We start from the raw sequence: 55392 nt of genomic DNA, 5'->3' as shown, positions 1-55392 counted from the left end.
GCGGTCAGGTGATGTTCTGACGCCATCGACGCCCCCTTCGGCGGAAGGGGGCCTAAGGAGAACCCCATGACTCAAGCTCTGATCGCCTTCGCGCTGCTGGCCTGGCTGCTGCAAATCGCCTTCGGCTGGTGGCAACTGCAGCGCTTCAACCGTGCCTTCGATGGCCTGTGCCGGCTGGGCGCCGTCGGCGTCGGCCGTTCCGGCGGCCGTTTCCGCCCGCGAGTGGTGCTGGCGCTGGCCTTCGACGCCGATCGGCGGGTGTGCGGCAGCCTGTTGCTGCGCGGCCTGACCGTCTTCGCTCGGCCCCGCCCACTGCCTCGATTGCACGGTTTGCATCAGCGGGATTTGCGCCCGGATGTGATCTTCCCCGAGGATCGCGCATGCCAGTCTGCACTATCGTTAGCGATTGAACCCAAATCGTGATATTTTCACATTAAAAGACATTACCTTTCATAGTGAATTATTCAGCGAGGGGAAATGCCCAACTCTTGTGAACGGGAATCGCGATGAAACCAAAGCAGCGGCAGGCCGCTATCCTTGAATATCTGCAGCGGCATGGCAAAACGGCAGTGGACGCCCTGGCCGAGCATTTCTCCACCACCGGCACCACCATCCGCAAGGATCTCACCCTGCTGGAAGAAGAAGGCGAGGTGATCCGTACCTACGGCGGCGTGGTGCTCAGCCGCGACGACGGCGATCAGCCGATCGACCGCAAAACCCATATCAATACCGAGAAAAAGCGCCACATTGCCAGCGCCGCCGTGGCACTGATCGCCGACGGCGACTCGCTGATCTTCGATGCCGGCAGCACGGTGCTGCAGATGGTGCCGCACCTGGCGCAGTTCAATAACATCACGGTGATGACCAACAGCCTGACCATCGTCAACGCGCTGGTGGAGCTGGACAACGATCAGACCATCCTGATGCCCGGCGGCACCTACCGCAAAAAATCGGCCTCGTTCCACGGCAGCCTGGCCGAATCGGCGTTTCAGCAGTTCAGCTTCGACAAGCTGTTTATCGGCGCGGACGGCGTCGATCTCAACGCCGGCGTCACCACCTTCAACGAAGTGCACAACGTCAGCAAAGCGATGTGCGAAGCCGCCGGCCGCATTATTCTGTTGGTAGACTCCTCGAAATTCGGCCGCAAGAGCCCGAACGTGGTGTGCGAACTCAGCGCCGTCGACACGCTGATCACCGACCGAGACATCAACCCCGATTACCTCGCCGCCCTGCAGGCGAAAGGCATCAATATCCTTCTGGTAGGAGACCCCGATGAGTAACGCCAACGCCCTGCTCGCCTTCGCCCGCGAAACGCTGGAGATCGAGCTGACCGAAGCGCAACGCCTGCTGGCGCGCCTGGACGACAACTTCGTCTGCGCCTGCGAACTGCTGCTGAACTGCCGTGGCAAAGCGGTGATTTCCGGCATCGGCAAATCCGGTCATATCGGCAAGAAAATCGCCGCATCGCTGGCCAGCACCGGCACGCCGTCGTTCTTCGTGCACCCGGCGGAAGCGCTGCACGGCGATCTCGGCATGATCGGCGCCGACGACGTGGTGGTGTTCATCTCCTACTCCGGCCGCGCCAAAGAGCTGGATCTGATCCTGCCGCTGCTGGCGGAGAACGGCATTCCGGTGATCGCCATCACCGGCGGCAAGGAGTCACCGCTGGCGCTGGCCGCGGCCTGCATGTTGGATATCGGCGTCGAGCGCGAAGCCTGCCCGATGGGGCTGGCGCCGACCTCCAGCGCGGTCAACACCCTGATGATGGGCGATGCCCTGGCGATGGCGCTGATGCGCCAGCGCGGTTTCAACGCGGAAGATTTCGCCCGCTCGCACCCGGGCGGCAGCCTGGGGGCGCGCCTGCTGAACCGCGTGCATCACCTGATGCGCACCGGCGATCGCCTGCCGCGCGTGAGCGAAAGCGCCAACGTGATGGAGGCGATGCTGGAGCTGAGCCGCACCGGGCTCGGGTTAGTGGCGGTCTGCGATGCGCAGCAGCGGGTGGTGGGCGTATTTACCGACGGCGACCTGCGCCGCTGGCTGGTGAAGGGCAACAGCCTGCAGGATCCGCTCAGCCCGGCGATCACCCGCCCCGGCTATCGGCTGCCGGAGCAGTGGCGCGCCGGCGAGGCGCTGGAAGCGCTGCACGAACAGCACATCAGCGCGGCCCCGGTGGTCGATATGGACGGCGTGCTGGTGGGGGCGCTCAACCTGCACGATCTGCATCAGGCCGGCATCGGCTGATCAACGCCGGGGGCGCCATCATTGGCGCCCCCGGTCAGATCATTTCCAGTCGGGATTGTTCTCGAACTGCTGCTTCAGCAGCGCTTTCATGTCGTCATTCGGCTTGCCGAGCCACTGGTACTTGGCATACTTCTTCGGATGATCGACGGCCTCCGGCCGATCTTCCACTGCCACCCGCACGCCCCAGGCCTGGGATTTGTCCGCGCTGAACGCCACGATCAAAAAGTTGTTGCCGCAGTCGTGCGGTTTGCACAGGTTGCCGACCAGATACGCTTTGCCCTTCCAGTTCAGATTCTGCGCCGGCGTTGAGGTGCCGACGCCCTTGCGCGCCCAACCCGGCATCCGCGCCTGGCCTTTCACCATGTTTTGCCAGCTGGCCTGATACCCCGGCTGCTGAATCAAATCCGACGTGGTGACGATCTGCTGGGCAAAGCTGCCCGCGCTGAAGCTGAGCAGTGCGCCGAAGAGGGCGCAACGCAGCGCCTGGTGTCCCGTCATAGTCCTTCTCCCTAGGTTAAATCAGGTTTCGCCCATAAAACCGGGCCTGAACTAGTCAGACCACGGTTGCGACAAAAAGTTGACTCACCACCAGGCATGGAAATGATGCACCGGCCCGATGCCGTGCCCCACCTCCAGCGTGTCCGCCTGTTGCAACGCTTGTTGCAGGTAGTCCTTGGCGGCGGCCACCGTAGCCGCCCAGTCGGCATGGCGCGGGCGCAGCGCCGCCAGCGCGGCCGAGAGCGTGCAACCGGTGCCGTGGGTGTGGCGGGTGGCGACGCGCGGCGCGGTAAAGCGCTGCTCGCCTTCGGCGGTAAACAGCCAGTCCGGGCTCTCGCTTTCGCTCAGGTGGCCGCCCTTCATCAGCACCGCCCGGCAGCCCATCGCCAGCAGCGCCCGCCCCTGCTCGCGCATCTGCGCTTCATCTTCTGCCGGCGCGCACGCCAGCAGCGCCGCTGCTTCCGGCAGGTTCGGCGTAATGATCGACACCCGCGGCAACAGCTCGCGCCGAATAGACGCCACCGCCTCCGGCGCCAGCAACGGATCGCCGCTTTTCGCCAGCATCACGGTGTCCAGCACCACGAACTCCGGCCGGTAATGGTGCAGCCGTTCGGCCACCGCCTGCACGATGTCGGCGTTGGCCAGCATGCCGATCTTGACGCTGTCGATGCGCACGTCGCTGAACACCGAGTCCAGCTGCGCGGCGACGAACGCCGGATCGATGTAATACACCGACTGCACGCCACGGGTATTCTGCGCCACCAGCGCGGTGATCACCGAGGTGCCGTAGGCGCCAAGCGCCGAGAAAGCCTTCAGATCGGCCTGAATGCCGGCCCCGCCGCTGGGATCGGTGCCGGCGATGGTCAGGGCGTTAATGCGTTTCATCACAGATCCTCCCCGCGCAGCTGATACAGGGCATCGAGGAACGCCGGCGTAAAGCTGCCCGGCCCGCCGGCCTGTCTGGCCGCGAGACCGCCGCAGTGGGACATCACCCGGCAGGCAGTCGCCACGTTGTCCAGGCGATCGCCCGGCAGGGCGCAAAACGCCGCCACAACCGCCGACAGCGCGCAGCCGGTGCCCACCACCCGCGTCATCAGCGGGGAACCGCCTTCGATCGCCCAGTCACGTTGGCCGTCGGTGACGTAATCCACCGCGCCGGTGACCGCCACCACCGCGCCGCTGCGCTGCGCCAGCTCACGCGCGGCGGGCAATGCCGCCAGCGAATCGTCGCCGCTGTCCACGCCGCGGCCGCTGGCCAGCAACCCGCTGAGCGCCATGATTTCCGAGGCGTTGCCGCGTATCGCCGCCGGTTTCTCGTCCAGCAGCTGTTTGGCGAAGGCGGTGCGGTAGGAGAGCGCGCCGACCGCCACCGGATCCAGCGTCCAGGGCTTGCCGGCCTGATTGGCGGCGGCCACCGCCGCCCGCATCGATTCGGCGCGCAGCGCATTGAGGGTGCCGACGTTGATCAGCAGGCCGTCGGCCAGCGCGCTGAACTGCGCCGCCTCTTGCGGCTCCACCACCATCGCCGGGGAGGCGCCGAGCGCCAGCAGCACGTTGGCGGTCAGCGATTGCACCACTTCGTTGGTCAGGCAGTGGATCAGCGGAGGCCGCTGTTGGAATTGGGTCAGACAGGCCGCGGCGCGCGCGCCGGGTAGTGCATCAGGTCGAGCGATCATATTCCTCCCAACCGGCGTTCAAGAAGGCGGCGCCGGCTGGGCGGCCGTGACTTCCCTACGCTGGCATTATCCAGATCAGGTAATACGGGTATTTCTCAGCCTTCACGTAGAAGGGCACCCCGAGTCATGAAAATCAATAGGTTGTGATCAACGTTGCGTTAATCCCTGCAGGGGATCATGCCAGCGGCGGCGTGGACAAACAAGCGAATAAATTGGCCCGGCAAGCATACGCCGCGCAATGCGCTATAGTGAGCACAAACCACCGGGAGATGCCATGCAGATAAGACCCTACCAAGAGACCGATCGCCCTTTCCTGCGCACGCTGTACCTGGCGTCGCGCAAGGCGGCGTTCGGCTGGCGCGATACCTCAAACTATCAGTTGGAAGATTTCGACGGCGCGACGCTGGGCGAAGCGATTTGGGTGGCGGAAGACGGCGGCGTGCTGCTGGGATTCGTCTCCGTCTACCGCGAAGACAACTTCATTCATAACCTGTATGTCGATCCCCATCAGCCGCCGCGCGGCGTCGGCAGTGCGCTGCTGCAGGCAGCGGAAGCTACCTTCACCGCCACCGGCTCGCTGAAATGCCTGGTGAAGAATGAAAAGGCGCTGGCGTTCTACCGCAAACACGGCTGGCGCATCATCTCTACCGGCAACGACGGCGAAGAAGATTATTACCTGATGCATTCGCCGGCCCGCTAACGCCGCCTTTCCCGTCACAGAACTCATTAATGATAATGGATTTCATTATCAGTTAAGCATACCCTTCCTTGTCTCTCTCAATGAACTTTGCAAGGAAGGTTATGCAACACCAAACGGATACTCGCTTCCCCGATGCCGCGGCGGCGGACTACGATCGCCGTATTCTGACCCTGGTGCCCGGCTATCAGTTTGCTCAGGCGCTGCTGACGGCGACGCTCGCGCAGACGCTGCCGAATGACGCCACGCTGTTGCTGGCCGGTTGCGGCACCGGCAGCGAACTGTCGGCGCTGGCCGCCGCCAACGCCAGCTGGCGTTTCAGCGCCGTGGAACCCTCCGCCGGCATGCTGGCGGCCGCGTGCGCCAAGGCTGAAGCCGCGGATTACGCACAACGGGTGAGCTTCCAGCCCACCTTGCTACAACAAGCGCCGCAAACCCGCCACGACGCGGCGGTGTGCTCATTGGTGCTGCATTTTATCGCCGACGATGGCGCCAAACTGGAATTCCTGCAGCAGCTGGCGCAGCGCCTCTCCCCCGCCGCACCGCTGCTGCTGTTCGACTATCAACCGGATGGCCTGCCCGCCAGCCATTACCAACATTGGCTGCAAAGCGCCGGGCACTCGGCGGCGCAGGCGCAGGAGGTGATCGAACGCACACGCCGCAACTGGCACCCGATGGCGGCGGCGCGCAGCCGTCTCCTCCTGGCGGAAAGCGGCTTCACCGCGCCTCAGCAGTTGTGCGGTGCGCTGGGCTTCCAGCTTTCACTGCTCCACCGCCGTCGATGAGCCCGGCATGCCGCGCAGCGTCAGCCGCCAAAACAGCAGCGCGCTCAGGCTGACGCCTGCCCCCAGCCAGCAGACGCCGCTCCAGCCCGCCCAGGCGTACATATGGGTGCCGGCAAAGGCACCCAGCCCGCTGCCGACGGCGTAAAACAGCATGTAGCAGCCCACCAGCCGGCTGTGCGACTGCGGGTGCGCGCTGAAGATCATGCTCTGGTTCAGCACGTGGATCGCCTGGCCCGCCAGATCCAGCAGCACGATGCCCGCCACCAGCCAAACCAGGCCGCTGCCGAGCAAACCGAGTGGCAGCCAGGCCAGCGTCAACAGCAGCAGACACACGCCGCTGGCCGCCTGCCCCAGCCCGCGATCCGCCAGATGCCCGGCGCGCACCGCCGCCAGTGCGCCCACCGCGCCGACCAGGCCGAACGCCCCCACCGCGGCATGGCTGAAGTTGAACGGTGCCTGGCTCAGCGGCAACACCAGCGAACTCCAAAAGAGGCTGAAAGCGCCGAACATCAGCAACGCCAGCATGCCGCGAATTTGCAGCGTGCGGTCATGCAACAACAGGCTCAACATCGAACGCAGCAGCGCGGGATAACTCAGCGCGCTGGGAGCGGTACGCGGCGCAGGCAGCAGGCGCGACAAGATCGGCAGCAATACCAGCGTCACTCCGGCAGAGAAGAAGTACACCGTGCGCCAGCCGCCAACGTCAGCCAGCGTGCCGGACAGGGTGCGCGCCAGCAGCAGCCCCAACACCACTCCGCCCTGCGCCGCGCCGACCACCCGCCCGCGCTCCTGCGGCGCCGCCAGGGCGGCGGCGAAAGCGATCAGCCCCTGCGTCATGGCGGTGCCCAATAAGCCTACCAGCAACATCCCCGCCAGCAGCCAGGGCGCGCTGTGCGCCCAGCCCACCAGCAGCAACGCGCCGATCAGCCCCAGCTGTTGCCCCGCCAGCAACCAATGCCGGTTCAGCCGATCCCCCAACGGCACCACCAACAGCAGCGCCAGCGCGCAGCCCAGTTGGGTCACGGTGATTACCATGCCGACCGCCGCCAGGCTGATGGAAAAATCATGGGCGATGGCGTCCAGCAGCGGCTGCGCATAGTAAACGTTGGCCACGCTAAAGGCGCTAGCGGCGGCCAACAGCAGCACCAGGGGGGCCGGCAGGCGCTCCAGCACCGCACAGGGGGGATCCAGCAGTTTGTCGCTCATTGCACACCTCAATCTGGTTTCATTATTAAACTCAATGAACTTTAGGTGTAGAGGTTTTATAATGCAACCAGAATATGCAACTGGAGATAACCGTCGTGAAACGTAAAAGCCTGGAAGACGCGCCGTGCCCGGTGGCGCGCACGCTGGATGTGATTGGCGACTGGTGGTCGCTGCTGATCGTGCGCGACGCCTTCGACGGCGTCACCCGCTTCAGCGAATTTCAAAAAGGGCTGGGGATGGCGAAGAACATCCTTGCTACCCGCCTGCGCGCGCTGGTGACGCACGGCGTGCTGGAAATCGTGCCCGCCGCAGACGGCAGCGCCTATCAGGAATATGTGCTGACCGAGAAAGGCCGCGCGCTGTTTCCGGTGATCGTCGGCCTGCGCCAGTGGGGGGAAGATCATCTGTTCGCCGAGGGAGAGGCGCACTCAACGCTGGTGGAAAGCGACAGCGGCCGCCCCGTCCCGCGCCTGACGCCGATCGGCAGCGCCGGGCAGACGCTCACCCCGCTGAATACCCGGGTGGTGAAGGTGGAGGAACGGTGATGAGAGTTAGTGGCGGTACCCGCAGCTCACCCGCTGAAAAACCTGGCGGATAAAGAGCCATTCCAGACACCCGGCCAGCAGATAAACCGCGCCAAAAACGAGCGCACCAAACCATTCCGTATCGTTAAAATGGAAAAACCCACTGGCGTCAATCAGCCAAGCGGTTTGGTTCTGGTTTAGCCTGGGTACAGGAAAAAACTTTATTGTCAGCACAGCCAGCCCAACAACAGCCAATGCGTTAGCGAGCAACAGGGCAAATTTTTTCATAACCTTTCATTCTACAACCTAACGCAGTCCAACAAACTGAACCTAAGAACATGCGTTAATGGTTAACCCTCAGGTTGCCCCGTTCGTCGGAGACAACCATAAATACGGCGGTAATCAAATGCGAACCTTCGGGTGTCTGTATATCGTAGGCGACGGAATAGCGCTTCCCTGGCCGAAAAGCATAGTCGAATACCGGCAGACAGCCCCCCTGTTCAACGTAGAAAACGTCATTATCAATAGCTTTAATGAGCTTATCGCCTGATTCGCTATAAATCTGAACGAAGCGGATATTATCCCCCGCCTTCATAGAAGAAAGAATGCAGACATGGTTATCTTTGGCAGTGACGACGGCGGGGAAGCGCGGAATCAGCTTATCGCCAGGCCCCGGACAGCCGACCAGGAAGCAGGCCGTGAATAGAACCACATATTTTTTCATGCTACCCATTCCTTATACGCGGCTCTGTATACCGCAGAGGCTCCCTATCGACTAATGCTCACTCATCGCTGTCTGAATTGTTTTATTATCCTAACCCGCTTAAAAAAAGAATCTATACCTTAACGTCTAACGTGAATCACGGCCGGAAGCCTTAACGATTCGCTTCGCAGCGTCATCCGGGTAATGTATAGTCCGCGTTTTACGGAGATCCCATGCTGACTAACTCATCCATTCGTCTGAACAAATACATTAGCGAGAGCGGTATCTGCTCACGCCGCGACGCCGATCGATACATCGAACAGGGCAACGTTTTCATCAACGGTAAACGCGCCACCGTTGGCGCTCAGGTATTTGCCGGGGATGTGGTGAAGGTTAACGGTCAGTTGATCGAACCGCGCAATGAAGAAGATCTGGTGCTGATCGCGCTGAACAAGCCGGTCGGCATCGTCACCACCACCGAAGACGGCGAGCGCGACAACATCGCTGACTTCGTCAACCACAGCAAACGCATCTTCCCGATCGGCCGTTTGGACAAGGATTCACAGGGGCTGATCTTTCTGACCAACCACGGTGACCTGGTCAACAAGATCCTGCGCGCCGGCAACAATCACGAGAAAGAGTATCTGGTGACGGTCAACAAGCCGGTGACCGACGAGTTTATTCGCGGCATGGGCGCCGGCGTGCCGATGCTGGGCACCGTGACCAAAAAGTGCAAGGTGAAGAAAGAGGCGCCTTTCGTGTTCCGCATCACGCTGGTGCAGGGGCTGAACCGCCAGATCCGCCGCATGTGCGAACACTTCGGCTACGAGGTCACCAAGCTGGAACGCACGCGCATCATGAACGTCAGCCTGAAAGGTTTGCCGCTGGGCGAATGGCGCGATCTGACCGATGACGAGCTGATTGAACTGTTCAAACTGATTGAAGGCTCCTCGTCCGAGGCCAAGCCGGCGAAGAAGGCCCCAGCCAAACCTGCCGCGGCGAAAAAGCCGAGTGCCGGCGGCCCGAAAGGCGCCGACAAAGCCGCTGCGCCGGCCGGCCGCAAGCGCTTTACCCAGCCAGGGCGCAAGAAAAAAGGGCGTTAACCCCCGCTCGTTCTTCTCGCCAAGCCCGCCATTGCGCGCAATGCTGATCAGTTAGCGTTTTTCTGCAGGCGTTCGTGACATTTTCGGTCGATAAAAGTGAGATGCCCCATGTGGCTCACGCACCTCGACCGAGCCAGGGGCCGAAGGCGCGCCCCCTGGCAACCCGCGCCTTTGCCCTGTCAGACGGTTGGCTTTGCCAACGTTACTCAGCCCATCCCTGGGCCGAGTAATTTCCGCGTAGCGGACAGATGGTGTTAAGCGAAGGCGCGGGTGGAGGGGCCGCGCCATCGGCCCCTCCAATTGCCGTTCATATTGGCCGCAGAGAAATGCGGGACATTTACGGCAATTCCCCTGCACAGAACGCCCAAAGGCTGGATAAAAAAATGCCACTCAGGCTTAAGTGAGCGGCATTGCGCGGGCTTTTTCATCATAAAAGTCAGCCACAGGCCGCCACTGAGCCCTCACCATAAAAAAGGCCCGCATCAAGCGGGCCTGCAAGTACCAGAGAAGTCTAGAGGAAAAATCAGAACGACCAGCGCAGGTTGGCGTTGACCGAATTAACGCGGGTATCGGCGCCGAATTGCCCCTGATAGCCAACATCCAGCGTCGCGGCGCGCGACAGTTTCACGCTCACGCCGATATCGCCCACCATCACGTTGTCATCCACAGCCTGGCCCTGAGTGACGAACGCGTCACTGCCGGCAAACGCCATGCGCGATGAGGTGTTCTTATCGCCGTAGGCATGCTGCCAACCGAGCGAGCCATAGAGGCTGACGTTCTTCGGCAGCTCGGTCACGCCGCGCACCCCGAGCGTGGAGTAGAAGGTGTTCATCGTTTCATTGCGCACGCTCAGCGCCGCCGCGCCACCCGACTCCTGGAAGCTGTCGGTATGCAGGCGGATATAGCTCAGGTTAATGAACGGTTCGACGTTCATCTCCGGCTGGCCGAAACGGTAACCCGCTTCGGTGAACGCCAGCAATGAGTTGGCATCGTAGTCCGACTTCAGCCGATCCGAGAAGCCGCTGAAATCGACGTTGCGCTTGCCTTCGATCTTGTGCCAGGTGTAACCCAGCGCGCCGCGCAGCGAGAACGCATCCTGCTGCCCCGCCGCATACAGGCCGAGGTGGTAGTTGTCGGTATCAGCCTTGGAACGGCGGCTGTCGACGTCGTAGTCGCCGCGGCTGTAACCGAAGTAGCCGCCGATGCGCACGTTATGGTCCGCCAGCTTGCGATCCGCCCCCAACAGGAAGCCGGTGGTGTTGCCATCCAGCTTGCCCACGTTGCCGTTGCCGCTGTTTTTGCCCCAGGAACTGAAGGTCTGCCCCCAGACGCCGCTGTTTTGCGCCTGCGCCGGTTGCACCAGTGACATCGCCAACGGCGGTATCGGCAGGCTGTCGTTGTCGAACAGGCGCAGCATGCGCTGGTTCAGCACGTTGAACAGCTGGGTGCTGCCGGCGATCAGGTTAGACTGCATCGACGGATAGACTTCGCCGGACAGCTGATTGAACGCCTCGCGCGCTTCCGGCGCGCTCAGCAGCAGCAGCGAGTTGTACAGCGCCAGCGAAGGGCCGCTCTGCACCAACGTCGAGAGCGCACCGGCGGTATTCCACTGGTTGCCGCTCTCGGCCACCGTTTGGAAAATGCCCGGCTTGCCGCTGCCTGGATTCTCGCCCCCCGGATTTTCACCGCCTGGGTTTTCCCCGCCCGGATTCTCGCCCCCCGGATTTTCACCACCTGGGTTTTCACCGCCCGGATTCTCGCCCCCTGGATTCTCACCGCCTGGGTTTTCTCCACCCGGATTCTCGCCGCCTGGGTTTTCACCGCCCGTGTCTTTCTGCGCGATGGTCAGATCCACGGCGTTGGCGCTGTGGTTCAACGCCACATCGAGGAAGGCAGACTTGGAGACCGCCGCCGCGAATTGGCCGTCAATGCCGCCGTCCGAGGTCAGAATGCGGTAGCTTTGGCCGGTTTTATAGCTGGTTTGCGGATCCAGCGCCGTGACCTGCACCTTGGCCCGATCGCTAATGGTGGTTTTGCCCGCCACCAGCAACTGGTCGCTGCGGCCGTCACCGGCGATATCGACGTCATAGAAGGATTCGCCGATAAAATTCAGGTAGCGTTTCAGCGTCAGCGTGCCGATATTACCGTCGCCGGGCGAGATATGGCCGCCGGACTGGATCTCGGTCTGGCCCAGCGTGCCGTTGCCGCCCAATGTGCCACCGGCCTTGATCGACGCGGCGCTGCTGTAGCCCTGCCCGTTATTGACGTCGGAACCCGCCGTCGCGTTGAGGATCAGCGTGCCGCCGTTTTCGGCGCTGAGGGTTTGGATCTCGAAGATATCGTCTTCTTTCTGGGTATTGATATCGCTGGCGATGATGAGCTTACCGCCGCGCGCGGTGACGTTGGCCTGCAGCCCAGTGAGATCGCCGTTCAGCGTCGTCTGCCCGGCGGTGTTGATCACCTCACCTTCGCCGCTCATCTTGTTGCTGAAGACGTAATTGCCGTCGGTATGGTTAAAGTACACATAGCTGCCGAACAGCCCGCCCCGCAGGGCGATCGCCGTCTGGGCATCGATAGTGCCTGCGGCACCCGCCGCGCCGAGCGTCGGCTCGGTCAACCCGGTGCCGGTGTCCATGTTGCCGCGGCTGCCAATAATCAGCGCGCCGCGGTTCGAGCCGGAGCCGGTCTCACCCAGCACCACTTCGTTGCCGCCGGCGGAGAATGTCCCGCCGTCCATGACCGCCAACACGCCATTGCCGTAATCGCCGACGTTGACGCTGCTGCCGCTGGTCACGCGTGAACCGTTACCGGCGATCGTCAACTCGGCAGTTTTACGCGCGCCGGAGACGCCCGCCACCTGAATGCCGCCGACGTTGACCGCCCCGCCGTTCAGCACGTCCAGATCGCCATAAAGCGTGAGCGCGCGGCTGACGTTCCACTGGGAATTGGCCCCCGTGACCGTGGCTTTCGGGCTCAGCGTATCGGTCTCGCCCGGCCCGCTGCCATTGCCGATGCGTGCGTCAAAGGCGGTGTTCAGCACCGCGCCGTCTTCAATCGCCAGCGTGGATCGCGCCCCTAAGTCGGTGCCGACGCTGAGAAAATTGCTGGTGACGCGAGAACCGGCGCCGGTGGCGATAAGGTGGCTGTCGTAGCCGCGGGTCGTGCCGACCACGATCTCTTTCGCGCTGGCCAACGCACCGTCTTCAACGCGCAAGGTGCCCCGCCCCAGATTCAGGCCGCCGCGCAGCACGAACTGATCGTTCACCGCATTCAGCTCGGCATTCGGCCCGCGGACCGTGACTACGCTCTCATGAATTTGGCCGTTGAACATCCGGCCGATATTGATGTTATAGGCGCTGATCTTGCCATTCTCGATCAGCAGGTTGCCGCTTTGATTACGGCCGACGTAAACGTCCCCGGTGTAGGCCAATGATTCGGTAATTTTTGAGTCGCCATCAAAAATGGCATCGTCTGCGCGAGCGATATCGGCGGGCGCCAGCATCAGCAGCGGCGCAGAAAATAGAGCGAGGTAAAGTTTGGAAAGCGGTGTTTTAACCGCTAAAGGGTGCGATGTCTTGTCATTCACGGGCTATCTCCGTACTCGTTAGCGTGATGGCGCGAAATTTATTGTTATAGGAAAACTCAATACACTAGAGGAGGTGTGAGGCGTTATTTCGCGCACGCCGGTTTAGTGATCGTCGAAGCAAAAGCTTATTGCCCCCCGGCGCTGACGCTCCGACGATGGAAAACCAGGAAGCGGCAATGCCGCCCCCCAAAGCGAATTATTTGTGCGTGACCACCGGCGTACAGGTCGGCGCGCTCAGCGACGGCGACGAACCTAAAATTCCCGGCATCATCAGCGACGAACAATCGAAAATACGGCCTTTTTCCGTGGTGGCGCGATAAGAAAGTTTTTGGCCGCCCAGCGCATCTGGCTGTGCGCCATTGACATTGGTCACGGTAATTTCGTCCGATGAGCCCAGGCCCAGCATTTTGGCGGTTTCCGCCTGCAGTAATGGAATGGCCTGATCGGTTTTCAGGGTGGAACAACCGGCTATCATCATCGTAACGGTTAAAGCGATAAGTGGTTTCTTCATAAATTATCCTTTATAACCAATCAGTTAAAATTATCGATTGGCTTTATGTTTTCTCTTATCCAAATCCTCGAATAATATATTTCCCTTTCCTAAACGAAAAAACCCTCCTAAAGTAGGGAGGGTTGATAATAATTCATCAGACCTATCTGAACTGTGAAAGCGAAAGGAGAATCCTTTGGGGCAGGATTATGCGTTGGTCGTTGATGACCATCCATTGGTAGCAAGCGGCATCGCCAATTTTCTCAGCACGCATTGCCGATTCAAACAGGCGCATGTGGTGACCAATGAAGAGAATTGCTACCGCCATATTAGGGAAAATGGCCCGCCGCGTTTACTGGTGATCGATTTTTGGCTCTCTTCCGGTACGGCGTTGAAATTACTCAAAGAAGTAAAACAACGTTATCCGCAGGTACGGATTTTAGTAGTCAGCGGCGACGAGAATAACGATATCTGGCAGAAAGTGCACAATGCCGGCGGGCACGGTTTCGTATTAAAAAACGAGCCACCTGAATTATTCGCCAGGGCGGTTTTTGCGCTAAATAATAATCAGGAGTGGTTCCCGGAAGGAAATGAATCCGCCATTAAAAACAACCATGACCATTTAAATAAGTTCAATTTAACGCCAAGGCAAATCGACGTATTAACTATGATGTTGCGCGGTCTGCCAAATAAAAGAATCGCAACGCAACTGTCTATTTCCGAGCCGACCGTGAAAGAGCATATCAGCAATATCTTGAAAAAGATCGGCGTCAACAGCCGGGTGGAAGCCATCACGCTGCTGCACGGCAAACGGGATCCGTCGCCATGAGGTTTTTCCAGAATTTACAAAATGATGGCATCTCCCCACGCGCACAGATCCGCCTGCTGGACAACACCTTCATGCGGTTGGTGTTCAGTTTCACCGCCGTGCCTTTCGTCGGCATCCCGTTCGCCATCTGGATTTATTTGCTGGGCGACAAACTCGGCCCAACAATTACCTGGATCATCGTTTACCTGCTATGTGCCGTGGCGATCCGAATAGGACATCGTCGCTACCTGCGTGAGGCCAAGGAAAATGATGAAGACACCGTGCTGCGCCGCTGGCTGCCGCGCATTAATAAGGTGGCTTTTATTCACGGGCTGGGGATCTCATCACTCTATTTAATTACCCCGCAGACCCATAACTTTGACTTTTTTCTGCTGCTCAATATCAGCATCGCCGCGATCGTTGCTGCCAACGCAACGCATCTGACGCCGGTTATCAGCACCTTTACCCGCTTTTTCTTCGCCTCCTGGGGGCTGCTGAACCTCGGCATCATCTGGCGGCTGGAAGACGTGATGTTCATCGTGCTGATGCTGAACTTGCTGTACGGCTTCGCCATTTACCGCCACGCGTTAACCTCGCATGCGTTCTTTATCCAGCAGGCGTTGCTCGAAGAACAAAGCTCGCGCTTGGCGGAGCAGTTCCGCCAGGCTAAAGAGGAGGCGGAACAGGCGCTGCTGGACAAGAACCAGTTCCTGACCACCGCCAGCCACGATCTGCGCCAACCGGTGCACGCCATGGGCTTTCTGATCGAAGCCATCATCCACAAAAACCGCGACGACAGCCTGACGCCGCAGCTGCTGGATCTGCAGCAGAGCGTGCGTTCGGTGCATTTGATGTTCAATTCATTGCTCGATCTCAGCAAGATCGAATCCGGCAACGTGCGCACCGCCGCCACCCATGTGGATATCGGCGCCCTGCTCGACTCGGTGATCACCCTGTTCCGCGAAGAGGCCAACAGCCGTGCCCTGGCGCTGCGCACCTGGCGGCCTAAACGGCGCATCAGCGTGATGGGCGATCCGCTGCTGGTGCGGCAATCGTTGATCAACCTGATCCAAAACGCCTTGCGCTACACGCAACGGGGCGGCGTGCTGATCGCCATCCGCCCGCGCGGCGCCGAGTGCCTGGTGGAAGTGTGGGACACCGGCGTGGGCATCGCCGACGAAGAGAAAAGCAAAATCTTCTCCCCTTACTACCGCCCCGAGCTGGCATGGAAAATCGACAGCGCCGGCCACGGGCTGGGGCTGGCGGTGGTGGCGCGCTGCGCCAAGCTGATGAAGGTGAAGTACGGCATGCACTCCGTCGAAGGCAAAGGCTCGCGCTTCTGGATGCGCTTCACGCAATACGTCGGCGAAGACAAAGCGCCGGAAACCGCGGCCGCCTACGACAACACCGCCACGCCTACCCGCTATGCACCGCTGCGCGGCGCCTGCCTGGTGGTGGACGACGATCCTTTGGTGACCTCTGCCTGGGAGAGCCTGATGAGCACCTGGGGCATCACCGTGCGCTGCGCGGCCTCCGCCGAGGAAGCCTTCGCCATCGTCGACGACGGTTTTACGCCGTTCGCCGTGCTGTGCGACCAGCGCCTGCGTTCCGGCGAGAGCGGTTTCGACATCCTGAAAGCGCTGTTCGAACGCCTGCCGGACGTGAGCGGCGCCATGGTCAGCGGCGAGTTCAACTCGCAGATATTGCAAGAGGCCGAGCAGGAAGGCTATCTGGTGCTGCGCAAACCGCTGGAGCCGGCCAGGCTGCATGCGCTGCTGACGCAGTGGGGGGCCGGCTAGCGCGCGGCGGCGCCTTAGCGGGCAAGATGCCGCAGCAGGCCTTCAAGGTTGCGCTCCCCCTCCGGGGTTTGCGCACCGGCCTTCAGCCCGCCGCGGATCAACCGCTCCGCGGCCGGGCGTGCGAACAATCCCGCCCAGGCGTCGTGCTCGCGATAAAAACCGGCCTGCAGATCCGGTACAGGCATCGCCTGCTTGGCCGCCGCAATCACGCCCTCTGGCAATGCCGCGATATTGCGCGCTAACCGCTCGACGAAATCATCGAGCTCGGCGGCAGGCAAGGCACGGTTAATCCAGCCATAACGCTCTGCGGTAGCGGCATCGATGAGATCGGCGCCCAAGATCACTTCCAGAGCGCGGCCGCGCGTCATTCGACTCGTCAGATACTGCGTCGCACCGCCGCCGGGCGTAATGCCCATCAAGGCCTCGCACTGGGCCAGCCCCGCCGCTTCCCGTGCCGCGAAAGCCATATCGGCCGCCGCCACAAACTCGGCGCCGCCGCCGCGCGCCAGCCCAGCCAGCTTAACGAGAGTGACCTGCGGCTGGCTGCGCAGCAGTTCGCCAAACGCCTGGAACGGATTAAGCCCCTCCGGCGCGTTGCTCGCCAGTTCGTCGAAAGCGTGCGGCTCATCGATCAAGGTCATGTCGACGTGAGCAATAAAGAACGCTGGGTTCGCGCTCTGGAATACCAACACCCGCGTATCCGGATCGTCACGCACCGCGAGCAATAAACGGCTGATTTCCGACATCAGCGCCACATCGAGTACGTTTACCGGTGGGTTATCGATAGCGATCGTCATCACGCCGTGCGCATGAGACAGCCTGAGTTTGCTGAAATCTGTATCTGTCATCTCAATGTCCTTTTACCTGGGGTACAAGTGCGGGTTATTCGCGCCGTGTTTCGAATGGTATACTTTGCATACCTGGCGTCAATTACGCACCTGAAGCATCCCAGGGATGCAGGAAGATACCGATGGATAAGACCGATGTTGTTTACCGCGCCGACTGCCCGAGCCGCATCGTGCTCGATCAGATTGCCGATAAATGGTCCATGATGGTGCTGGAAGTGCTGCGCGAGCCGCAGCGTTTCAACGCCATCAAGCGCCGTCTGGATGGCGTCACGCAACGCGTGCTGACCCAGACCCTACGCAAATTGGAACGCAACGGCATGGTGCATCGCAAAGTGTTGGATGGGCGGGTGCTTGGCGTCGAGTATTCGCTGACGCCGCTCGGCAAATCCCTGCAGGGGCCGTTCTCGATACTGTTCGACTGGACGTTAGGGAATATTGAGGCGATTCAGGAGTGCCAACGTAAGTATGATGAGCAGGACGAGTGATGCGATCCCCCATAGATAGGTTCAGAGAGATCGAGCATGGCCCGTTCTTTTTAACGTAACCGATGGTCTCTACTTTCTTCATGCCCCCTGGCGCTATCAAATCATACCAAGGTCTGAACATAGGCCATATTTAGACCACAAACAATGTTCGGCTTTACCCATAACTTACCTCATGGCTGACAACAGGCAGAAAAGATATGGCCATACAAAGAAAAACCCTCTGTAAAAACAGAGGGTTTTAGTCACTAAGACCTAGTTACGAACAGGCTGCGGGAAGTGTCAAATCACTCCCACTCAATCGTCGCCGGCGGCTTGCCGCTGATGTCGTACACCACGCGGGAGATGCCGTCCACTTCGTTGATGATGCGGTTGGAGACGCGGCCGAGGAAGTCATACGGCAGGTGCGCCCAGTGCGCGGTCATGAAGTCGATGGTTTCTACCGCACGCAGGGAGACCACCCAGTCGTATTTGCGGCCGTCGCCCATCACGCCGACCGAACGCACCGGCAGGAACACGGTGAACGCCTGGCTGACTTTGTTGTACAGGTCGGCTTTGTGCAGCTCTTCGATGAAGATGGCGTCGGCGCGGCGCAGCAGATCGCAGTACTCTTTCTTCACTTCGCCCAGCACGCGCACGCCCAGACCCGGGCCCGGGAACGGGTGACGGAATAGCATGTCGTACGGCAGGCCCAGCTCCAGGCCGATCTTGCGCACTTCGTCTTTGAACAGCTCTTTCAGCGGCTCGACCAGGCCCAGCTTCATCTCTTTCGGCAGGCCGCCCACGTTGTGGTGCGACTTGATCACGTGCGCTTTGCCGGTGGCGGAAGCGGCGGATTCGATCACGTCCGGGTAGATGGTGCCCTGCGCCAGCCATTTCACCTGCTCTTGCTTGCAGGCTTCTTCGTCGAACACTTCAACGAACACGCGGCCGATGATCTTGCGCTTGGCTTCCGGCTCGTCCACGCCCGCCAGTGCGGTCAGGAAGCGGTTTTCCGCCTCGACGTGCACGATGTTCAGGCCGAAGTGGTCGCCGAACATTTCCATCACCTGGTTGGCTTCGTTCAGGCGCAGCAGGCCGTTGTCGACGAACACGCAGGTCAGGCGTTTGCCGATGGCGCGGTGCAGCAGCATCGCGGTCACGGAGGAGTCTACGCCGCCGGACAGGCCGAGGATCACGTGGTCTTCACCCACCTGCTCGCGGATGCGCTCGACCGCATCTTCGATGATGGTGGCCGGGGTCCACAGGGCTTCACACTGGCAGATGTCCAGCACGAAGCGCTCCAGCATGCGCTGGCCCTGGCGGGTGTGGGTCACTTCCGGGTGGAACTGCACGCCGTAGAAGCGTTTTTCTTCGTTGGCCATAATGGCGAACGGGCAGGTGTCGGTGCTGGCGACGGTCACGAAGTCGGACGGGATCGCGGTCACTTTGTCGCCGTGGCTCATCCACACGTCCAGCAGCGGTTTGCCGGCCGGGCTGATGGCGTCTTCGATATCACGCAGCAGCGCGCTCTCTTTGACGATTTCCACCTGCGCGTAGCCGAACTCGCGTTCGTTGGAGCCCTGCACATGGCCACCCAGCTGCATCGCCATGGTCTGCATGCCGTAGCACACGCCCAGCACCGGCACGCCGGCGTTGAACACGTAGTCAGGGGCGCGCGGGCTACCGGCTTCGGTGGTGCTTTCCGGGCCGCCGGAGAGGATGATGCCGCTTGGGTTGAATTCGCGGATCTGCTCTTCGCTAACGTCCCAGGCCCACAGTTCGCAGTAAACGCCGATTTCGCGCACGCGGCGGGCGACCAGTTGGGTGTATTGCGAACCGAAGTCCAGTATCAGGATGCGATGCTTATGGATATTTTGTGTCATGTGAGGCGAATTCCAGCAACAAGAGAAAAAGAGCGAAAATGTGTGTTTCGGGATGGGGCTTGGCGCCCCACCCCGGCCTCTCACTCAGGAGAGGTTAAGGCATTAGCCCATGCGGTAGTTCGGCGACTCTTTGGTGATGGTCACGTCGTGCACGTGGCTTTCCTGAATGCCGGCGCCGCTGATGCGCACGAACTCCGCCTTGGTGCGCAGATCGTCGATGGTGGCGCAGCCGGTCAGGCCCATGCAGGAGCGCAGGCCGCCCATCTGCTGGTGGACGATGGCTTTCAGCATGCCTTTATAGGCGACGCGGCCTTCGATACCTTCCGGCACCAGTTTGTCGGCGGCGTTATCGGTCTGGAAGTAACGGTCGGAAGAGCCTTTGGACATCGCGCCCAGCGAGCCCATGCCGCGGTAAGACTTGAACGAACGGCCCTGATACAGCTCGATTTCGCCCGGGGATTCTTCGGTGCCCGCCAGCATGGAGCCGACCATCACGCAGGATGCGCCTGCGGCGATCGCTTTGGCGATGTCGCCGGAGAAGCGGATGCCGCCGTCGGCGATAACCGGAATGCCGGTGCCTTCCAGCGCTTCCACCGCGTCGGCGATGGCGGTGATCTGCGGTACGCCCACGCCGGTCACGATGCGGGTGGTGCAGATGGAGCCAGGGCCGATACCCACTTTCACCGCGCTCACGCCGGCTTCAGCCAGCGCTTTGGCGCCCGCTGCGGTCGCGACGTTGCCGCCGACGATCTGCAGATCCGGGTATTTGGCGCGGGTTTCGCGGATGCGCTGCAGCACGCCTTCGGAGTGGCCGTGCGAGGAGTCGATCAGCAGGACGTCAACGCCTGCCGCCACCAGCGCGTCAACGCGCTCTTCGTTGCCGGCGCCGGCGCCGACCGCCGCGCCTACGCGCAGACGGCCGTGCTCGTCTTTACAGGCGTTCGGCTTACGTTCCGCTTTCTGGAAGTCTTTAACGGTGATCATACCCAACAGGTGGAAGCTGTCGTCCACCACCAGCGCTTTTTCTACGCGCTTTTCGTGCATCTTCTGCAGCACCACGTCGCGCGCTTCACCTTCTTTCACGGTGACCAGGCGATCTTTTGGCGTCATGACCGCGGTGACCGGCTGGGTCAGATCGGTCACGAAGCGCACGTCGCGGCCGGTGATGATGCCGACCAGCTCGTTGTCTTCGGTCACGACCGGGTAACCGGCGAAGCCGTTGCGGGCGGTCAGCTCTTTCACTTCCTGCAGCGTGGTGGATGGGGTAACGGTCTGCGGGTCGGTAACTACGCCGCTTTCATGCTTCTTCACGCGGCTGACTTCTTCAGCCTGGCGCTCGATGGACATGTTTTTGTGGATGAAGCCCAGGCCGCCTTCCTGCGCCAGCGCGATGGCCAGGCCGGATTCGGTAACGGTATCCATGGCTGCGGACAGCATAGGGATGTTCAGGCGGATGGTTTTGGTCAGTTGAGTGCCGAGCTCTGCGGTGTTAGGCAGAACCGTGGAGTGGGCTGGAACCAGGAGGACGTCGTCAAACGTCAGAGCTTCTTTAGCGATACGTAGCATGGGCAATATCTCACCAGGGTGGGCTGTGAAAAAGATAAAATATTGCCGCGGCATTATACAGAGCGGAATCGGTTGCCTCCAGCACTTTCTTACAAAAAGTCTTGATTACCTTTTTCAGCCATGTAGTATCGACCAATTAAGTGATTGTTTTGAAATTTGATCTGGGTCACATGTCGCTACCTGTTTCGCCTTCCATTTTTACCGTAAGCCGCCTCAATCAGACGGTTCGCCAACTGCTGGAAAGGGAAATGGGGCAGATTTGGCTCTCCGCCGAGATCTCCAACCTCTCCCAGCCCGCCTCCGGCCACTGGTATTTCACGCTGAAAGACGACCGCGCCCAGGTGCGCTGCGCGATGTTCCGCAACAGCAACCGCCGCGTCACTTTCCGGCCGCAAAACGGCCAGCAGGTCCTGGTGCGCGCCAGCATCACGCTGTATGAACCACGCGGCGACTACCAGCTGATCGCCGAGAGCATGCAGCCCGCCGGCGACGGCCTGCTGCAGCAACAGTTCGAGCAGCTGAAACAGCGCCTGAGCGCCGAAGGGCTGTTCGATCAGCAGTTCAAGCAGCCGCTGCCCGCCCCGGCCAAACGCGTCGGGGTGATCACCTCCGCCAGCGGCGCGGCGCTGCACGATATTCTGCAGGTCTTGCAGCGGCGCGATCCGTCGCTGCCGATCGTCATCTATCCCACCTCGGTGCAGGGCGCGGAAGCGCCGATGCAGATCGTGCGCGCCATCGAGACCGCCAACCGCCGCGATGAATGCGACGTGCTGATCGTCGGCCGCGGCGGCGGTTCGCTGGAAGATCTGTGGAGCTTCAACGACGAACGCGTGGCACGGGCGATCTTCGCCAGCCGCATTCCGATCGTCAGCGCCGTCGGCCATGAAACCGACGTCACCATCGCCGATTTCGTCGCCGATCTGCGCGCGCCGACCCCATCCGCCGCCGCCGAACTGGTCAGCCGCAATCAGCTTGAGCTGTTGCGCCAACTGCAGTCGCAGCAGCAGCGGCTGGAGATGGCGATGGATTACTACCTGGCGCAGCGCCAGCAGCAGTTCACCCGCATTCATCACCGTTTACAGCAGCAGCATCCGCATCTGCGCCTGGCGCGCCAGCAGACGCTGCTGTTCAAGCTGCAGCGCCGGATGGAAGACGGCATGCAGCAACAGCTGCGCCTGGCCGCCCGCCGCAGCGAACGCGCCCAGCAGCGGCTGGCACAGGTGCAGCCGCAGGGCCGCATTCACCGCTACCAACAGCGCGTGCAGCAGCAGGAATACCGCCTGCAGCAGGCGATGGAGCGGCAGCTCAACGCCTACCGCCAGCGCTTCGGCGTGGCCTGCAGCCAACTGGAAACCGTCAGCCCGCTGGCGACGCTGGCGCGCGGCTACAGCGTGACGCAAACCCCGCGCGGCGAGCTGCTGAAAACCACCAAACAGGCGCAGGTCGGCGAACTGCTGAAAACCCGCCTGCAGGATGGCTGGGTGGAAAGCGAGGTGAAAACCATCACCGTCGCCAAGAAGCCGCGCAAGAAACGCGCGGCCGAGTAGCCCCTACTCCAGCGTAAAACGCTCGCCCGGTTCGCCGTTCACCCACAGCGCGCGCGTCTCGCCTTCCGGCAGGCTGAGCGTCAGCGTGCGCCAGGCCGGGCGGAAACGCCCTTCCGTCGTGATATCCAGCATGATGCGCTGAGGGTCGCAGCGCATTTCCCAGCGCAGCCACAGCGCATCGCCCTGCCGCCAGCCTTCGCTTTCACCGTCGTCCTCAAACAGCAGCCCGCTACTTGCGCCGCAGCCCTTGAGCGGAAACAGCCGCAGCTCGCGCCGATCGTCGGCGGCCACGTCCACATGCGCCAGCCGCTGCGACAGCGGCAGCGCCGCCCCGGCGCGCACCAGCAGCGGCAGACGCTCCAGCGGCGCCGCCAGCGTCACCGTCTGGCCGCCGCCGAACCACTGCCCGCTGTAGAAGCAGTACCAGCCTTCGCCGTTGTCCGGCAGATACACCGAACGCCGGCGCTGCCCCGGTTCCACCACGCTGGCCACCAGCAGATCGCGGCCGATCAGAAAATCGTCGTTCTCGCCGAAGGTGCGCGCATCCTGTTCATGATCGAGGAAGGTCGGGCGCAGCATCGGCTCGTCGTCGGCGCAGGCCTGCCATAGCAGGGTGTAGAAATACGGCAGCAGCCGGTAACGCAGGTTGATCGCCTCGCGCACCGCCGGGGTGGCGGCCGGGTACATCCAGGGCTCGTTGACCGTGGCGTCGTCGTTCCAGGAGTGAATGGTGAAACGCGGATGCATCACGCCGTTTTGCACCCAGCGCACCAGCAGCTCCGCGTCCGGCTTGTCGCCGGAGAAGCCGCCGACGTCGTGGCCGAGGTTATACAGCCCGGACAGGCTCATGCCCAGCCCCATGCGGATGTTGTAGCGCAGCGTCTGCCAGCTGGTGCGGTTGTCGCCGCTCCAGGTCTGCACGTAGCGCTGCATGCCGGCGCAGCCGGAGCGCGAGATTAGGTACGGCCGCTTCTGCGGCGCGAAACGCTGCTGGGCCTCCATCGAGGCGCGCATCATCAGCAGTGGCATCACCGGGCGGATGTGCTTGATGGCGATCGGCCGCCCGAAGCCGTGGCAGCGCGCTTCGCCGTCCCACACTTCGTACTCGTTGTTGTCGTTCCAGGTCGAATCGATGCCCATCTCCAGCAGCTGCTGCGTGACGCCCTGCTGCCACCAGCGCACCGCCGCCGGGTTGGTGAAGTCGAGGTGCGATCCCTCGTCGTCCCAGAAGCTGGAGCGCTCGGGCGCGTCGCTTTGCGAATCGCGGATAAACAGCCCCTGCGCCGCCACCGCCTGATACTGCGGGTGATCCTGCAGCAGGCACGGCTTGATGTTGGCCGCCAGCCTGAGACCGGCGTCGTGAAACGCCTGGCTCAATTGCTTGGGCTGCGGCACCTTGTCGTAATTCCAGTTGAACACGTAGCGCTTGTTGTTGATTGATGTGTAGCCCGACGACAGCTGGAAGGAGTCGCAGGGAATGGCGTGTTGGCGACACAGCGCGATGAACTGCTGCAGCTGCTGCTGGGCGTCCGGCGCGTCGGTGTAGTGCATGGTCGAGCCGCTGTAGCCCAGGCTCCACTTCGGCCCGAAGTGGGTGCGGCCGGTCAGGCGCACGAAGGCCTTGGTGACGTCCACTACCTTCGGCCCGAGGAACAGGTAGTAATCCAGATCGCCCGCTTCGGCCTGATAGCGGCGATAGGCCGTATGGTAGTTGTCGATCTCGTTGCCCAGATCCAGCCAACAGCTGCTCAGGTTGTCGTAGAACAGGCCAAAGCTCGCCTCCGGCCCGCGGGTAATGGTGAACGGAATGTGCTTGTACAGCGGATCGGTGCTGGCGGCGTTGTAGCCCATGGCGTCCAGGTTACGCATCTCGAAGCGGCGGCCGGTGCGCTCCAGATCGCCGGCTTTCTCTCCCAGGCCGTAATAGCGCTCATCGGCGAAACGGCGCTGGTAATGCGCCACACCGTCGCCGTGCGCATTGAGCAGGTAGGCGCTGGTCGGCCGATCCGCCGCCAAGGGCCGCCACTCGCCGGCGGTATTGCAATACTCCCACGCCAACCACAGCGGCTGATGCACCGTCACGCGCAGCCGCGGCGTGCTGACCACCAGCCGATCGCCCTCCTGGCGCAGCTGATAGCCCGGCAGGCTGAAACCGGCGACGCTGAGCCGATCGCGCCCCTCCCAGGGCACATCCTCTTGCGGCGCGATGCTCCAGGTGCGATCCAGCGCCAGCTCGCCCTCACGTTTGATCAGCACGCGGAACAGATCGTTTTCCAGCACGTACAGGCAGAAACGGTGGCGTTCATCGACCAGCAGCTCGACGTGGTCCGCATGCTGCGCCGCCAGCGCCCAGTTTTTCAAGGTTTTCATAAATATCTCACTTAGCTGTGTGAAGGTGTTTTCTTACCGCCGCGCTCGGCGATCAGGGCAATCAGGAACACAGCGCCGATCAGATCGAAGAAGCCCATGGCGATAAACAGCGGGTTGAAGCCAATGGTGTCGGATACCGCGCCGATCAGGAGCGTGAACAGGAAGCTGGCGATCCAGGCGCTGGAACCGCGCATGCCGTTGACCGTCGCCATCTGGTTTTTATCGAACGATTCCACCACCAAGGCGCTAAGCATGCAGGAGATCACCTGGTGGCCGAAGCCGCCGATCGAGATCAGCGCGATCGCCACATAGGGATCTTGAGTGATCGCCACGAACGCCAGCGACACCATCAGGAAAGCGCCGGTCACCGAGCTGGCGACCACCGAGTTGACGCGGCTGCAGCCGAACCATTTGCGGTACAGGGTGGTGAGATAGCCGCTGGCGACGCTGCCGATATCCGCCGCCAGGAACGGCAGCCAGGCAAACATCGCGATCTGTTTCAGATCCATGCCGCGTTCGGTGGCCAGATACAGCGGCACCCAGAAGCTGAAGACCGCCCAGGCCGGCTCGGCGAGAAAAGCCGGGATGGCGATGCCGTAGAACTTCTTGTTCTTGCACAGGCTGGCCAGCGAGGTGAGGAACGGCAGCTTCGGCAGCACCGGCTCGTTGTCTTCGCGGATCAGATCCAACTCTTGCTGGCTGAGGTTCGGGTGCTGCTGCGGCGAGTGGTAGAACAGCCACCACAGCACCACCCAGATCAGCGCCAGCCCGCCGGAGAACAGGAAGGCGCCCTGCCAGCCGAAGGAGACGTGAGCAATGACGATGATCGGCGGCGCCAGCATGGCGCCGATGGAGAAACCGACGCCCGCCCAGCCGGCGGCGATCGGCCGCTCCTTCTTCGGGAACCAGTCGGAGATCGCCTTGGCGTTGGCCGGGGTGGCCGCCGCCTCCGCGCCCCCCATGAAGAAGCGCAGAATGGCCAGTTGCAGCCAGCTGCCGGCGCCGGCGTGCAGCATACATACCACCGCCCAAATGCCGGCGCAGATCAGAAAGCCCATCTTCAGGCCGATAACATCGATCAGCCAGCCGCAGATCGGCTGAAACACCGTGTAGGCCAGCTGGAACGACGCCACCACCCAGGCATATTGCTCGGTGCTCATGTTCAGGCTGGTTTTCAGCTCCGGCGCCAGAATGCCCAGCGAGTTACGGGTGATGTAGTTGACCGTGACGCCCAGCAAGAACAGCGCCAGCATCCACCAGCGCAGCGATTTGAACTTGCGCCGGCCGCTCTGCGCGACCGCCTGATTGATCTCCACACTCATCGGTTCTCTCCCCGCGGCCGCCGGCGACGGCGACGCGCGTTTTGGTAGGGTACGTTGTGCTATCAAACACGGGGCGGTGAAAACGGGTCGGCGCGGTAGCATTGGCCGACAGACAATCACAACCCCATGATTTATTTTTTGTTTTCTTTTTCGCACACCGTTAAAATTGGACTGACAGGTCGCTAAAATTGGTGTACCAATGCAGACTACCCAGCGAGAGCGCGCAGCGAAACGGGGTTTTTTGCAAAGATTTTCACAGGCGGGTGAAAAAATAGTCATAATGGGCATAAAAGCCGGTCAAGACGCTGAAAATCCGCGGTGAAAATATTCTCATGGACGAATTTGAAGGAGATCACAGAATGAACGGAAAGCTGAAAATTCAGGAGATCGCTCGCCAAACCGGGTTGTCGATCAGCACCGTTTCCCGCGTGCTGGCGGGCAAGGCCAACACCAGCGCCGAGGCGCGCCGCAAGGTGCTGGACTGTGCGCAGCAAAACGGCATTCTGCAGGGTATTTCCAGCGGCCGGCTGATGCTGAACAACGTGATGGTGTTCGCGCCGCAGCGCGCGTTCGACGTGCGCACCGACATCTTCTACTACAAGGTCATTCAGGGTATCGCCGCCGCGCTGATGGAGCACGAGGTGCGCATCCGCTACTGCGGGCTGGAAGAGCAACACAGCGACGGCGCGCTGTTTCTGGAAAAGATGAGCGACCCGCACACCGAAGCGGCGCTGATCATCGGCATCGACGACGAGCATATCCACACCCTGGCCGCCGATCTGCACAAGCCCTGCGTGCTGATCAACTGCAGCGATCGGCAGATGCGGCTGGACAGCGTCTCACCGGATCATCAGCTGATCGGTGATTACTCCGCCAGCTACCTGTTCCAGCAGGGGCACAGCCATATCCTCAATTTGCAGTGTCTGCGCCGCCACACCATGGAGCTGCGGCTGGCGGGCATCCGGCAGGCCTACGCCCGGCATCATTTGCCGTTCGACGACGGCCGCCATCTGGTCACCACCTCGGGCTTCGGCGGCGAAGAGGCCGAGCAGGCGCTGACCACCTATCTCGACGGCCTCCACGGCCACGCCCCGCTGCCGACGGCGATCCTGGCCGGCGGCGACTACATGGCGGTCGGGGCGGTCAAGGCGCTCAACAAGCGGGGGCTGAGCGTGCCGGGCGACGTCTCGGTGATGAGTACCGACGGCTTCAACCTGGCGGAAATCCACGATGTGCCGCTGACCTCGGTGCAGGTTCCGCGCGACGAGCTGGGCTACGAGGCGATCCAACTGCTGCAGCGGCGCATGCTGCGCGCCGACGCGCCGCCGTGCAACCTGCTGCTGCACGGCCGGCTGGCGGTGCGCGCCTCGGTGCGGCGCATCAGCCCGCACAAGACCGCGCCGGCGGTGAGCACGCATGACCACAGGCTTTATGACGAGTAGGCTACACTTAGGCACAGTGCATTCATTCGATGAGGTAAAATTTTTGCCTAAGGAGAGCCACTATGCCAGCCCAGCGCATGCGTTCCGTCATTCCTCCCTACATGCTGCGCCGCATCATTGAACACGGCAATGCCCCGCAGCGCGACTGCGCGCTGCACACGCTGAACCACGTGCAAAGCCTGCTCGGCAACAAGCCGCTGCGTTCGCCGACCGAGAAAAACGCCCGATCCGGCGAAGCGCTCCGCGATATCTACGACGCCCAGAACGGCACCCAGTTGCCCGGCAAACAGGTACGCAAAGAAGGCCAGCCCAGCAACCACGACGTGACGGTGGACGAGGCCTACGACTATCTCGGCGTCACCTACGATTTCTTCTGGCAGGCCTACCGCCGCAATTCACTGGATAACCAGGGGCTGCCGCTGGTCGGCAGCGTACACTACGGCAAGGAGTACCAGAACGCCTTCTGGAACGGCCAGCAGATGGTGTTCGGCGACGGCGACGGCGAGATTTTCAACCGTTTCACCATCGCCATCGACGTGGTCGGCCACGAGCTGGCGCACGGCGTGACCGAGAGCGAAGCCGGGCTGATCTACTACCAGCAGTCAGGGGCGCTCAACGAGTCGTTGTCCGACGTGTTCGGCTCGTTGGTCAAGCAGTTCCACCTGCAGCAAACCGCCGATAAAGCCGACTGGCTGATCGGTGCCGGGCTGCTCGCCAAGGGCATCAAAGGCAAAGGGCTGCGCTCGATGTCGGCACCCGGCACCGCCTACGACGATCCGCTGCTGGGCAAAGACCCCCAGCCCGCCAGCATGAAGGATTATATCCAAACCAAGGAAGACAACGGCGGCGTGCACCTCAACTCCGGCATCCCCAACCGCGCCTTCTACCTGGCGGCGACGGCGCTGGGCGGCTTCGCCTGGGAGAAAGCCGGCTATGTCTGGTATGACACGGTGTGCGACAAAGCGCTGCCGCAAAACGCCGACTTCGCCACCTTCGCCCGCACCACGGTGAAACATGCGCTAGCGCGTTTCGACCAGAGCGTAGCGGACAAGGTGCAGCAAGCCTGGCATCAGGTGGGGGTGGAATAATGAAACCGCTGCCGACGCTCAATCAGGATACGGTCATTGAGCTGGCGCGCGAGGGAGGCTTCGCCTACATTCCCAAACTGGCGGGCCAGCGCCGCATCGCGCTGGCCGATATCACGCCGGAGCAGCGGCAGCGCCTGAATCAGTTGCTGAACCAGACGCTGCCCTATGCGCAGGAAGAAGGCCAGCCCACCTCCCCCGGCTGCGGCGACCAGCGCTACTACCGCGTGCAAATCAACTACACCAGCCCCACCCTGAGCACTGAGATCGTGCTGTTAATCCCGGAAAGCAGCGCGCCGCAGGCGCTGGTGGATCTGTGGAAAACCGGACAGGTGGATGAGTGAGGGCTTACAGCGGCTGATAGCTGAAATTCACCCGTTTCTTGGAGATCAGCCCGTGCCCGTTCTGGCACAGGTAATCCACCGCCCCGCAGGCTTTCAATTCTTGCAGCGGCTGCCCGCACTCCGGGCAGCTCGCCAGCTGCCGATAATCGTGCTGACAGGCTTCACAATGGTAGTGACCCGCTACCCACTTCATGGTCTGACGGCATTGCGGACAGTGCGCTTCCATAACGACTCCAGGTTAAATCGCGCCCCATGAGCGCAAGAAATAGATCCCCAACGCGGTGGTGAAGAACGAACCGACGGTGGTGATGGCGATAATATTGGCCGCCAGCGTGGCGTTGCCGCCCATGGCGCGCGTCATCACATAGCTGCCCGAAGCGGTCGGCGTGGCGGAAAACAGGAAGATAATGCCCAGCGCCGCCCCCTGAAACCCGCACAGCCAGCCGGCCAGCGTCATCAGGCACGGCACCAGAAACAGCTTGGCCGCCGACGACAGCGCCGCCACGTTGGACGAGCGGAACATGGCGCGAAAATCCAGGCTGGCGCCGGTGCACAGCAGCGCCAGCGGCAGCGACAGCGCGGAAATATAGCTGCCGGTCTGGCGGATCACGGTCGGGATGCCCAGCCCGGTTTGCGCATACAGCAGCCCGCACACCAGGCCAATGATCAGCGGGTTGGTAACGATGCTACGCAGCAGCGACAGGTGGCTGATTTTCTTGCCCTGCCCGCCCTGCAGGCTGCGCGTGAGGGTGATGACCGACAGCACGTTGAACAGGATCACCGTCACCGTCAGGTACAGCGAGGCGAGCGCAATGCCTTCGCTGCCGTAGGCGGTCATGGCGTAGGCCAGGCCGACGATGGCGGTATTGGCGCGGAAACCGCCCTGCACGAACACCCCGCGCTCACGCGGTTCCTTCACCAGCCACTTGGCGGCCAGCTCCAAGAGCAGGAAGGTCGCCAGCGTGCCGACCGCGCCGAACAGCACCAGCGGCAGGTTGCCGAGCAGCTGCGGGTGGTTGGTGGCGATGCTGAAAAACAGCAGGCACGGCAGCGCCAGATTGAACACCAGGCGGGTCGCGCCGTCGACGAAGCGGTCATCCATCAGGCGCCAATGGCGCAGCAGGATCCCCAGCAGCATCATCAGCAGATTCGGCACGGTGACGTTAAATGCAAAACTCCAGTTTTCCCAGGACATGGTGTTCCTTCAGGCAGGCGAGGTAATCTTCAGATAATAAAACGATTTCGGGCCAATAAAAAAGGGCGCGGCATCACTGCCGCGCCCCTCATGAGCGATTACTTGCTCTTTTTCAGGTGGCTCATCAGGCGCTTGCGCTTACGCATCTGGGTCGGCGTCAGCAGGTTGCGTTTGCCGGCGAACGGGTTGTCACCCTCTTTGAACTGGATGCGGATCGGCGTCCCCATTACGTTCAGCGAGCGGCGGAAGTAGTTCATCAGGTAGCGCTTGTACGAATCAGCGAGATCGCTGACCTGGTTGCCGTGGATCACCACGATCGGCGGGTTGTAACCGCCGGCGTGAGCATATTTCAGCTTCACGCGGCGGCCGCGCACCAACGGCGGCTGGTGATCGTCAACCGCCATCTGCATGATTTTGGTCAGCATCGAGGTGTTTACGCGGCGGGTTGCGCACTCGTAGGCTTCCTGTACCGATTCGAACAGGTTGCCGACGCCGCTGCCGTGCAGCGCGGAAATGAAGTGCACGCGCGCGAAGTCGACAAAGCCCAGACGCAGGTCAAGCATCTCTTTCACGTGCTCGCGATCTTCTTCGCTCATGCCGTCCCACTTGTTGACCGCAATCACCAGTGAGCGCCCACTATTGAGAATAAAGCCGAGCAGCGAGAGATCCTGATCGGAGATGCCTTCACGCGCGTCGATCACCAGCAGCACCACGTTGGCGTCTTCAATCGCCTGCAGGGTCTTGATCACCGAGAACTTCTCGACGGTTTCGGTCACCTTGCCGCGTTTGCGCACCCCGGCGGTGTCGATCAGCACGTATTCGCGTTCGTCGCGCACCATCGGAATGTAGATGCTGTCGCGGGTGGTGCCCGGCATGTCGTACACCACCACACGCTCCTCGCCGAGGATGCGGTTAGTGAGCGTAGACTTACCAACGTTAGGACGACCGACGATCGCCAGTTTGATCGGCAGATCCTGCGGGTTGAACTCTTCTTCCGGCTCTTCGTCTTCTTCGCCTTCCAGCGTTTCACCGTTTTGCTCGGCCCAGTAAGCGGCGTTGGCCTCTTCCTCGGTCAGTTCGACGTCTTCCGGTTTTTCCGGCACGAACGGCACCAGCACGTGTTCGATCAGCTGGGTCACGCCACGGCCGTGGGAAGCGGCGATAGCGAACACTTCACCCAGGCCGAGCGAGTAGAAATCGGCGGTGGCGGTGTCCGGATCCAGGCCGTCGGTCTTGTTGGCCACCAGGAAGGTCGCCTTCTGGCGGCTGCGCAGGTGCTGGGCGATGCCCTGATCCGCCGGCATCAGGCCGGCGCGGGCGTCAACCATGAACAGCACGATGTCCGCCTCTTCGATCGCCAGCAGCGACTGACCGGCCATGCGCGTTTCGACGCCGTCTTCGGTGCCGTCGATACCGCCGGTATCGACGATGATGAACTCATTGCCTTCGATTTCAGCACGACCATACTTGCGGTCACGCGTCAGCCCCGGGAAATCCGCCACCAGCGCATCGCGCGTATGGGTTAAACGGTTGAACAAGGTGGATTTACCCACATTCGGGCGCCCGACCAGCGCGACGACAGGTATCATTGTTGAAGCCTCATTACTTAATAATCAATGCGTTACTACACTGTGGATAGACACCAGCGGTGCAGCTTATAAAATACGAAACGGCCCCTGAACATTCAGGAGCCGTTTTCCCCTTCATCTTTCGCGCCACAGCAGCGTTGTCTGCGCACCTTCGCCTCGGTCACTTAGCTCACTAAGCTCCCGAGGGCTCATGCGCTTGCCGCCTGGCTGCAACCCGAAATCTTTCGGGTGCAAGAAGGGTCACGACGAGCGGCGTTAGCGGGTGAAAGCGTAAACTTTCCCGCCGCGAGCCTGGATGATCAGCTTGTCGCCGGCCACCATCGGCGCAGACAGGAAGCCGGAGCTGTCCACTTCCTGCTGGGCGACAAAACGGCCATCGGTGGTGTTGATCCAGTGCAGATAGCCTTCGGCGTCACCGGTCACCAGATAACCATTATACATCACCGGCGGCGTCAGGTTGCGGTGCAGCAGATCGCTCTGCGTCCACACGGTCACGCCGCCTTCGGTGCTGAGTGCCACCACGCGATCGTTCTGGTCGATCAGATAGATACGGCCCGCGTCGACGATGAAATCGTTCACCGAACCCAGCTCGCGTTTCCAGATGATCTGGCCGGAACGCAGATCCAGCGCCGTCAGGTTGCCGTTGTAACCCAGTGCGTAGACTACGCCGTCAACGATCACCGGCGTCGTATCCACGTCGTTCAGGCGATCGATTTCGGTCGCGCCGCTCGGCTGAGAAATACGCTGTTGCCAGATCAGTTGGCCCTGCTGCATCAGCACGGCGCTGACGCGGCCGTTGTCACCGCCGACGATGGCGGCGCCAAAGGCGACAGCCGGCGCGGATTCACCGCGCAGCGACAGCGAAGGCATGTCCAGGTTAACCGTCCACTTCACCGCGCCGTCGGCTTCGTTCAGCGCCTGCAGCATGCCGTTGGAGGTGTGCACCAACACCATGCCGTCGCTGACAACCGGACGGGAGATCGCTTCGCCGGCCACTTTGGTCTGCCAGGCGATGGCGCCGTCGGCGGTGTTCAATGCGTAAACCACCGCTTTTTCGCTGCCGACGTAAACCTTGTCACCCGCGACCGTCAGGCCGCCCGACAGCAGCGCAGACAGGTTGCTGGAGAAGAAACCGGTCTTCTCGGAGAGATTGACCTTCCACTTCTCGTTGCCGCTGTCGGCGTCCATCGCTTTCACGATGCCGAAGCGATCGGCGGCGTAAATGGTGCTGTCCTGATAGGCCGGACGCAGGTGGGAGTAATATTCACCGATGCCGTCGCCTACCGAGGTGCTCCACGCCTTGCTCGGCGTAAACTGATTTTCAACTTTCGGCAACGGCGACATGGTAACCACGTCTTCTTCGCTGTTAAACAGCGAGCAACCACTCAGCAAGGCAGCGGAAACCAGTCCGACCAAGAGTGTTTTACGCAATTGCATGGGAATTCCCCTTAGCTGGACAAGTTATTCAATTTCATGCGCAGCAGAACCTGCAGCGCCTGAGAAGCGTTGGACTCAATGCCTTTGCTGTAAGCTTCGCGCGCGCCCTTGGCGTCACCCTTGGCCAGCAACACATCGCCGCGCACATCCTGCATCATCGCCGCCCAGCCTTCGCCTTTCACGCCATCCAGCGTTTTCAGCGCTTCATCCAGCTTTTTCTCCTGCAGCTGGACGCGCGCCAGACGCAGGTCGATCATCGCCAACAGGTTGTCGTCTTTGGTCTGGCCCTGCGCCAGCGCCAATTGCTGTTCCGCCTTGGCGAAATCATTCTGTTCGACAAAGTGCTTGGCCAACTGCAGCGCGGCCAATACGCCGTAGCTGTTGCCGTTAGCCTGGACAAATTTCTCCGCGGCAGCCACGTCATCCGGCTTGCCGGCCGCCAGACGATCGCTGGCTTCCTGATAGGATTGCGATGCCGCCATCATGTTGGAGTTTTCATGGCTCTGCCAGTAACGCCAGCCAACCAGGGCACCAATTCCGAGCACCACGCCCACCGCCAGCGCTTTGCCGTTCTCGGCAAAGAACCGACGCAGTGCGTCGACTTGTTCGTTTTCAGTGGTATAGACTTCCACGGTGTCCTTCTCCTTAACCTAACATCAAAGCCAGACGCGCAGCGACTTCGCTTTGCGCCAGCGTTTCTTGTTCACCACTGCGCAGGTCTTTCACCACCACCTGCTGCGCCGCCACTTCGCTCTCACCCAGGATCAGCGCGATGCGCGCGCCCCATTTGTCCGCACGGGTGATCTGCTTCTTGAAGTTGCCGCCGCCGTAATTGGTCATCAGCTTCAGCTGAGGCGCCGCATCGCGCACCTGTTCAGCCAACTGCATCGCCGCGCTCTGGGTGCCCGCGCCGGAAGAGATGACGTACACGTCGATAGCCGACGGCGCCTTGAATTCCGGGTTAACCGCCTGCACCAGCAACACCAGACGCTCGAGGCCCATGGCGAAACCGACCGCCGGGGTGGCACGGCCGCCCAATTGCTCGACCAGGCCGTCGTAACGGCCGCCCGCGCAGACGGTGCCCTGCGCGCCCAGGCTGGTGGTCACCCACTCAAACACGGTGCGGTTGTAGTAATCCAGACCGCGCACCAGGCGCTCGTTAACGGTATATGGGATACCTGCCTGCGCCAAAAGTTCACACAGACCGGCGAAGTGAGCACGGGATTCTTCATCCAGGTACTCGGACAGGCGCGGCGCGTCGTTCAGCAGCGCCTGCACCTCAGGATTCTTGGAGTCCAGCACGCGCAGCGGGTTGCTGTACATGCGGCGTTTGCAGTCTTCGTCCAGCACCTCGACGTGCTGCTCCAGGAACGCCACCAGCGCGTCGCGGTAGTTGGCACGCGCCTCCAGCGAACCGATGGAGTTCAGCTCCAGCTTGACGTGCTCGGCGATGCCCAGCGCTTTCCACCAGCGGGCCGTCAGCAGGATCAGCTCGGCGTCGATGTCCGGGCCTTGCAGGCCGAACACTTCCGCGCCCAGCTGATGGAACTGACGGTAGCGGCCCTTCTGCGGGCGCTCGTAGCGGAACATCGGGCCGATGTACCACAGACGCTGTTCCTGATTGTACAGCAGACCATGTTCGATGCCGGCGCGCACGCAGCCAGCCGTCCCTTCCGGACGCAGCGTCAGGCTTTCGCCGTTGCGGTCTTCGAAGGTATACATCTCTTTTTCCACGACGTCGGTCACTTCGCCGATCGCGCGTTTGAATAACGGGGTCTGCTCTACAATCGGCAACCGGATTTCGCTGTAACCGTAGCTGCCCAGCACCTGCTTGAGGGTGCCTTCAATACGCTGCCATAATGCCGTTTCTTCCGGCAGGTAGTCGTTCATGCCGCGAATGGCTTGAATGTTCTTTGCCACGTGAGTTCTCTGTCCGTTGTCTGTAAAAATGAACCTGATTATAGGGACTTTGCCGCCCGGTATTCAACGCGGATGCGGTTTTCTGCCCTTCAGGCTCATAAACAAGCGGGCCAACAGGCCCGCCATGTAGCAATAACGCTTATTTTTCCAGCAGGTTGACCGTGATGCGGTTGCTTTCATCCATCATCGCGGCCTTGGCGCGAATTTTCGCTTCCAGCTGGTCGATCATCTGTTCGTTGTCGAAACGCTCTTTCTGGCGCACGCCGTCTTCATAGAAGCCGCTCTTCTTGTGGCCGCCGGTCACGCCCATGGTGGACACCAGCGCTTCGCCCGGACCGTTCACCACGCAGCCGATGATCGAAACGTCCATCGGCGTGATGATATCTTCCAGACGCTGCTCCAGCGCGTTCACCGTGCCGATCACGTCGAACTCCTGACGCGAACAGGTCGGACAGGCGATAAAGTTGATACCGCGCGCGCGGATGCGCAGCGACTTCAGGATATCGAAACCGACCTTCACTTCTTCGACCGGATCCGCCGCCAGCGAGATGCGCAGGGTGTCGCCGATGCCTTCAGACAGCAACATGCCCAGGCCGATGGCCGATTTGACCGACCCGCTGCGCGCGCCGCCGGCTTCGGTGATGCCCAGATGCAGCGGCTGATCGATGCGCGACGCCAGCAGGCGGTAAGATTGCACCGCCAGAAACACGTCCGACGCCTTGACGCTGACCTTGAACTGGTCGAAGTTGAGGCGATCGAGGATGTCCACGTGGCGCATGGCGGATTCCAGCAGCGCTTCCGGCGTAGGTTCACCGTACTTTTCCTGCAGGTCTTTCTCCAGCGAGCCGCCGTTGACGCCGATGCGAATCGGGATGTTCTTATCGCGGGCGCAGTCCACCACCGAGCGAATGCGCGATTCGTTGCCGATGTTGCCCGGGTTGATGCGCAGGCAGTCTACGCCGTATTCGGCAACCTGCAGCGCGATGCGATAATCGAAGTGGATATCGGCGACCAGCGGCACGTTGACCTGCTGCTTGATCAGCTTGAACGCCTCTGCGGCGTCCATGGTAGGAACCGAAACGCGGACGATGTCGACGCCCACGCGCTCCAGCGCTTTAATCTGATTAACCGTTGCTTCAACATCGGTGGTACGGGTGTTGGTCATCGACTGCACAGCAATCGGCGCACCATCACCAATAGGCACCTTGCCGACGTAAATGCGTGTAGATTTTCGACGGTTGATGGGCGCTTGGTTATGCATTACTTACTCTCCATTGCTGCTCTGACATCACGACCAGCCGCGCGATTACTGCGCGGCGACGGTCAGGCGAGCAACACGGTTTGACTTAACGAACCGGCTTAAATCAACCGGCTTACCCTGATACTGGATCTGTACTGCCGCCGGCGCGCCGATGGTCAGTTTATACGGCGCAGTGCCGGCCAGGTTCAGCTTGCCACCCTGCTTCTGGGTGCCGCTGAACAGCGTCTTACCGCTCGCGTCGGTCACCTGCAGCCAGCAGTCGGCGGAGAAATCCATCACCAGCGCATTCGGATCGGCCACCGGCGCAGCCACGCCCGCATCGGCGGTCGGCAACGGCGCTTGTGCCGCCGGCGCGGTTTCCGGCAGGGTTGTCTGGCTTGGCGACACCACGGCAGGCTGCTGCTGAGCCGCACTCGGCGCCTGAGCGGTAGCCGCCGGCGCCTGAGCCGCAGCGCCGGCATCGGCCGGCGCTGCGCTGTTGTCGGTCAACGGCACGTTAGTGCCGGCGTCGGCGTTGCCGTCGGTCAGCGGCACGGACTGCCCTTCGTTATTCTGCGAAAGCTGCGCGGAAGACTGATCGGCCATGGTGGCGATCTCTTCCTGCTGGGCCTTGTGGTTTTGCCACCACCAGGCGCCGGTCAGGCCTATCACCACGAACACGATAAGCCAGGTGAAGCTCATCAGCCAGCCGTCGCGTTTCTTGCGGCGCTTGCCCAGCGAGAAGCTTTGCATCGGCGCCACTTTCGCCATCTTCAACGGCGCCTGCTTGGCCAACATCGGCAACAGTTCGTCTTCCGGCAAATGCACCAGCTTGGCGTAGGAACGGATGTAGCCGCGCACGAAGGTGGACGCGAGGTCAGCAGACACGCTGTCTTCCTCGATATCGCGCACGGTGGACATTTTGAGACACAGGCGTTCTGCAACGGTCTGTTGGCTCAGCCCGAGTTGCTCACGGGCCTGACGCAGGCGCTGGCCTGTCGTCATGGATTCGGTTTTATCTTGGGAGGCTTCAGTATTCATTAGCTAAGAACTGCTGGTACTGTTTGGATTGTGGAAAACTTCGCGCTAGCTGCTTGCCATAGCGTTGAACGCTATCCTGACGGCCGGCTAACGCGGCGAAACGAATCTGTAACCATAAGCTGCTGGCGCTGGCCGGCAGAACATGCTGATAAACATCCAATAAAAGTTGCGACTGGGCGCGCTTCCCTTCTCCAAATTGCTTTTCGGCCTCCGCCAACAGCGGAGTGCCTTTGTCCGGATCGACCTTCAGCGCGCGGCTCAACAGCGTGCGCGCCTCATCGTTTTGTCCGGCCTTGAGAAAACAGTAACCTGCGTTTTCCAGGCTGTCGGCGACCTGGCCATAATCGGGCGCCAGCGCCGCAGCGCTAAACTGCTGTTGCGCCGGTACATACTGCCCTAAACCGCAAAGAAACGCACCGTAATTATTCAACACGGTGCCATTGCCTGGCGCAAGTTTGAGCGCTTGCCGATAACGCTGTTCGGCTGCGGCATTTTCACCGATCCGCTGCGCGTAGAGCGCCATGCCCAACTGCGTGCGGTAATCCTGCGGGGCCGCATCCAGCGCCTTTTCCAGGTTCTGGCGCGCGGCGTCCATGTCGCCTTGCTGCAGGTACTCCAGGCCCAGCTGCAACCGCGTCTGGCCCGCCTCAGAGACTTGTGCTTCCTTTTCCGGCGCTGAACCGGAACACCCGGCCAACAACCCGGCCGCCAGCCACACACCCCACAGTTTCAGCTTCATGCCCGCATTCATTTCCTTATCGGCCGTCAGCTAACGCCCATCAGCGACACGCTTTCGCATAACAGGCTGTTAGATAACAAAAAATGGTGCTATAGGATTCAGACCGCCCGTACGTTGATAGGTTCCCCGGCCATTTTCTTCTTCAGGGTACGCTTGGTACGATCGATCACTTCACCCGCCAGTTGCCCGCAGGCGGCGTCGATATCGTCACCACGGGTTTTACGAACAATAGTCGTAAAGCCGTATTCCATCAACACCTTGGAGAAACGATCCACCCGGCTGTTGGAACTGCGGCCGTAAGGGGCGCCCGGGAACGGGTTCCATGGGATCAGGTTGATCTTGCACGGCGTGTCTTTCAGCACTTCCGCCAGCTGATGCGCATCGTCGGTGCTGTCGTTGATATGATCCAGCATCACGTACTCGACGGTCACGCGGCCCTGATTGGCGTTGGATTTCTCCAGATAGCGGCGCACCGCGGACAGGAAGGTCTCGATGTTGTACTTGCGGTTGATCGGCACGATCTCATCGCGGATGGTGTCGTTCGGCGCATGCAGCGAGATCGCCAGCGCCACGTCGATCATGTCGCCCAGCTTGTCCAGCGCCGGCACTACGCCGGAGGTAGACAGGGTCACGCGGCGTTTGGACAGGCCAAAGCCGAAGTCGTCCAGCATGATTTCCATCGCCGGCACCACGTTGTTCAGGTTGAGCAGCGGCTCGCCCATGCCCATCATCACCACGTTGGTGATCGGACGTTGGCCGGTCACTTTCAGCGCGCCGATGATTTTCGCCGCGCGCCACACCTGGCCGATGATTTCCGACACGCGCAGGTTGCGGTTGAAGCCCTGCTGCGCCGTCGAACAGAATTTGCACTCCAGCGCGCAGCCTACCTGCGAGGAGACGCACAGCGTCGCGCGGTCGGCTTCCGGGATGTACACGGTTTCGACCTGCTGATCGCCGACCTTAATCGCCCACTTGATGGTGCCGTCGGCCGAGCGCTGTTCTTCCGCCACTTCCGGCGCGCGAATTTCCGCCACGCGCTGCAGCTTGCCGCGCAGGACTTTGTTGATGTCGGTCATCTGCTCGAAATCGTCGCAGCAGTAGTGGTACATCCACTTCATCACCTGATCGGCGCGGAACGGTTTCTCGCCCATTTCGGCAAAGAATTCACGCATTTGCTGGCGGTTCAGGTCCAGCAGGTTGATTTTGGCCGCAGCCGGTTGCTCCACGTTAACGGAGGGGGTAGTCAGCGAATTATTTTCAGACACGGTGTGCTCGGACGTGATGGGTTCTAACATAATGATCTCTGGCCTCGTTATTACACGTTATGGCGCTAAAGAATGGACAGTAAGTTGTGCATTTCAGCCCGCATGATTCGGGTGGCGGCACTAAAAACGCGCCCCTGACAAGTCGTCTTATCAGGGGCGCGGCATTGTACAAATTTTAGTAGCGGGTGGCTACGGCTGAAAGGCATTCAGGGCATTTTTATTGTTTCAGCCGGTGAATGCCGGGCTATCAGCCAAGAAACGGCACGATTAACGTGCGCAGATTTCGCTTTCGTTGAAGAAGTAAGCGATTTCACGCTGTGCGGATTCAACGGAGTCGGAACCGTGAACGGCGTTAGCGGTGAAGCTGTCCGCGTAGTCGGCACGCAGGGTACCGGCCAGCGCGTTGTCCGGGTTGGTTGCGCCCATGATGTCGCGGTTGCGCTGCACGGCGTTTTCAGATTCCAGAACCTGCACCATGATTGGGCCAGAGGTCATGAACTCAACCAGACCGTCGAAGAATGGACGGCCTTTGTGCTCAGCGTAGAAGCCTTCAGCTTGCTCGCGAGTCAGGCGCAGCATTTTAGCGGCGATGATTTTGAAACCGGCACGCTCGAAACGCGCATAGATAGCGCCGATGTCGTTGTTGGCTACAGCGTTTGGTTTAACGATGGAAAAGGTACGTTCTACGGTCATGATGGCCTCTGTATAACATCCAAAACAGGCCGGTCTGCAATGTTGCCGGCCTTCTCAAGTGGCGCAGATTATATGTGCGCCGTTAACGCTTGCCTACGGGAAAATCAACATTTCATTAAAAAAATATGATCTTCATAGGCCATTTTCGACAACGTGGCGGCGCTACTGGGTCTTGTCGGTAGACGGGATCAAATTGCGCAGCCAGCTGCCCCAGCGGCGCTGATAAAACGGCTGCGTATGGGAGATCAGATAGTGGCTGATGCCGCGCTCATTCTCCGACACCAGGCAGAAATCCACCGGTTCGTCGTTCGGCGCCGTTTCGCTGGCGACGCTGCCGGCCTCGTTGATCAACGCCTCGATCTCCGCCGGCTCGGCGTCCACTTCCAGCCCGATCAGCAAATTCGGCTTCTCGTCCGCCGCCTGGTCGTGCATCAGCGCCAGAAACGCGCGGCGCACCGGCTTGCGCTGGCTGAACAGCGTGGTCAACGCGTCCACCATCGCCGACGGATACGCTTCGGGCTGCCCCAGCAGGATTTGGGTCTCTTTATCGACGTAATGCTCCACCGGTTTGACGACGCCGCCGGTCGCCAGCAGCATCGCCACCTCTTCCGGGTAGAACTCCTTGCCGTACTCCGCCTTCGGGTTGAGGAACAGATCCGCGCCCTGGGTGATTTCGAACAACACCCGCGCCGGCATGGCGATAAATGGCTGTTCGTCCTCAACGGCCTTCTGCAGCGCTTCCAGCGAGGTGAAGAACGGAATGATGCTGCCGCCGTCCTGCTTCTCCCAATGCTGGATATTGACCGGCGTATCCGCGTTCAGCGCGATGTCGCCGTCCTGCTGCACCTGCTCGCTGTCGCCGAGGATCAGCACCGTGGCGTCGAGCAGTTCACGGAAGAACGCCGGGCGATGGGCCGGCTCCGTCACCGCCAGCTTCAGCAGGCGTTCAAGTTCGTTCTCGCTCGGGGCGGCATCGTGATGATGGGCACTCATGGCAAACTCCAGGGATCAAATAGCGAGGCCCAGCATGCTGGGCCCCGAAGATAATGCGCATTCTAGCGCCCGACGCGGCGGGCGTTCAATTATTTGGCTTTGCTCAGCAGCAGGTTGGCCAGGGCGCGCACGCCCAGACCGGTCGCACCGGCCGACCACTGCTCCACCGCGCCTTTGCGGTAGGTGGCGGAACAGTCGATGTGCAGCCAGCCTTGCTGGTAGTTCTTGACGAAGTGCGACAGGAAGGCCGCCGCGGTGCTGGCGCCGGCGGTGTAGGCCGGGCCGGCCACGTTGTTCAGCTCGGCGAAGTTGGACGGCAGCTGGCTGCGGTGGAACTCGGCCAGCGGCAGACGCCAGAACGGCTCGTGCTCGGCGGCGGCACTGCTCAGCAGCTCCTGCGCCAGCGCATCGTCGAAGCTGAACAGCGCATGGTAGTCATTGCCGACCGCGGTTTTGGCCGCGCCGGTCAGGGTGGCGCAGTCGATAATCAGCTGCGGGTTCTGCTGAGAAGCGTCGATCAGGCCGTCGGCCAGCACCAGGCGCCCTTCCGCATCGGTGTTCATCACCTCAACGGTTTTGCCGTTGCGGTAGCGAATGATGTCGCCCAGTTTGAAAGCGTTGCCGCTGACCATGTTGTCGGCGCAGCACAGGTACAGCTTCACGCGCTGCTTCAGGCCGCGCGCCGCCGCCAGCGCCAGAGCGCCGGTGATGGTCGCCGCGCCGCCCATGTCAGCCTTCATCGAGTCCATAAAAGCGCTCTGTTTCAGGCTATAACCGCCGGTATCGAAGGTGATGCCCTTGCCGACCAGGCAGGCGAACACCGGCGCGTCCGGGTTACCGGTCGGGTTGAAGTCGAGCGCCAGCAGCACCGGTGGGCGCTCGGAGCCGCGGCCGACGGTGTGGATGCCGGCATAGTTCTGCTCGCGCAGATCTTCGCCCTTGGTGATGCGGTAGCTGACGGCATCGCAGCCGACGTCGCACATCAGATCGACGGCGCGGGTCGCCAGCTGCTCCGGCCCCAGCTCTTCCGCCGGCATATTGATGGTGTCACGCACCCAATCTACGATCTTCAGGCGCTTATCCAGCTCCTGACGTGCGGCTTCCGGCAGTTCGGCCCATTCGACGTTGCGTTGCCCTTTCGGCCCGCGGTAGCCCTGCCAAAACGCCCAGCTGTTTTCCAAGTCCCAACCGTCGCCGGCGAGTTTGACGTTTTTGATGCCCTGACCGTCAATTTTGCGACCCGCACGCTGGATCGCGCCCAGCTTGTCGGCGCCGGTCAGGTGGATGGTCATCCCTTCGCCGTTGGTGCTGAGCAGCGCTTTTTCGCCCCAACGGGCGTCGGCTGGTTGTTGCGACAGCGTGACCTGCATGAATTCTGTTGTCATAGCCTTCTTACTCCGGATGTTCCCTTTATTATTTCATTAGGGCTTTATTGCATACCCTATGGATTTCAAATTGCAGCTAGGCGCCCAGCGATCTCGTCCCCAGGAGCTTACTCAGGTAAGTGACTGGGGTGTGATCGTGCAGGTAACAACGCTGCGGTTTGAAAGACGACGGGTATGTCGGATACAAAATAAACGGGCCGCCCATGGCAGCCCGTTACGCTATTTACTCCGCTTCATCTAACCAGACCAGCAGGATCGCTTCCAGTATTTTTTCGTTGGAAGCCTGCGGATCGTCGTCGAACTCTTCCAGATCGCAGATCCACTGATGCATGTCGGTAAAACGCACGGTTTTCGGATCGGTGTCCGGGTATTGGTCGTACAGGGCTTCGCCGATTTCTCGGCTGTCGGTCCACTTCAGTCCCATTATGATCTCCGGGTTGGCGCTGCGGCTAACAATTAATGCTCACGCGCGTGGTTGACGGTGTAGCGCGGCATTTCGACCACCAGATCTTCGTCAGCGACCAGCGCCTGGCAGCTCAGACGGCTTTCCGGCTCCAGCCCCCACGCTTTGTCCAGCATGTCGTCTTCCAGCTCGCTGCTCTCTTCCAGCGAATCGAAGCCTTCACGCACGATGCAGTGGCAGGTGGTGCAGGCGCAGGATTTCTCGCAGGCGTGCTCGATTTCAATGCCGTTGCGCAGCGCAACGTTGAGGATCGACTCCCCTTTTTCAGCGTCCAGAACCGCCCCTTCCGGGCAAAGATCTTGATGGGGCAGGAAAACAATTTTAGGCATGGTTAAACCTCATCCACAGAATGGCCAGCCAGCGCGCGGCGAATGGAAGCGTCCATGCGGCGCGCGGCAAAATCTTGCGTTTGTGCATCTAATGTTTTGATGGCGTCTTCGATAGCGGCAGGATCTTCACCCTGCGCCGCCTGCTGCAACGCCTGGGTCGCGGCGGCGATCGCCTGGCTTTCCGCCTCGCTCAGCAGCGCGGCGTCGGTGGCCAGCGCGCCCTGCAGGCTTTCCAGCACCCGCGCAGCTTCCACGCGTTGCTCCGCCAGCTTGCGCGCGCCCACGTCGCTTTGCGCGTTGGCCATCGAATCCTTGATCATGCCGGCGATTTCGCTGTCCGACAGACCGTACGACGGCTTCACCTGGATCGAGGCTTCGACGCCGGTGGATTTCTCCATCGCGGTGACGCTCAGCAGACCGTCGGCATCCACCTGGAAGGTGACGCGAATGTGCGCCCCCCCGGCAGGCAATGGCGGCAGGCCGCGCAGCGTGAAGCGCGCCAGCGAACGGCAGTCCTGCACCAGCTCGCGCTCGCCCTGCAGCACGTGGATCATCATCGCGCTCTGGCCGTCTTTAAAGGTGGTGAATTCCTGCGCGCGCGCCACCGGGATGGTGGTGTTGCGCGGGATCACTTTCTCCACCAGACCGCCCATGGTTTCGAGGCCCAGCGACAGCGGGATCACGTCCAGCAGCAGCATGTCGCTGTCCGGCTTGTTGCCCACCAGAATGTCGGCCTGGATCGCGGCACCGATGGCGACCACTTTATCCGGATCGATCGACGTCAGCGGCGCACGGCCGAAGAAGGCCCCCACTTGCTCACGCACCAGTGGCACGCGGGTAGAACCACCGACCATCACCGCTTCCAGCACCTCGTCGGCGGCGACGCCGGCGTCTTTCAGCGCGCGGCGGCAGGCCATCAGCGTGCGTTTCACCAGCGGAGCGATCAGCGCTTCGAACTGGGCGCGGGTCACCTCGCCCTGCCAGCCGGCCACCTCGACGCGCACGCTGTCGGCATCGCTCAACGCGATTTTGGCGGCGATGGCGGCATCCAGCAGTTGGCGCTGCACGCCATGGTCGCTGCGATCGGCCACGCCGGCCTGCTCGCGCAACCAGTCGGCCAGCAGGTGATCGAAGTCGTCGCCGCCCAGCGCGGAATCGCCGCCGGTGGCCAGCACTTCGAACACGCCGCGGCTGAGGCGCAGAATGGAGATATCAAAGGTGCCGCCGCCCAGATCGTAAACCGCGATCACCCCTTCCTGGCCGGAATCCAGCCCGTAGGCGATCGCCGCCGCGGTCGGTTCGTTCAGCAGGCGCAGGACGTGCAGGCCGGCCAGACGCGCCGCGTCTTTGGTGCCCTGGCGCTGCGCGTCGTCGAAGTAGGCGGGAACGGTGATCACCACGCCGTCCAGCTCGCCTTCCAGCGCCGCTTGCGCGCGCGCGGACAGGGCCCGCAGGATATCGGCGGAGACGCCGACCGGGTTAACCGGGCCGGCGGCGGTGACGATCAGCGGCAGGCCGTTGTCGCTGGCCTGGAATTGATAAGGCAGGTTCGGGTAACGTTGCTGCACGTCCGCCAACGAGCGGCCCATCATGCGTTTGATGGAGCTGACGGTATTGGCCGGATCCTGCGCCGCCTGTTGGCGCGCCTCCCAGCCGACGCGCTGCGCGTTCGCCTGATAATGCACCACCGAAGGCAGCAAATGGCGGCCCTGTTCGTCGGCCAGCGTTTCCGCTTGCCCGCTGCGCACCGTGGCGACCAGCGAGTTGGTGGTGCCTAAGTCGATGCCGGCGGCCAGACGTCGCTGATGCGGCGCGGCGCTGAGGCCAGGCTCACTAATTTGTAATAAGGCCATGTTGAAGCTTCCACAATCAGAATCAGAAGGTGTTACTCAAAACCCAGCAGTTTTTCTTCGAGTTGTTCAACCTGTTGCTGGAGTTTGTCCAAAAAGCGCAGCTTGCGCACGGTGTCGGCGGCGTCCGCCCATTGCTCACCATCCAGCTGCTGCAGCATCAGAGCGCTGCGCTGTTTGATGGAGACGGCCAGCCGCGCGCCGAAATCGGCCAGTAGGCTTTCCGCCTCCGGCTTGCGCTCAATGGCGTCGAGCTCTTCGCGCAGTTCCAGCTGTTCCATCAGAAACGCGGTGTCGCGCATCGTATGCTGTTCGTTGCCCAGATCGAAGCCGTGCAAAGATAGCATATACTCCGCGCGTTTTAACGGGTGCTTCAGCGCCTGGTAGGCTTCGTTGATGGTCGCCGCCTGCTGCAACGCCATCAGGCGTTCGCGCTCCGGCTGGTTGGCGAAACGATCGGGGTGGAATTGGCGCTGCAGATCCTGGAAGCGGGACGCAAGCAGGCTGCCGTCCACGGTGTAGCGAACTGGCAGCCCGAATAAAGTAAAGTAATCCATAGCGTGCTCTGGGCGTTAGCGGATGAAGTTCCCCCGCCGAAACGGGGGAGCACGATGGACTGTCAGACGTTGAAACTCTCGCCGCAGCCGCATTCGCTTGAGACGTTCGGGTTGTTGAACTTGAAGCCTTCGTTCAGGCCTTCCTTAACGAAATCAAGCTCGGTGCCGTCAAGGTAGACCAGACTCTTGCCGTCGATGATCACCTTGATGCCTTTGTCTTCAAACACGATGTCGTCATCGTTGGCTTCGTCAACAAATTCCAGCACGTACGCCATCCCGGAGCAGCCGGAAGTTCGCACTCCCAGACGCAGGCCGAGACCTTTGCCGCGGTTCGTCAAAAACGCCTGAACACGCTGCGCAGCGCTGTCGCTCATGGTAATAGACATCACAACCTCACACTTCACATCAAAGCCCGGCGCGGCCGGGCCGACTCAGACAAATTACTTGGCGCTATGCTTGCTCTTATAGTCGGCAATCGCTGCTTTGATGGCGTCTTCAGCCAGGATCGAGCAGTGAATTTTGACCGGCGGCAATTCCAGCTCTTCAGCGATCTGGGTGTTTTTGATCGCTTCAGCCTGATCCAGCGACTTGCCTTTCATCCATTCGGTCACCAGCGAGCTGGAGGCGATGGCAGAACCGCAGCCGTAAGTTTTAAAGCGCGCGTCTTCGATGATGCCTTCATCGTTAACCTTGATCTGCAGCTTCATGACGTCGCCGCAGGCCGGTGCCCCTACCATGCCGCTGCCGACGGTAGGATCTTCGTTGTCGAAAGAACCCACGTTACGCGGGTTTTCATAATGATCGATTACTTTTTCGCTGTAAGCCATGACCTTGCTCCTGAAACCTGAGAATTAATGATGCGCCCATTCGATGCTGTTGATGTCCACGCCCTGCTTGAACATCTCCCACAGTGGGGACAGATCGCGCAGACGGCCAATGGATTTACGCACCAGTTGAATGGTGTAGTCGATCTCTTCTTCCGTGGTGAAACGCCCCAGGGAGAAACGGATCGAGCTGTGCGCCAATTCATCGCTCATGCCCAGCGCGCGCAGCACGTAGGACGGCTCGAGGCTGGCGGAGGTACAGGCTGAACCGGAGGAAACGGCCAGGTCTTTCAGCGCCATGATCAGCGACTCGCCTTCAACGTAGTTGAAGCTGACGTTCAGGATGTTCGGTGCGCCGTGCTCCAGATCGCCGTTCAGATACACTTCTTCCATATCTTTCACGCCGTTCCACAGACGATCGCGCAGGGTGCGCAGACGCGCCATCTCTTCGATCATCTCTTCTTTGGCGATGCGGTAAGCTTCGCCCATGCCGACGATCTGGTGGACAGGCAGAGTGCCGGAACGCATGCCGCGCTCGTGACCGCCGCCGTGTACCTGCGCTTCGATGCGGATGCGCGGCTTGCGGCGCACGTACAGCGCGCCGATGCCTTTCGGGCCATAGATTTTGTGGCCGGAGAACGACATCAGGTCGACTTTCAGCTTGCTCAGATCGATAGGCAGTTTGCCCACGCTCTGGGTGGCGTCAACGTGGTAGATGATACCGCGCGCACGGCACATTTCGCCGATCGCTTCGATATCCTGCACCACGCCGATTTCGTTATTGACGTGCATGATGGAGACCAGAATGGTGTCATCGCGCAGCGCCGCTTCGAGATCCTGCAGGCTGATGATGCCGTTGCTCTGTGGCGCCAGGTAGGTCACTTCAAACCCTTCGCGCTCCAGCTGACGGCAGGTGTCCAGCACGGCTTTGTGTTCGGTTTTGCTGGTGATGATGTGCTTGCCTTTTTTCTGGTAGAAATTGGCAGCGCCTTTGATCGCAAGGTTGTCGGATTCGGTCGCCCCGGAGGTGAAGACGATTTCGCGTGGGTCGGCGCCCACCAGTTCGGCAATTTGGTTACGGGCGATGTCTACCGCCTCTTCCGCCTGCCAACCGAAACGGTGGGAACGGGAAGCCGGGTTGCCAAAAGTGCCGTCCAGGGTCAAAAACTGCATCATCTTCTCAGCAACGCGCGGGTCGACCGGCGTCGTTGCTGAGTAATCCAGATAAATCGGTAATTTCATTGCTCTTGTGCTCCGTACATCACTTCCAAAAACTAAAAAAATTTCGCCAGCTGCTTATGCGCGCAGATTAACGTTGATAGTTTCTTGCGGACGACCGTTGGCCGTGCGGCGCGTATCGTTGTTTTGACGATCCGCCACCACCAGCACTTCCTGGTTGTTGACCAGTTCTGCCAGCGTAATGTTGTTCAGGAACCCGCTGATGCGCTCGCTCAGATCGCGCCACAGGGCGTGGGTCAAGCAGCGATCGCCGCCCTGACAGCCTTCTTTGCCCTGGCAACGGGTTGCATCTACCGATTCATCGACGGCAGTGATGACAGCGCCAACGGCGATCTCACCTGCGTCTTTACCCAGCAGATAACCACCGCCCGGGCCACGCACGCTGGCCACCAGACCATTCTTGCGCAGACGGGAGAATAATTGTTCCAGATAAGAGAGCGAAATACCCTGGCGTTCGGAAATGTCCGCCAGTGGTACCGGCCCTTCCTGGGAATGCAGCGCTACGTCGAGCATAGCGGTTACGGCATAACGGCCTTTGGATGTCAGTCTCATAGCTCAATGGTTACCTGTTGGTCAAATATGGCCGAAAGTCTGACATTCCTGAGTAAAACAGTCAACTATTTAACCTAGTAATTGACTCAAGTATTAGCACGTTTTGAACTTAGCAAGAACAAAGGTATATAAAATACATGTTATAACCTTTGGATAACTAATACTATTGTCGTCCACCGTTATGCCACATCAATTAATTACCTTGATGTTTATCCTGTTTCTCGATCGACGTCAGCATGCCGCGCAGGATATTCAGCTCCTGCCCTTCCGGGCGGGCGCGGGTGAACAGCCGACGCAGGCGGCTCATCACCTGGCCCGGATGGGACGGACGAATAAAGCCGGTGCGCTGCAGCGTCTGCTCCAGGTGCTGATAGAAACGCTCGAGGTCGTCCACCAGCGGATACGGCGTCTCTTCCAGCTGCGGCGCGCCCGCCTGTTGGCGATCGAGGTAAGCCACGCGCACTTCATACGCCAGGATCTGCACCGCCATCGCCAGATTCAGCGAGCTGTAGTCCGGGTTGGCCGGAATGGCGACGTGGTAGTGGCACTTCTGCAGTTCATCGTTGGTCAGCCCGACGCGTTCGCGGCCGAACACCAGCGCCACCGGCGCGTGTTCGCCTTCGTGCACCGCGCGCACGCCGCATTCACGCGGCTCCAGCATCGGCCACGGCAACGTGCGAGAACGTGCGCTGGTGCCCACCACCAGGCTACAGCCGGCGATGGCGTCATCGAGGGTATCGACGATAGTGGCGTTGCCGATCACGTCGCTGGCGCCGGCGGCCAGGGCGATGGCCTGAGAATCGGGTTTGATCAGCGGATTAACCAGATAAAGGTTGGTTAAACCCATGGTTTTCATGGCTCTGGCGGTCGAGCCCATGTTGCCGGTATGTGAAGTCTCAACCAGAACAATGCGGATATTGTGCAGCATACAAACTCTGAGCGTGGCGGAAAATCGCAGCATCTTAACACAGCCGTAGGCAATTTGCCGAACAGCTGCTATACTTCGCGCCGTTTCCTGTTCTTTAACATCCTAGTTGGAAGATACCCATGCATCCGATGCTGACTATCGCCGTGCGCGCTGCGCGCAAGGCCGGTAACCTGATTGCCAAAAACTACGAAACCCCGGACGCTGTAGAAGCGAGCCAGAAAGGGACCAATGACTTCGTCACCAACGTCGATCGCGATGCAGAGCATCTGATCATCGACGTCATCCGCAAGTCTTATCCGCAACACAGTATCGTGAGCGAAGAACGCGGTGAGCTGATCGGCGAAGATCGCGATGTGCAATGGGTGATCGATCCACTGGATGGCACTGCAAACTTCATCAAACGTTTCCCTCATTTCTCCGTTTCCATCGCCGTACGCATCAAAGGCCGTACCGAAGTGGCCGTGGTCTACGATCCGATGCGCAACGAACTGTTCACCGCCACTCGCGGCCAGGGCGCACAGCTCAACGGTTACCGCCTGCGCGGCACCAATGCCAAAGATCTGGATGGCACCATCCTGGCGACCGGCTTCCCGTTCAAGGTCAAACAACACGCAACGCCTTACATCAACATCGTCGGCAAGCTGTTCACCCAGTGCGCGGACTTCCGCCGCACCGGTTCCGCTGCGCTGGATCTGGCCTATGTGGCCGCCGGCCGCGTGGACGGTTTCTTCGAAATCGGCCTGAAGCCGTGGGACTTCGCCGCGGGCGAACTGCTGGTGCGTGAAGCCGGCGGCCTGGTCACCGACTTCGTCGGTGGCCACAACCACTTCAGCTCCGGCAACGTGGTTGCAGGCAACCCGCGCGTAGTGAAAGCCATGCTGGCCACCATGCGTGAAGAACTGAGCGAAGCGCTGAAGCGTTAATCGCCAGAAGCGAATCGAAAAAAAGCGCTGCCGATGCAGCGCTTTTTTTATGCCCGTTAACGGGAGAAGGGACGGATGCCGCCGCCGAATTCCGGCTGCGCGCTGACGTACAGCAGCAGCCCGGCAGCCAGCAGGATCAGACCGCCGGCCAGCGCCAACGCCCCCCAAGCCACTGCGCTCCAGGCGGCGGGCGCACGCGAACGGCTGAGGCGCACCGCCAGCCGGCGGCTGTAATGCACCAGCAGCGCCAGCATCGAGATGGTCAACGAGGTGCCGAACGCCATCGCCAGCGCGGAGATCACTCCCCAGCCGAACACGCCGATCACCTTGGAGAACAGCAGCACCAAAATCGCCCCCGAACAGGGGCGCATGCCCATCGCCAGCACGATGGCGGCCTGAGTGCGCCAATCGCTTCCCGCCTGCAGCTCGCTGTCGCTCGGCAGATGACGGTGGCCGCAGCCGCAATTGGCGCTGTGCACATGATCCGCCGCCAGCGGCGTCAGGCTATTGATGCGCAGCGCCGGCGCCGGGCGCATCGCCTTGATCGCCGCAAACAAACGCTTCAGCGCGCGCCAACTCAGCAGCACACCAAGCAGCATCACCAGGATAAAGCTGCCCTTCTCCAGCCAGAAGCTGCTTTGGTGCAGCTGGCGCGAAGAGAGCTGCAATACCACCAGCATCAGCGTGACCAGCGCGATCGCCACTCCGCCCTGCACCAGCGAGGCGGCGAAGGTCAGCTTCAGGCTGCTTTTCAGCCGCGCCGGATGGGTAGCCAGGTAGGTGGCGATCACCACTTTGCCGTGGCCGGGGCCAAGCGCATGCAAGACGCCATAGCCGAGGCTGAACAGCATCAGCGCCAGCCCGGCCTGCTGCGGCGCGGCCTTCACCTGCTGCAACAGCCCCGCCATCTGCTGGTGCAGCGCTTTTTGCCATACCACGCTCTGCATCAGCAGCTGCGGCCAATAGTGCCACGCCAGCAGCGCGGCGGCCGCCAGCGCCAGCGTGAACGGCAGCAGCGGCCACAGGCCGAAGGCCCAGTGGCGTTGGCTCGTCGTCGGTGGTGAGAAATTTAACGACATTGCAGCGTCACCCGCTGGGCGAACTGCTGCCCCAGCGCCAGGTCTTCGCCGGGCGAGTCGTTCTTGTCGAGCGACAGCGCATAGGCCTGCAGCGACGCATTCGGCTTCGGCGTCATCAGCTTGTAGCTGCACAGCTGCGCCATCTCCGGCGGCAGATGCAGCGCATTTTGGTCTTTATAGGTCATGTCCACGAAATAAGTCGGATCGTAAGTAGAAAGTTCGAACGGCTTGCCCGCCAGCGGCTGTGGCTCGGCCAACGGCAGCACGAACTCCAGCACCGCCTGATTGCCCTGGCGCGACAGGTGATATTCGCTGGGCAAGTTCAGGTATTTCACCGGCTTGCCGTCGCGGTAAAGATCGGTGAAATAGTGCTGCCCCAGCACGTTGGCCATCACTTCCGCCGCCAGCTTTTTCCACACCTCCGAATCGCTCTTGGCGTTTTTCGCATCGTAGAGCAGATCTGCCGAGGTGATTTCATCCATCACCCACACCATTTTCAGGCCGACCAGCCGCTGGTCCTTGGCGACGAAGGTGGTGTTCATGTCGATAAAGCTGTGCGGATGAGCGATCGCACCGGCGCTGAACACGGCGCCAAAGGCAGCCAAAAGACGACGTAACTTCATCATTATCCTGTCTTACCTGTATTTGTTATAACGTAACACAAACAAATGCCGAACGGCCCGCCTCTCCCGGCGATATTTGTGACGAAAGTTGTAAGCCGAAGTAAAAGCCGCACGGTAACCCTGCCGCCACAAAGCCTTTTGCTATGCTTAGGTATAATCGCAACCTTTTATGCCGGAAGGTGATAATGAGCCTGGACACCTCTCCCGTGCCCGAGCTCTCCGGACAACAACGGCGCTGCCATCTGCTGCTGATGCTGTACACGCCGGAGCCCGAGTTACAGCTGGAGACCCTGAGCCAAATCAACGGCGTCGCCCCCCCGATAACCCGGCAAGATATAGCCGAGGTGGCCAATGAAATCCAGCGTTTCCACCACCTGGAGATCGCCGTCGATCCCGATCGTGGCTACCAACTGCGGGGCAGCGCGCTCGACCAGCGCCTGTGCCTGATCCATTGGCTGCGGCGGGCCCTGCGCTGCAGCCCGCAGTTCGTCGAGGGCGATTTCGCCCCGCGCCTGCGGCACGTGCTGGCGGCCGATGCCGCCCCGGCGTCTGCGCTGGCAGAGGCGATCGATGCCTGTGAGCCACTGCTCAACCGCCGATTCGATGCGCGCGACCGCCAATTCCTGCAGCATTATCTGCTCTACTGCGCCTGGCAAAATCGCCTGCAGCGCCATCCGCATTTCGACGCCGTTCAACGCGACTGGCTGCGGCAAAAGCCGGAGCAGCAGGCCGCCGCCTGGCTGCATCAGGCCTGCAATCGGCTGTTTAACCAGCCGCCGCAGGCAGACGAGCGCGATTTTTTGGCGCTGACGTTTACCCTGTTGAAAAATCACAGCTACCACAGCAACGACTCCGCGCAAGAACAGCGGCTGATGGCAGCCATCGACAGCATGGTCGAGCGTTTCCAGCAGCTTTCCGGCATGGCCTTCAGCAGCAAGGCGGAGTTGGTCAGCCAGCTGTTCGCCCACCTGGCGCCGGCGCTGGAGCGCTGCCGTTTCGCCATCGGCATCGACAATATGCTGCTGGAAGAAGTGGTGCGCAAATACCCGCGGCTGATGCGCACCACGCAGGAAGCGCTGAAACCGCTGGAGCAGGAGTACGACGTGGATTTTTCCAACGAGGAGACGGGCCTGGTGGCCATCAGCTTCGGCGCCTGGCTGATGCAGGACAACGCGCTGCAGGAAAAACAGGTGCTGCTGCTGACGCTGGACAACCCTCAGCTGGAAGAGGAAGTGGAATATCAGATCCGCGAGCTCACGCTGCTGCCGCTGAACATCAAGTATCTGCCGCTGAGCGACTATCTGCGCGGCGGCGCGCCGCAGGGTGTCATGCTGGTGATCACCCCTTATGCGGCGGTGCACAGCGATCCGCACCCGCCGCTGATCTATACCGAACTGCCGCTGGAAACCCGGCAGCGCCAAGCCATCCGCACGCTGCTGGAAGCCCCTTAATCAACGGCTGACACTGACCGCCGGCGGCCGGATGAACAAGGCCGGCACCGCGACCGCCGCCATCACCCAGAATACCCCGCCCTGCCAATGTTCGAACAGGAACCCGGCAATGACCGTCATAACGGCGATACCGCCGCCCATCGCCAGCGCCGAATACACCGCCTGCAGCCGGATCACCTCTTGCCCCTGGCGCGCGGCAATAAAGCGCATCGCCGCCAGATGACAGACGGTGAAGGTGCCGCAGTGCAGGATCTGGATCAGCAGCAGCCAGCCCAGCTCGGTACTGTAGGCCATCAGGCTCCAGCGCAACACGCCGCAGCAGGCGGAGAGCAACAGCAGGTTGCGCGCATTCCAGCGGCGGAACAGCACGTTGCTGCTGGCGAAAATAATCACTTCCGCCACCACGCCGAGCGACCACAGATAGCCGATGGTCGAGGCCGAATAGCCCGCCTCCTGCCAGTAAATGGAGCCGAAGCTGTAGTAGCCGGCGTGCGCCCCCTGCAGCAGCGTGACGCACAGCAGGAAGCGCCAGACCGGCCCCTCTTTCAGCAGTGCCCACAGCGAGCGCTCGGCTTCGCTGTGCGAGCGCGCTTCGCCCTGCGGCATGACGCTCGGCTTCAGCAACATGCCCAGCAGCATCGCCAACACGCTGAAGATCAGGCTGTAGAGAATCGCGTTATGGCCCCACACCGCCACCAGCTGCCCGGTCAGCGCCGAGCCGATGACGAACGCCAGCGAGCCCCACAGCCGCACCCGGCCGTAGTCCATGCGGATCTGCTTTTGCCAGGTGGCGGCCAGCGCGTCGGTCAGCGGCACCAGCGGCGAGAAGAACAGGTTGAAACCCGCTATCACCAGCATCAGCCAGCCCCAACCGTTGCCGAAACAGAAACCGACCGCAAAGGCCAGGGTCAGCAGCGCCAGCAGGCGCAGGGCGGAGACTAAATGAGAGGGATCTTTAACGCGGGGAGCAATCAGTAAGCTGCCGAGGAAGCGGGCCACCAAGCCGGCGCCGAGCAATATGCCGATGGTTTCGGGCGCGATGCCCTCGCCTTTCAGCCACACGCCCCAGAACGGTAAGAAGATACCGTAGGAAAAGAAGTAGGTGAAATAACTGAGCGCGAGCCAACGCGTGGATTGCAGAACCATGATCCCTCCGGAGTGAGGGCAATACTTTGACAGAGCTCACACCGCCCCGCAATCTTCATTCCACTTCAATGCGTTAGAGTGCCAGACAGCTCACAGTTTGCCGCGAGCGGCCACAAAAAAACCCGCCGCAGCGGGTTTTGTCGGGCGAAAGCGGGATTATGCGTAAACCGGCAGGCGGGCGCAGATATCCAGCACTTTCTTCTTGGTGCGTTCAATGGTGGCTTCATCGTTGATGTTGTCCAGCACATCGCAGATCCAACCGGCCAGTTCGCGCACGTCGGCTTCTTTAAAGCCACGACGGGTGACGGCCGGGGTGCCGATACGCACGCCAGAGGTGACGAACGGGCTCTTAGGATCGTTCGGCACGCTGTTTTTGTTGACGGTGATGTTGGCGCGGCCCAGGGCGGCGTCCGCTTCTTTACCGGTCAGGTTTTTGTCGACCAGATCCAGCAGGAACAGGTGGTTATGGGTGCCGCCGGAGACCACTTTGTAGCCGCGCTGCAGGAACACGTCCACCATCGCCTTGGCGTTGACCGCCACTTGCTGCTGATAAACCTTGAACTCAGGCTCCATCGCTTCTTTCAGCGCCACCGCCTTGCCGGCGATCACGTGCATCAGCGGGCCGCCCTGGCCGCCAGGGAACACGGCGGAGTTCAGCTTCTTGTACAGCTCTTCGTCGCCGCCCTTCGCCAGGATCAGACCGCCGCGCGGACCCGCCAGGGTTTTGTGGGTGGTGGTGGTGACGATGTGCGCGTGCGGTACCGGGTTCGGGTACACGCCGGCGGCGATCAGGCCCGCTACGTGCGCCATGTCGACGAACAGGTAAGCGCCGATGCTGTCGGCGATTTCGCGCATTTTGACCCAATCAACCACGCCGGAGTAAGCGGAGAAGCCGCCGATGATCATTTTCGGCTTGTGGGTTTGCGCCTGCTTGGCCAGAT

At 61.1% G+C, this 55392-nt stretch carries 56 protein-coding genes and 1 riboswitch (2 of these 57 running past the window's edge); of the genes, 17 read left to right on the top strand and 39 right to left on the bottom strand.

What is annotated here, in order from left to right:
• The 4 genes from srlD to gutQ all read left to right on the top strand — a co-directional run.
• Nucleotides 1–20: the 3' end of a sorbitol-6-phosphate dehydrogenase gene (gene srlD, locus C9411_RS20670; protein ID WP_033648848.1), read on the top strand. Its footprint begins 760 nt before the window's first position; only the last 20 of its 780 coding nucleotides appear in the window; its start codon lies beyond the left edge, outside the window; the stop codon is at nt 18–20.
• A 46-nt stretch (nt 21–66) separates the two neighbouring features.
• Nucleotides 67–423 carry a transcriptional regulator GutM gene (gutM, locus tag C9411_RS20665; protein WP_033648849.1) on the top strand — a complete coding sequence of 119 codons (357 nt, stop codon included), beginning with the start codon at nt 67–69 and terminating at the stop codon, nt 421–423.
• A gap of 83 nt (nt 424–506) precedes the next feature.
• On the top strand, nt 507–1280 hold the full coding sequence (locus C9411_RS20660) for a DNA-binding transcriptional repressor (RefSeq protein WP_033635559.1): 774 nt from the start codon (nt 507–509) through the stop codon (nt 1278–1280).
• A complete protein-coding gene (gene gutQ, locus C9411_RS20655; RefSeq protein WP_107227825.1) occupies nt 1273–2244 on the top strand; it encodes an arabinose-5-phosphate isomerase GutQ in 972 nt (323 codons plus the stop codon). Before C9411_RS20660 ends, gutQ begins: the two co-directional genes overlap by 8 nt.
• Before the next feature lie 39 nt (nt 2245–2283).
• Here the strand turns inward: gutQ and C9411_RS20650 are convergent, their stop codons facing one another.
• The 3 genes from C9411_RS20650 to thiM form a co-directional block, all read right to left on the bottom strand.
• Nucleotides 2284–2742, bottom strand: coding sequence for an inhibitor of vertebrate lysozyme family protein (locus C9411_RS20650; protein WP_107227824.1), 459 nt, complete (start codon nt 2740–2742; stop codon nt 2284–2286).
• An 84-nt stretch (nt 2743–2826) separates the two neighbouring features.
• A complete protein-coding gene (gene thiD, locus C9411_RS20645) occupies nt 2827–3627 on the bottom strand; it encodes a bifunctional hydroxymethylpyrimidine kinase/phosphomethylpyrimidine kinase (RefSeq protein WP_107227823.1) in 801 nt (266 codons plus the stop codon).
• Nucleotides 3627–4418: a hydroxyethylthiazole kinase gene (gene thiM / locus C9411_RS20640; protein WP_060423150.1), complete on the bottom strand. Its 792-nt coding sequence runs from the start codon at nt 4416–4418 to the stop codon at nt 3627–3629. Before thiM ends, thiD begins: the two co-directional genes overlap by 1 nt.
• Nucleotides 4419–4453: 35 nt before the next feature.
• Nucleotides 4454–4550, bottom strand: a riboswitch (TPP riboswitch).
• 142 nt (nt 4551–4692) lie between these two features.
• Here thiM and C9411_RS20635 point away from each other — a divergent pair.
• A complete protein-coding gene (locus C9411_RS20635) occupies nt 4693–5118 on the top strand; it encodes a GNAT family N-acetyltransferase (protein ID WP_060424902.1) in 426 nt (141 codons plus the stop codon).
• A gap of 101 nt (nt 5119–5219) precedes the next feature.
• Nucleotides 5220–5900 carry a methyltransferase gene (locus tag C9411_RS20630; protein WP_107227822.1) on the top strand — a complete coding sequence of 227 codons (681 nt, stop codon included), beginning with the start codon at nt 5220–5222 and terminating at the stop codon, nt 5898–5900.
• On the opposite strand, the gene C9411_RS20625 is transcribed toward C9411_RS20630, so the two are convergent.
• Nucleotides 5877–7106: an MFS transporter gene (locus tag C9411_RS20625; protein WP_107227821.1), complete on the bottom strand. Its 1230-nt coding sequence runs from the start codon at nt 7104–7106 to the stop codon at nt 5877–5879. The two genes, C9411_RS20630 and C9411_RS20625, sit on opposite strands and share 24 nt — an antisense overlap.
• Nucleotides 7107–7201: 95 nt before the next feature.
• Between C9411_RS20625 and C9411_RS20620 the strand changes: the two genes are divergently transcribed.
• The gene (locus C9411_RS20620; protein WP_033648951.1) at nt 7202–7651 is read left to right on the top strand and encodes a helix-turn-helix domain-containing protein; all 450 of its coding nucleotides are present in this window, start codon (nt 7202–7204) and stop codon (nt 7649–7651) included.
• Between the two features lie 6 nt (nt 7652–7657).
• Here the strand turns inward: C9411_RS20620 and C9411_RS20615 are convergent, their stop codons facing one another.
• The gene (locus C9411_RS20615) at nt 7658–7918 is read right to left on the bottom strand and encodes a DUF1158 family protein (protein WP_107227820.1); all 261 of its coding nucleotides are present in this window, start codon (nt 7916–7918) and stop codon (nt 7658–7660) included.
• Between the two features lie 55 nt (nt 7919–7973).
• Nucleotides 7974–8354, bottom strand: a complete 381-nt coding sequence (locus C9411_RS20610) for a putative T6SS immunity periplasmic lipoprotein (RefSeq protein WP_107227819.1) — start codon at nt 8352–8354, stop codon at nt 7974–7976.
• A 212-nt stretch (nt 8355–8566) separates the two neighbouring features.
• On the opposite strand from C9411_RS20610, the gene rluF reads away from it, so the two are divergent.
• Nucleotides 8567–9436 (top strand): 23S rRNA pseudouridine(2604) synthase RluF, encoded by an 870-nt coding sequence (gene rluF / locus C9411_RS20605; protein WP_063990524.1) that lies wholly within the window; start codon nt 8567–8569, stop codon nt 9434–9436.
• Between the two features lie 523 nt (nt 9437–9959).
• Here the strand turns inward: rluF and C9411_RS20600 are convergent.
• Nucleotides 9960–13022, bottom strand: a complete 3063-nt coding sequence (locus C9411_RS20600) for an autotransporter domain-containing protein (RefSeq protein ID WP_107227818.1) — start codon at nt 13020–13022, stop codon at nt 9960–9962.
• Nucleotides 13023–13218: 196 nt separating this feature from the next.
• On the bottom strand, nt 13219–13533 hold the full coding sequence (locus C9411_RS20595) for a hypothetical protein (RefSeq protein WP_025303891.1): 315 nt from the start codon (nt 13531–13533) through the stop codon (nt 13219–13221).
• Nucleotides 13534–13708: 175 nt separating this feature from the next.
• Between C9411_RS20595 and C9411_RS20590 the strand changes: the two genes are divergently transcribed.
• Nucleotides 13709–14341, top strand: coding sequence for a response regulator transcription factor (locus C9411_RS20590; RefSeq protein WP_063990526.1), 633 nt, complete (start codon nt 13709–13711; stop codon nt 14339–14341).
• Nucleotides 14338–16119: a hybrid sensor histidine kinase/response regulator gene (locus C9411_RS20585; protein ID WP_063990527.1), complete on the top strand. Its 1782-nt coding sequence runs from the start codon at nt 14338–14340 to the stop codon at nt 16117–16119. The genes C9411_RS20590 and C9411_RS20585 overlap by 4 nt, the downstream gene beginning before the upstream one ends.
• Nucleotides 16120–16133: 14 nt before the next feature.
• Here C9411_RS20585 and C9411_RS20580 read toward each other — a convergent pair whose 3' ends face one another.
• The gene (locus C9411_RS20580) at nt 16134–16967 is read right to left on the bottom strand and encodes an enoyl-CoA hydratase/isomerase family protein (protein ID WP_103773029.1); all 834 of its coding nucleotides are present in this window, start codon (nt 16965–16967) and stop codon (nt 16134–16136) included.
• Nucleotides 16968–17089: 122 nt separating this feature from the next.
• Between C9411_RS20580 and C9411_RS20575 the strand changes: the two genes are divergently transcribed.
• Nucleotides 17090–17452 carry a helix-turn-helix domain-containing protein gene (locus tag C9411_RS20575; RefSeq protein ID WP_033635579.1) on the top strand — a complete coding sequence of 121 codons (363 nt, stop codon included), beginning with the start codon at nt 17090–17092 and terminating at the stop codon, nt 17450–17452.
• 284 nt (nt 17453–17736) lie between these two features.
• Here the strand turns inward: C9411_RS20575 and guaA are convergent, their stop codons facing one another.
• Together guaA and guaB are read right to left on the bottom strand one after the other, a co-directional pair.
• Nucleotides 17737–19314, bottom strand: coding sequence for a glutamine-hydrolyzing GMP synthase (gene guaA / locus C9411_RS20570; protein WP_063990529.1), 1578 nt, complete (start codon nt 19312–19314; stop codon nt 17737–17739).
• Between the two features lie 102 nt (nt 19315–19416).
• Nucleotides 19417–20880, bottom strand: coding sequence for an IMP dehydrogenase (gene guaB, locus C9411_RS20565; protein WP_033635581.1), 1464 nt, complete (start codon nt 20878–20880; stop codon nt 19417–19419).
• Between the two features lie 170 nt (nt 20881–21050).
• Between guaB and xseA the strand changes: the two genes are divergently transcribed.
• Complete coding sequence (gene xseA / locus C9411_RS20555; protein ID WP_049191607.1) at nt 21051–22427, top strand: exodeoxyribonuclease VII large subunit; 1377 nt, start codon at nt 21051–21053, stop codon at nt 22425–22427.
• Between the two features lie 3 nt (nt 22428–22430).
• Here the strand turns inward: xseA and C9411_RS20550 are convergent, their stop codons facing one another.
• Complete coding sequence (locus tag C9411_RS20550) at nt 22431–24797, bottom strand: TIM-barrel domain-containing protein (RefSeq protein ID WP_107227817.1); 2367 nt, start codon at nt 24795–24797, stop codon at nt 22431–22433.
• A gap of 11 nt (nt 24798–24808) precedes the next feature.
• A complete protein-coding gene (locus tag C9411_RS20545) occupies nt 24809–26119 on the bottom strand; it encodes an MFS transporter (RefSeq protein WP_063990531.1) in 1311 nt (436 codons plus the stop codon).
• 359 nt (nt 26120–26478) lie between these two features.
• Between C9411_RS20545 and C9411_RS20540 the strand changes: the two genes are divergently transcribed.
• The 3 genes from C9411_RS20540 to C9411_RS20530 all read left to right on the top strand — a co-directional run bounded on the left by C9411_RS20540 (nt 26479) and on the right by C9411_RS20530 (nt 28990).
• Nucleotides 26479–27561 carry a LacI family DNA-binding transcriptional regulator gene (locus C9411_RS20540; protein ID WP_107227816.1) on the top strand — a complete coding sequence of 361 codons (1083 nt, stop codon included), beginning with the start codon at nt 26479–26481 and terminating at the stop codon, nt 27559–27561.
• 62 nt (nt 27562–27623) lie between these two features.
• A complete protein-coding gene (locus C9411_RS20535; RefSeq protein WP_063990532.1) occupies nt 27624–28649 on the top strand; it encodes a M4 family metallopeptidase in 1026 nt (341 codons plus the stop codon).
• Nucleotides 28649–28990, top strand: a complete 342-nt coding sequence (locus tag C9411_RS20530; protein ID WP_033635587.1) for a protealysin inhibitor emfourin — start codon at nt 28649–28651, stop codon at nt 28988–28990. Before C9411_RS20535 ends, C9411_RS20530 begins: the two co-directional genes overlap by 1 nt.
• 4 nt (nt 28991–28994) lie before the next feature.
• Here C9411_RS20530 and C9411_RS20525 read toward each other — a convergent pair whose 3' ends face one another.
• The 22 genes from C9411_RS20525 to trmJ form a co-directional block, all read right to left on the bottom strand.
• Nucleotides 28995–29216 (bottom strand): zinc ribbon domain-containing protein, encoded by a 222-nt coding sequence (locus C9411_RS20525; protein WP_047730076.1) that lies wholly within the window; start codon nt 29214–29216, stop codon nt 28995–28997.
• Nucleotides 29217–29228: 12 nt separating this feature from the next.
• Complete coding sequence (locus C9411_RS20520) at nt 29229–30185, bottom strand: AEC family transporter (RefSeq protein WP_107227815.1); 957 nt, start codon at nt 30183–30185, stop codon at nt 29229–29231.
• Nucleotides 30186–30283: 98 nt separating this feature from the next.
• Nucleotides 30284–31774, bottom strand: a complete 1491-nt coding sequence (der, locus tag C9411_RS20515; RefSeq protein ID WP_019452357.1) for a ribosome biogenesis GTPase Der — start codon at nt 31772–31774, stop codon at nt 30284–30286.
• 255 nt (nt 31775–32029) lie between these two features.
• On the bottom strand, nt 32030–33211 hold the full coding sequence (gene bamB / locus C9411_RS20510) for an outer membrane protein assembly factor BamB (protein ID WP_033635590.1): 1182 nt from the start codon (nt 33209–33211) through the stop codon (nt 32030–32032).
• A gap of 11 nt (nt 33212–33222) precedes the next feature.
• Nucleotides 33223–33843 (bottom strand): YfgM family protein, encoded by a 621-nt coding sequence (locus C9411_RS20505; RefSeq protein WP_033635592.1) that lies wholly within the window; start codon nt 33841–33843, stop codon nt 33223–33225.
• Between the two features lie 13 nt (nt 33844–33856).
• Nucleotides 33857–35131, bottom strand: a complete 1275-nt coding sequence (hisS, locus tag C9411_RS20500) for a histidine--tRNA ligase (protein ID WP_025159556.1) — start codon at nt 35129–35131, stop codon at nt 33857–33859.
• Between the two features lie 139 nt (nt 35132–35270).
• Nucleotides 35271–36392 (bottom strand): flavodoxin-dependent (E)-4-hydroxy-3-methylbut-2-enyl-diphosphate synthase, encoded by a 1122-nt coding sequence (gene ispG / locus C9411_RS20495; protein ID WP_016929756.1) that lies wholly within the window; start codon nt 36390–36392, stop codon nt 35271–35273.
• Nucleotides 36393–36437: 45 nt separating this feature from the next.
• Nucleotides 36438–37412: a cytoskeleton protein RodZ gene (gene rodZ / locus C9411_RS20490; protein ID WP_063990535.1), complete on the bottom strand. Its 975-nt coding sequence runs from the start codon at nt 37410–37412 to the stop codon at nt 36438–36440.
• On the bottom strand, nt 37402–38151 hold the full coding sequence (gene pilW / locus C9411_RS20485; protein WP_063990649.1) for a type IV pilus biogenesis/stability protein PilW: 750 nt from the start codon (nt 38149–38151) through the stop codon (nt 37402–37404). The genes rodZ and pilW overlap by 11 nt, the downstream gene beginning before the upstream one ends.
• 98 nt (nt 38152–38249) lie before the next feature.
• A complete protein-coding gene (locus C9411_RS20480) occupies nt 38250–39446 on the bottom strand; it encodes a bifunctional tRNA (adenosine(37)-C2)-methyltransferase TrmG/ribosomal RNA large subunit methyltransferase RlmN (RefSeq protein ID WP_063990536.1) in 1197 nt (398 codons plus the stop codon).
• A gap of 237 nt (nt 39447–39683) precedes the next feature.
• Nucleotides 39684–40109 carry a nucleoside-diphosphate kinase gene (ndk, locus tag C9411_RS20475; protein ID WP_004941424.1) on the bottom strand — a complete coding sequence of 142 codons (426 nt, stop codon included), beginning with the start codon at nt 40107–40109 and terminating at the stop codon, nt 39684–39686.
• Nucleotides 40110–40271: 162 nt separating this feature from the next.
• A complete protein-coding gene (gene sseB / locus C9411_RS20470; RefSeq protein WP_063990537.1) occupies nt 40272–41102 on the bottom strand; it encodes an enhanced serine sensitivity protein SseB in 831 nt (276 codons plus the stop codon).
• 89 nt (nt 41103–41191) lie between these two features.
• Nucleotides 41192–42487, bottom strand: coding sequence for an aminopeptidase PepB (gene pepB, locus C9411_RS20465; RefSeq protein WP_063990538.1), 1296 nt, complete (start codon nt 42485–42487; stop codon nt 41192–41194).
• 223 nt (nt 42488–42710) lie between these two features.
• Nucleotides 42711–42911: a Fe-S cluster assembly protein IscX gene (gene iscX / locus C9411_RS20455; protein ID WP_006327336.1), complete on the bottom strand. Its 201-nt coding sequence runs from the start codon at nt 42909–42911 to the stop codon at nt 42711–42713.
• 32 nt (nt 42912–42943) lie between these two features.
• Nucleotides 42944–43279 carry an ISC system 2Fe-2S type ferredoxin gene (gene fdx, locus C9411_RS20450; protein WP_046897754.1) on the bottom strand — a complete coding sequence of 112 codons (336 nt, stop codon included), beginning with the start codon at nt 43277–43279 and terminating at the stop codon, nt 42944–42946.
• A gap of 2 nt (nt 43280–43281) precedes the next feature.
• Entirely contained in the window at nt 43282–45132 is a 1851-nt protein-coding gene (gene hscA, locus C9411_RS20445) for a Fe-S protein assembly chaperone HscA (RefSeq protein WP_107227812.1), read from the bottom strand.
• A gap of 32 nt (nt 45133–45164) precedes the next feature.
• Nucleotides 45165–45686 (bottom strand): co-chaperone HscB, encoded by a 522-nt coding sequence (gene hscB / locus C9411_RS20440; protein ID WP_063990540.1) that lies wholly within the window; start codon nt 45684–45686, stop codon nt 45165–45167.
• 62 nt (nt 45687–45748) lie between these two features.
• A complete protein-coding gene (gene iscA, locus C9411_RS20435; RefSeq protein WP_004941410.1) occupies nt 45749–46072 on the bottom strand; it encodes an iron-sulfur cluster assembly protein IscA in 324 nt (107 codons plus the stop codon).
• A gap of 54 nt (nt 46073–46126) precedes the next feature.
• A complete protein-coding gene (gene iscU / locus C9411_RS20430) occupies nt 46127–46513 on the bottom strand; it encodes a Fe-S cluster assembly scaffold IscU (protein WP_004941408.1) in 387 nt (128 codons plus the stop codon).
• Nucleotides 46514–46537: 24 nt separating this feature from the next.
• On the bottom strand, nt 46538–47752 hold the full coding sequence (gene iscS, locus C9411_RS20425; RefSeq protein ID WP_107227811.1) for a cysteine desulfurase: 1215 nt from the start codon (nt 47750–47752) through the stop codon (nt 46538–46540).
• Nucleotides 47753–47806: 54 nt separating this feature from the next.
• Complete coding sequence (gene iscR / locus C9411_RS20420) at nt 47807–48301, bottom strand: Fe-S cluster assembly transcriptional regulator IscR (RefSeq protein ID WP_004941404.1); 495 nt, start codon at nt 48299–48301, stop codon at nt 47807–47809.
• Nucleotides 48302–48494: 193 nt separating this feature from the next.
• Nucleotides 48495–49229 carry a tRNA (cytosine(32)/uridine(32)-2'-O)-methyltransferase TrmJ gene (gene trmJ / locus C9411_RS20415; protein ID WP_025303916.1) on the bottom strand — a complete coding sequence of 245 codons (735 nt, stop codon included), beginning with the start codon at nt 49227–49229 and terminating at the stop codon, nt 48495–48497.
• A gap of 119 nt (nt 49230–49348) precedes the next feature.
• Between trmJ and suhB the strand changes: the two genes are divergently transcribed.
• A complete protein-coding gene (gene suhB, locus C9411_RS20410) occupies nt 49349–50152 on the top strand; it encodes an inositol-1-monophosphatase (RefSeq protein ID WP_004941400.1) in 804 nt (267 codons plus the stop codon).
• Between the two features lie 56 nt (nt 50153–50208).
• On the opposite strand, the gene C9411_RS20405 is transcribed toward suhB, so the two are convergent.
• Nucleotides 50209–51231: a nickel/cobalt transporter gene (locus C9411_RS20405; protein ID WP_107227810.1), complete on the bottom strand. Its 1023-nt coding sequence runs from the start codon at nt 51229–51231 to the stop codon at nt 50209–50211.
• Nucleotides 51222–51857, bottom strand: a complete 636-nt coding sequence (locus C9411_RS20400) for a DUF1007 family protein (protein ID WP_033651572.1) — start codon at nt 51855–51857, stop codon at nt 51222–51224. The genes C9411_RS20405 and C9411_RS20400 overlap by 10 nt, the downstream gene beginning before the upstream one ends.
• A 182-nt stretch (nt 51858–52039) precedes the next feature.
• Between C9411_RS20400 and csiE the strand changes: the two genes are divergently transcribed.
• The gene (csiE, locus tag C9411_RS20395; RefSeq protein ID WP_063990544.1) at nt 52040–53305 is read left to right on the top strand and encodes a stationary phase inducible protein CsiE; all 1266 of its coding nucleotides are present in this window, start codon (nt 52040–52042) and stop codon (nt 53303–53305) included.
• Here csiE and C9411_RS20390 read toward each other — a convergent pair whose 3' ends face one another.
• Together C9411_RS20390 and glyA are read right to left on the bottom strand one after the other, a co-directional pair.
• A complete protein-coding gene (locus C9411_RS20390; protein WP_063990545.1) occupies nt 53306–54451 on the bottom strand; it encodes a 3-phenylpropionate MFS transporter in 1146 nt (381 codons plus the stop codon).
• A gap of 156 nt (nt 54452–54607) precedes the next feature.
• Nucleotides 54608–55392: the 3' portion of a serine hydroxymethyltransferase gene (gene glyA, locus C9411_RS20385; RefSeq protein ID WP_107227809.1), read on the bottom strand. Its footprint extends 469 nt past the window's final position; only the last 785 of its 1254 coding nucleotides appear in the window; the start codon falls outside the window, past its right edge — the gene reads right to left on this strand; its stop codon occupies nt 54608–54610.

Origin of the sequence: Serratia sp. Nf2, from assembly GCF_003028435.1 — a bacterium.
Classification (GTDB): domain Bacteria; phylum Pseudomonadota; class Gammaproteobacteria; order Enterobacterales; family Enterobacteriaceae; genus Serratia; species Serratia marcescens_L.
This window is presented reverse-complemented; position numbering and strand designations above follow the sequence as displayed.

What these genes read in the sequence shown, in the direction of transcription:
- rodZ (WP_063990535.1), bottom strand. Translation starts at nt 37,412, where the DNA reads ATGAATACTGAAGCCTCCCAAGATAAAACCGAATCCATGACGACAGGC.
- csiE (WP_063990544.1), top strand. Translation starts at nt 52,040, where the DNA reads ATGAGCCTGGACACCTCTCCCGTGCCCGAGCTCTCCGGACAACAACGG.
- pilW (WP_063990649.1), bottom strand. Translation starts at nt 38,151, where the DNA reads ATGAAGCTGAAACTGTGGGGTGTGTGGCTGGCGGCCGGGTTGTTGGCC.
- C9411_RS20580 (WP_103773029.1), bottom strand. Translation starts at nt 16,967, where the DNA reads ATGACAGATACAGATTTCAGCAAACTCAGGCTGTCTCATGCGCACGGC.
- C9411_RS20585 (WP_063990527.1), top strand. Translation starts at nt 14,338, where the DNA reads ATGAGGTTTTTCCAGAATTTACAAAATGATGGCATCTCCCCACGCGCA.
- C9411_RS20625 (WP_107227821.1), bottom strand. Translation starts at nt 7,106, where the DNA reads ATGAGCGACAAACTGCTGGATCCCCCCTGTGCGGTGCTGGAGCGCCTG.
- C9411_RS20390 (WP_063990545.1), bottom strand. Translation starts at nt 54,451, where the DNA reads ATGGTTCTGCAATCCACGCGTTGGCTCGCGCTCAGTTATTTCACCTAC.
- bamB (WP_033635590.1), bottom strand. Translation starts at nt 33,211, where the DNA reads ATGCAATTGCGTAAAACACTCTTGGTCGGACTGGTTTCCGCTGCCTTG.
- iscU (WP_004941408.1), bottom strand. Translation starts at nt 46,513, where the DNA reads ATGGCTTACAGCGAAAAAGTAATCGATCATTATGAAAACCCGCGTAAC.
- C9411_RS20660 (WP_033635559.1), top strand. Translation starts at nt 507, where the DNA reads ATGAAACCAAAGCAGCGGCAGGCCGCTATCCTTGAATATCTGCAGCGG.
- der (WP_019452357.1), bottom strand. Translation starts at nt 31,774, where the DNA reads ATGATACCTGTCGTCGCGCTGGTCGGGCGCCCGAATGTGGGTAAATCC.
- trmJ (WP_025303916.1), bottom strand. Translation starts at nt 49,229, where the DNA reads ATGCTGCACAATATCCGCATTGTTCTGGTTGAGACTTCACATACCGGC.
- C9411_RS20630 (WP_107227822.1), top strand. Translation starts at nt 5,220, where the DNA reads ATGCAACACCAAACGGATACTCGCTTCCCCGATGCCGCGGCGGCGGAC.
- fdx (WP_046897754.1), bottom strand. Translation starts at nt 43,279, where the DNA reads ATGCCTAAAATTGTTTTCCTGCCCCATCAAGATCTTTGCCCGGAAGGG.
- C9411_RS20575 (WP_033635579.1), top strand. Translation starts at nt 17,090, where the DNA reads ATGGATAAGACCGATGTTGTTTACCGCGCCGACTGCCCGAGCCGCATC.
- C9411_RS20520 (WP_107227815.1), bottom strand. Translation starts at nt 30,185, where the DNA reads ATGTCCTGGGAAAACTGGAGTTTTGCATTTAACGTCACCGTGCCGAAT.
- C9411_RS20550 (WP_107227817.1), bottom strand. Translation starts at nt 24,797, where the DNA reads ATGAAAACCTTGAAAAACTGGGCGCTGGCGGCGCAGCATGCGGACCAC.
- rluF (WP_063990524.1), top strand. Translation starts at nt 8,567, where the DNA reads ATGCTGACTAACTCATCCATTCGTCTGAACAAATACATTAGCGAGAGC.
- thiM (WP_060423150.1), bottom strand. Translation starts at nt 4,418, where the DNA reads ATGATCGCTCGACCTGATGCACTACCCGGCGCGCGCGCCGCGGCCTGT.
- C9411_RS20595 (WP_025303891.1), bottom strand. Translation starts at nt 13,533, where the DNA reads ATGAAGAAACCACTTATCGCTTTAACCGTTACGATGATGATAGCCGGT.
- suhB (WP_004941400.1), top strand. Translation starts at nt 49,349, where the DNA reads ATGCATCCGATGCTGACTATCGCCGTGCGCGCTGCGCGCAAGGCCGGT.
- C9411_RS20405 (WP_107227810.1), bottom strand. Translation starts at nt 51,231, where the DNA reads ATGTCGTTAAATTTCTCACCACCGACGACGAGCCAACGCCACTGGGCC.
- C9411_RS20615 (WP_107227820.1), bottom strand. Translation starts at nt 7,918, where the DNA reads ATGAAAAAATTTGCCCTGTTGCTCGCTAACGCATTGGCTGTTGTTGGG.
- C9411_RS20610 (WP_107227819.1), bottom strand. Translation starts at nt 8,354, where the DNA reads ATGAAAAAATATGTGGTTCTATTCACGGCCTGCTTCCTGGTCGGCTGT.
- ndk (WP_004941424.1), bottom strand. Translation starts at nt 40,109, where the DNA reads ATGACCGTAGAACGTACCTTTTCCATCGTTAAACCAAACGCTGTAGCC.
- pepB (WP_063990538.1), bottom strand. Translation starts at nt 42,487, where the DNA reads ATGACAACAGAATTCATGCAGGTCACGCTGTCGCAACAACCAGCCGAC.
- C9411_RS20635 (WP_060424902.1), top strand. Translation starts at nt 4,693, where the DNA reads ATGCAGATAAGACCCTACCAAGAGACCGATCGCCCTTTCCTGCGCACG.
- iscA (WP_004941410.1), bottom strand. Translation starts at nt 46,072, where the DNA reads ATGTCTATTACCATGAGCGACAGCGCTGCGCAGCGTGTTCAGGCGTTT.
- sseB (WP_063990537.1), bottom strand. Translation starts at nt 41,102, where the DNA reads ATGAGTGCCCATCATCACGATGCCGCCCCGAGCGAGAACGAACTTGAA.
- C9411_RS20535 (WP_063990532.1), top strand. Translation starts at nt 27,624, where the DNA reads ATGCCAGCCCAGCGCATGCGTTCCGTCATTCCTCCCTACATGCTGCGC.
- iscS (WP_107227811.1), bottom strand. Translation starts at nt 47,752, where the DNA reads ATGAAATTACCGATTTATCTGGATTACTCAGCAACGACGCCGGTCGAC.
- gutQ (WP_107227825.1), top strand. Translation starts at nt 1,273, where the DNA reads ATGAGTAACGCCAACGCCCTGCTCGCCTTCGCCCGCGAAACGCTGGAG.
- C9411_RS20540 (WP_107227816.1), top strand. Translation starts at nt 26,479, where the DNA reads ATGAACGGAAAGCTGAAAATTCAGGAGATCGCTCGCCAAACCGGGTTG.
- guaA (WP_063990529.1), bottom strand. Translation starts at nt 19,314, where the DNA reads ATGACACAAAATATCCATAAGCATCGCATCCTGATACTGGACTTCGGT.
- hscB (WP_063990540.1), bottom strand. Translation starts at nt 45,686, where the DNA reads ATGGATTACTTTACTTTATTCGGGCTGCCAGTTCGCTACACCGTGGAC.
- C9411_RS20530 (WP_033635587.1), top strand. Translation starts at nt 28,649, where the DNA reads ATGAAACCGCTGCCGACGCTCAATCAGGATACGGTCATTGAGCTGGCG.
- iscR (WP_004941404.1), bottom strand. Translation starts at nt 48,301, where the DNA reads ATGAGACTGACATCCAAAGGCCGTTATGCCGTAACCGCTATGCTCGAC.
- iscX (WP_006327336.1), bottom strand. Translation starts at nt 42,911, where the DNA reads ATGGGACTGAAGTGGACCGACAGCCGAGAAATCGGCGAAGCCCTGTAC.
- C9411_RS20545 (WP_063990531.1), bottom strand. Translation starts at nt 26,119, where the DNA reads ATGAGTGTGGAGATCAATCAGGCGGTCGCGCAGAGCGGCCGGCGCAAG.
- guaB (WP_033635581.1), bottom strand. Translation starts at nt 20,880, where the DNA reads ATGCTACGTATCGCTAAAGAAGCTCTGACGTTTGACGACGTCCTCCTG.
- C9411_RS20525 (WP_047730076.1), bottom strand. Translation starts at nt 29,216, where the DNA reads ATGGAAGCGCACTGTCCGCAATGCCGTCAGACCATGAAGTGGGTAGCG.
- thiD (WP_107227823.1), bottom strand. Translation starts at nt 3,627, where the DNA reads ATGAAACGCATTAACGCCCTGACCATCGCCGGCACCGATCCCAGCGGC.
- C9411_RS20650 (WP_107227824.1), bottom strand. Translation starts at nt 2,742, where the DNA reads ATGACGGGACACCAGGCGCTGCGTTGCGCCCTCTTCGGCGCACTGCTC.
- xseA (WP_049191607.1), top strand. Translation starts at nt 21,051, where the DNA reads ATGTCGCTACCTGTTTCGCCTTCCATTTTTACCGTAAGCCGCCTCAAT.
- gutM (WP_033648849.1), top strand. Translation starts at nt 67, where the DNA reads ATGACTCAAGCTCTGATCGCCTTCGCGCTGCTGGCCTGGCTGCTGCAA.
- C9411_RS20400 (WP_033651572.1), bottom strand. Translation starts at nt 51,857, where the DNA reads ATGATGAAGTTACGTCGTCTTTTGGCTGCCTTTGGCGCCGTGTTCAGC.
- ispG (WP_016929756.1), bottom strand. Translation starts at nt 36,392, where the DNA reads ATGCATAACCAAGCGCCCATCAACCGTCGAAAATCTACACGCATTTAC.
- hscA (WP_107227812.1), bottom strand. Translation starts at nt 45,132, where the DNA reads ATGGCCTTATTACAAATTAGTGAGCCTGGCCTCAGCGCCGCGCCGCAT.
- C9411_RS20480 (WP_063990536.1), bottom strand. Translation starts at nt 39,446, where the DNA reads ATGTTAGAACCCATCACGTCCGAGCACACCGTGTCTGAAAATAATTCG.